Origin of the sequence: Serratia sp. X10, from assembly GCF_017811775.1 — a bacterium.
GTDB lineage: Bacteria > Pseudomonadota > Gammaproteobacteria > Enterobacterales > Enterobacteriaceae > Serratia > Serratia ureilytica.
The window spans coordinates 56,475-114,145 of the sequence record NZ_JAEIOH010000011.1; the positions used below are offsets into that span (position 1 = coordinate 56,475).

Annotated in this window: 51 protein-coding genes (2 of these 51 cut by a window edge); 36 read left to right on the top strand and 15 right to left on the bottom strand. The window is 60.8% G+C overall.

What is annotated here, in order from left to right; all coding sequences use genetic code 11:
- From pdhR to yacL, 6 genes are all read left to right on the top strand, one after another.
- On the top strand, nucleotides 1–78 hold the 3' end of the coding sequence (gene pdhR, locus J9788_RS23830; protein ID WP_004937490.1) for a pyruvate dehydrogenase complex transcriptional repressor PdhR. It extends 687 nt beyond the left edge of the window; 78 of the gene's 765 nt are visible here — the last part of the coding sequence; the start codon falls outside the window, past its left edge; it ends in the stop codon at nucleotides 76–78.
- A 165-nt stretch (nucleotides 79–243) separates the two neighbouring features.
- Nucleotides 244–2,907 (top strand): pyruvate dehydrogenase (acetyl-transferring), homodimeric type, encoded by a 2,664-nt coding sequence (aceE, locus tag J9788_RS23835; protein WP_046897328.1) that lies wholly within the window; start codon nucleotides 244–246, stop codon nucleotides 2,905–2,907.
- Nucleotides 2,908–2,920: 13 nt separating this feature from the next.
- On the top strand, nucleotides 2,921–4,804 hold the full coding sequence (gene aceF / locus J9788_RS23840) for a pyruvate dehydrogenase complex dihydrolipoyllysine-residue acetyltransferase (RefSeq protein WP_033632105.1): 1,884 nt from the start codon (nucleotides 2,921–2,923) through the stop codon (nucleotides 4,802–4,804).
- A 233-nt stretch (nucleotides 4,805–5,037) separates the two neighbouring features.
- On the top strand, nucleotides 5,038–6,462 hold the full coding sequence (gene lpdA / locus J9788_RS23845; RefSeq protein WP_033644926.1) for a dihydrolipoyl dehydrogenase: 1,425 nt from the start codon (nucleotides 5,038–5,040) through the stop codon (nucleotides 6,460–6,462).
- A gap of 514 nt (nucleotides 6,463–6,976) precedes the next feature.
- Complete coding sequence (gene acnB / locus J9788_RS23850; RefSeq protein WP_182265361.1) at nucleotides 6,977–9,574, top strand: bifunctional aconitate hydratase 2/2-methylisocitrate dehydratase; 2,598 nt, start codon at nucleotides 6,977–6,979, stop codon at nucleotides 9,572–9,574.
- A gap of 139 nt (nucleotides 9,575–9,713) precedes the next feature.
- Nucleotides 9,714–10,076, top strand: coding sequence for a protein YacL (gene yacL / locus J9788_RS23855; protein ID WP_004937507.1), 363 nt, complete (start codon nucleotides 9,714–9,716; stop codon nucleotides 10,074–10,076).
- 32 nt (nucleotides 10,077–10,108) lie between these two features.
- On the opposite strand, the gene speD is transcribed toward yacL, so the two are convergent.
- From speD to J9788_RS23870, 3 genes are all read right to left on the bottom strand, one after another.
- A complete protein-coding gene (speD, locus tag J9788_RS23860; RefSeq protein WP_004937510.1) occupies nucleotides 10,109–10,903 on the bottom strand; it encodes an adenosylmethionine decarboxylase in 795 nt (264 codons plus the stop codon).
- A 27-nt stretch (nucleotides 10,904–10,930) separates the two neighbouring features.
- Nucleotides 10,931–11,794 carry a polyamine aminopropyltransferase gene (gene speE, locus J9788_RS23865; protein WP_182265360.1) on the bottom strand — a complete coding sequence of 288 codons (864 nt, stop codon included), beginning with the start codon at nucleotides 11,792–11,794 and terminating at the stop codon, nucleotides 10,931–10,933.
- A gap of 123 nt (nucleotides 11,795–11,917) precedes the next feature.
- The gene (locus J9788_RS23870; protein WP_033644927.1) at nucleotides 11,918–12,265 is read right to left on the bottom strand and encodes a YacC family pilotin-like protein; all 348 of its coding nucleotides are present in this window, start codon (nucleotides 12,263–12,265) and stop codon (nucleotides 11,918–11,920) included.
- Nucleotides 12,266–12,484: 219 nt separating this feature from the next.
- Between J9788_RS23870 and cueO the strand changes: the two genes are divergently transcribed.
- Both cueO and hpt read left to right on the top strand, forming a co-directional pair.
- The gene (cueO, locus tag J9788_RS23875) at nucleotides 12,485–14,179 is read left to right on the top strand and encodes a multicopper oxidase CueO (RefSeq protein WP_182265359.1); all 1,695 of its coding nucleotides are present in this window, start codon (nucleotides 12,485–12,487) and stop codon (nucleotides 14,177–14,179) included.
- Between the two features lie 98 nt (nucleotides 14,180–14,277).
- Nucleotides 14,278–14,814: a hypoxanthine phosphoribosyltransferase gene (hpt, locus tag J9788_RS23880; protein ID WP_048234659.1), complete on the top strand. Its 537-nt coding sequence runs from the start codon at nucleotides 14,278–14,280 to the stop codon at nucleotides 14,812–14,814.
- 37 nt (nucleotides 14,815–14,851) lie between these two features.
- Here the strand turns inward: hpt and can are convergent, their stop codons facing one another.
- A complete protein-coding gene (gene can / locus J9788_RS23885; RefSeq protein WP_015379031.1) occupies nucleotides 14,852–15,508 on the bottom strand; it encodes a carbonate dehydratase in 657 nt (218 codons plus the stop codon).
- Between the two features lie 211 nt (nucleotides 15,509–15,719).
- Here can and J9788_RS23890 point away from each other — a divergent pair, with 211 nt between their 5' ends.
- The 3 genes from J9788_RS23890 (at nucleotide 15,720) to J9788_RS23900 (ending at nucleotide 18,865) form a co-directional block, all read left to right on the top strand.
- The gene (locus J9788_RS23890) at nucleotides 15,720–16,643 is read left to right on the top strand and encodes an ABC transporter ATP-binding protein (protein WP_033644695.1); all 924 of its coding nucleotides are present in this window, start codon (nucleotides 15,720–15,722) and stop codon (nucleotides 16,641–16,643) included.
- Complete coding sequence (locus tag J9788_RS23895; protein WP_033644696.1) at nucleotides 16,640–17,410, top strand: ABC transporter permease; 771 nt, start codon at nucleotides 16,640–16,642, stop codon at nucleotides 17,408–17,410. The genes J9788_RS23890 and J9788_RS23895 overlap by 4 nt, the downstream gene beginning before the upstream one ends.
- Before the next feature lie 177 nt (nucleotides 17,411–17,587).
- On the top strand, nucleotides 17,588–18,865 hold the full coding sequence (locus J9788_RS23900; RefSeq protein WP_182265358.1) for a polysaccharide deacetylase family protein: 1,278 nt from the start codon (nucleotides 17,588–17,590) through the stop codon (nucleotides 18,863–18,865).
- Between the two features lie 36 nt (nucleotides 18,866–18,901).
- Here the strand turns inward: J9788_RS23900 and panD are convergent, their stop codons facing one another.
- The 3 genes from panD to panB form a co-directional block, all read right to left on the bottom strand.
- A complete protein-coding gene (gene panD, locus J9788_RS23905; protein WP_004937544.1) occupies nucleotides 18,902–19,282 on the bottom strand; it encodes an aspartate 1-decarboxylase in 381 nt (126 codons plus the stop codon).
- Nucleotides 19,283–19,427: 145 nt separating this feature from the next.
- On the bottom strand, nucleotides 19,428–20,282 hold the full coding sequence (gene panC / locus J9788_RS23910; protein ID WP_033644699.1) for a pantoate--beta-alanine ligase: 855 nt from the start codon (nucleotides 20,280–20,282) through the stop codon (nucleotides 19,428–19,430).
- A 23-nt stretch (nucleotides 20,283–20,305) separates the two neighbouring features.
- The gene (panB, locus tag J9788_RS23915) at nucleotides 20,306–21,100 is read right to left on the bottom strand and encodes a 3-methyl-2-oxobutanoate hydroxymethyltransferase (protein WP_046897332.1); all 795 of its coding nucleotides are present in this window, start codon (nucleotides 21,098–21,100) and stop codon (nucleotides 20,306–20,308) included.
- A 166-nt stretch (nucleotides 21,101–21,266) separates the two neighbouring features.
- On the opposite strand from panB, the gene qseB reads away from it, so the two are divergent.
- Together qseB and qseC are read left to right on the top strand one after the other, a co-directional pair.
- Complete coding sequence (gene qseB, locus J9788_RS23920) at nucleotides 21,267–21,929, top strand: quorum sensing response regulator transcription factor QseB (protein ID WP_033651337.1); 663 nt, start codon at nucleotides 21,267–21,269, stop codon at nucleotides 21,927–21,929.
- On the top strand, nucleotides 21,926–23,284 hold the full coding sequence (gene qseC / locus J9788_RS23925) for a quorum sensing histidine kinase QseC (protein ID WP_182265357.1): 1,359 nt from the start codon (nucleotides 21,926–21,928) through the stop codon (nucleotides 23,282–23,284). Before qseB ends, qseC begins: the two co-directional genes overlap by 4 nt.
- Before the next feature lie 5 nt (nucleotides 23,285–23,289).
- Here the strand turns inward: qseC and folK are convergent, their stop codons facing one another.
- The 6 genes from folK to thpR form a co-directional block, all read right to left on the bottom strand.
- Nucleotides 23,290–23,790 carry a 2-amino-4-hydroxy-6-hydroxymethyldihydropteridine diphosphokinase gene (gene folK, locus J9788_RS23930; RefSeq protein WP_004937558.1) on the bottom strand — a complete coding sequence of 167 codons (501 nt, stop codon included), beginning with the start codon at nucleotides 23,788–23,790 and terminating at the stop codon, nucleotides 23,290–23,292.
- Nucleotides 23,790–25,337: a polynucleotide adenylyltransferase PcnB gene (pcnB, locus tag J9788_RS23935; protein ID WP_071883579.1), complete on the bottom strand. Its 1,548-nt coding sequence runs from the start codon at nucleotides 25,335–25,337 to the stop codon at nucleotides 23,790–23,792. Before pcnB ends, folK begins: the two co-directional genes overlap by 1 nt.
- Nucleotides 25,338–25,398: 61 nt before the next feature.
- Nucleotides 25,399–26,310 carry a tRNA glutamyl-Q(34) synthetase GluQRS gene (gene gluQRS, locus J9788_RS23940; RefSeq protein WP_182265356.1) on the bottom strand — a complete coding sequence of 304 codons (912 nt, stop codon included), beginning with the start codon at nucleotides 26,308–26,310 and terminating at the stop codon, nucleotides 25,399–25,401.
- Between the two features lie 72 nt (nucleotides 26,311–26,382).
- Nucleotides 26,383–26,838: an RNA polymerase-binding protein DksA gene (gene dksA, locus J9788_RS23945; RefSeq protein WP_004937569.1), complete on the bottom strand. Its 456-nt coding sequence runs from the start codon at nucleotides 26,836–26,838 to the stop codon at nucleotides 26,383–26,385.
- A 183-nt stretch (nucleotides 26,839–27,021) separates the two neighbouring features.
- Nucleotides 27,022–27,729 carry a DNA/RNA nuclease SfsA gene (gene sfsA / locus J9788_RS23950; RefSeq protein ID WP_004937572.1) on the bottom strand — a complete coding sequence of 236 codons (708 nt, stop codon included), beginning with the start codon at nucleotides 27,727–27,729 and terminating at the stop codon, nucleotides 27,022–27,024.
- On the bottom strand, nucleotides 27,726–28,268 hold the full coding sequence (thpR, locus tag J9788_RS23955; protein WP_046897335.1) for an RNA 2',3'-cyclic phosphodiesterase: 543 nt from the start codon (nucleotides 28,266–28,268) through the stop codon (nucleotides 27,726–27,728). The genes sfsA and thpR overlap by 4 nt, the downstream gene beginning before the upstream one ends.
- A 190-nt stretch (nucleotides 28,269–28,458) precedes the next feature.
- On the opposite strand from thpR, the gene hrpB reads away from it, so the two are divergent.
- From hrpB to J9788_RS23990, 7 genes are all read left to right on the top strand, one after another.
- A complete protein-coding gene (gene hrpB, locus J9788_RS23960; protein ID WP_182265355.1) occupies nucleotides 28,459–30,897 on the top strand; it encodes an ATP-dependent helicase HrpB in 2,439 nt (812 codons plus the stop codon).
- Nucleotides 30,898–31,015: 118 nt separating this feature from the next.
- Complete coding sequence (gene mrcB, locus J9788_RS23965) at nucleotides 31,016–33,508, top strand: bifunctional glycosyl transferase/transpeptidase (RefSeq protein ID WP_033644705.1); 2,493 nt, start codon at nucleotides 31,016–31,018, stop codon at nucleotides 33,506–33,508.
- A 251-nt stretch (nucleotides 33,509–33,759) separates the two neighbouring features.
- Nucleotides 33,760–35,952 carry a ferrichrome porin FhuA gene (gene fhuA / locus J9788_RS23970; RefSeq protein ID WP_182265354.1) on the top strand — a complete coding sequence of 731 codons (2,193 nt, stop codon included), beginning with the start codon at nucleotides 33,760–33,762 and terminating at the stop codon, nucleotides 35,950–35,952.
- A 47-nt stretch (nucleotides 35,953–35,999) separates the two neighbouring features.
- Nucleotides 36,000–36,797, top strand: a complete 798-nt coding sequence (gene fhuC, locus J9788_RS23975; RefSeq protein WP_046897338.1) for a Fe3+-hydroxamate ABC transporter ATP-binding protein FhuC — start codon at nucleotides 36,000–36,002, stop codon at nucleotides 36,795–36,797.
- A complete protein-coding gene (gene fhuD / locus J9788_RS23980; protein WP_182265353.1) occupies nucleotides 36,797–37,705 on the top strand; it encodes a Fe(3+)-hydroxamate ABC transporter substrate-binding protein FhuD in 909 nt (302 codons plus the stop codon). The genes fhuC and fhuD overlap by 1 nt, the downstream gene beginning before the upstream one ends.
- Nucleotides 37,702–39,690, top strand: coding sequence for a Fe(3+)-hydroxamate ABC transporter permease FhuB (fhuB, locus tag J9788_RS23985; protein ID WP_182265352.1), 1,989 nt, complete (start codon nucleotides 37,702–37,704; stop codon nucleotides 39,688–39,690). The genes fhuD and fhuB overlap by 4 nt, the downstream gene beginning before the upstream one ends.
- Before the next feature lie 305 nt (nucleotides 39,691–39,995).
- Entirely contained in the window at nucleotides 39,996–40,148 is a 153-nt protein-coding gene (locus tag J9788_RS23990) for a Hok/Gef family protein (RefSeq protein WP_004937610.1), read from the top strand.
- Between the two features lie 124 nt (nucleotides 40,149–40,272).
- Here the strand turns inward: J9788_RS23990 and metK are convergent, their stop codons facing one another.
- Nucleotides 40,273–41,427, bottom strand: coding sequence for a methionine adenosyltransferase (gene metK / locus J9788_RS23995; RefSeq protein ID WP_046897341.1), 1,155 nt, complete (start codon nucleotides 41,425–41,427; stop codon nucleotides 40,273–40,275).
- A 907-nt stretch (nucleotides 41,428–42,334) separates the two neighbouring features.
- Between metK and speA the strand changes: the two genes are divergently transcribed.
- The 3 genes from speA (at nucleotide 42,335) to J9788_RS24015 (ending at nucleotide 45,915) form a co-directional block, all read left to right on the top strand.
- The gene (gene speA, locus J9788_RS24005) at nucleotides 42,335–44,311 is read left to right on the top strand and encodes a biosynthetic arginine decarboxylase (RefSeq protein ID WP_004937600.1); all 1,977 of its coding nucleotides are present in this window, start codon (nucleotides 42,335–42,337) and stop codon (nucleotides 44,309–44,311) included.
- Between the two features lie 194 nt (nucleotides 44,312–44,505).
- Nucleotides 44,506–45,426 (top strand): agmatinase, encoded by a 921-nt coding sequence (gene speB / locus J9788_RS24010; protein WP_004937606.1) that lies wholly within the window; start codon nucleotides 44,506–44,508, stop codon nucleotides 45,424–45,426.
- 336 nt (nucleotides 45,427–45,762) lie between these two features.
- Nucleotides 45,763–45,915: a Hok/Gef family protein gene (locus J9788_RS24015; RefSeq protein ID WP_004937610.1), complete on the top strand. Its 153-nt coding sequence runs from the start codon at nucleotides 45,763–45,765 to the stop codon at nucleotides 45,913–45,915.
- Nucleotides 45,916–46,025: 110 nt separating this feature from the next.
- Here J9788_RS24015 and J9788_RS24020 read toward each other — a convergent pair whose 3' ends face one another.
- Complete coding sequence (locus J9788_RS24020; protein WP_182265351.1) at nucleotides 46,026–47,267, bottom strand: MFS transporter; 1,242 nt, start codon at nucleotides 47,265–47,267, stop codon at nucleotides 46,026–46,028.
- A gap of 396 nt (nucleotides 47,268–47,663) precedes the next feature.
- Here J9788_RS24020 and J9788_RS24025 point away from each other — a divergent pair, with 396 nt between their 5' ends.
- From J9788_RS24025 to J9788_RS24085, 13 genes are all read left to right on the top strand, one after another.
- On the top strand, nucleotides 47,664–47,981 hold the full coding sequence (locus tag J9788_RS24025) for a non-heme iron oxygenase ferredoxin subunit (RefSeq protein WP_004937614.1): 318 nt from the start codon (nucleotides 47,664–47,666) through the stop codon (nucleotides 47,979–47,981).
- A 2-nt stretch (nucleotides 47,982–47,983) separates the two neighbouring features.
- Nucleotides 47,984–48,292: a recombinase-like helix-turn-helix domain-containing protein gene (locus J9788_RS24030; RefSeq protein WP_019456046.1), complete on the top strand. Its 309-nt coding sequence runs from the start codon at nucleotides 47,984–47,986 to the stop codon at nucleotides 48,290–48,292.
- Nucleotides 48,293–48,312: 20 nt separating this feature from the next.
- On the top strand, nucleotides 48,313–49,356 hold the full coding sequence (locus tag J9788_RS24035; RefSeq protein WP_046897344.1) for an aromatic ring-hydroxylating dioxygenase subunit alpha: 1,044 nt from the start codon (nucleotides 48,313–48,315) through the stop codon (nucleotides 49,354–49,356).
- Nucleotides 49,353–50,108 (top strand): SDR family oxidoreductase, encoded by a 756-nt coding sequence (locus J9788_RS24040; RefSeq protein ID WP_182265350.1) that lies wholly within the window; start codon nucleotides 49,353–49,355, stop codon nucleotides 50,106–50,108. Before J9788_RS24035 ends, J9788_RS24040 begins: the two co-directional genes overlap by 4 nt.
- Nucleotides 50,109–50,145: 37 nt before the next feature.
- Nucleotides 50,146–50,940 carry an IclR family transcriptional regulator gene (locus J9788_RS24045; protein ID WP_004937625.1) on the top strand — a complete coding sequence of 265 codons (795 nt, stop codon included), beginning with the start codon at nucleotides 50,146–50,148 and terminating at the stop codon, nucleotides 50,938–50,940.
- 109 nt (nucleotides 50,941–51,049) lie between these two features.
- Nucleotides 51,050–51,991 carry a VOC family protein gene (locus tag J9788_RS24050; protein WP_182265349.1) on the top strand — a complete coding sequence of 314 codons (942 nt, stop codon included), beginning with the start codon at nucleotides 51,050–51,052 and terminating at the stop codon, nucleotides 51,989–51,991.
- On the top strand, nucleotides 51,988–53,199 hold the full coding sequence (locus tag J9788_RS24055; RefSeq protein WP_182265348.1) for an NAD(P)/FAD-dependent oxidoreductase: 1,212 nt from the start codon (nucleotides 51,988–51,990) through the stop codon (nucleotides 53,197–53,199). Before J9788_RS24050 ends, J9788_RS24055 begins: the two co-directional genes overlap by 4 nt.
- A gap of 23 nt (nucleotides 53,200–53,222) precedes the next feature.
- Nucleotides 53,223–54,479 carry an MFS transporter gene (locus tag J9788_RS24060; RefSeq protein WP_033652738.1) on the top strand — a complete coding sequence of 419 codons (1,257 nt, stop codon included), beginning with the start codon at nucleotides 53,223–53,225 and terminating at the stop codon, nucleotides 54,477–54,479.
- 32 nt (nucleotides 54,480–54,511) lie between these two features.
- Complete coding sequence (locus J9788_RS24065; protein WP_004937634.1) at nucleotides 54,512–55,036, top strand: cupin domain-containing protein; 525 nt, start codon at nucleotides 54,512–54,514, stop codon at nucleotides 55,034–55,036.
- A complete protein-coding gene (locus tag J9788_RS24070) occupies nucleotides 55,036–55,854 on the top strand; it encodes an alpha/beta fold hydrolase (RefSeq protein WP_182265347.1) in 819 nt (272 codons plus the stop codon). The genes J9788_RS24065 and J9788_RS24070 overlap by 1 nt, the downstream gene beginning before the upstream one ends.
- Entirely contained in the window at nucleotides 55,851–56,645 is a 795-nt protein-coding gene (locus J9788_RS24075) for an SDR family oxidoreductase (protein ID WP_046897350.1), read from the top strand. Before J9788_RS24070 ends, J9788_RS24075 begins: the two co-directional genes overlap by 4 nt.
- 15 nt (nucleotides 56,646–56,660) lie before the next feature.
- The gene (locus tag J9788_RS24080) at nucleotides 56,661–57,455 is read left to right on the top strand and encodes an aspartate dehydrogenase (protein ID WP_182265346.1); all 795 of its coding nucleotides are present in this window, start codon (nucleotides 56,661–56,663) and stop codon (nucleotides 57,453–57,455) included.
- Nucleotides 57,456–57,471: 16 nt separating this feature from the next.
- Nucleotides 57,472–57,671, top strand: the 5' end (the start) of a protein-coding gene (locus J9788_RS24085; protein ID WP_142002942.1) for an aldehyde dehydrogenase. It continues 1,270 nt past the right edge of the window; only the first 200 of its 1,470 coding nucleotides appear in the window; it begins with the start codon at nucleotides 57,472–57,474; the stop codon falls past the right edge of the window.

A 57,671-nucleotide genomic window follows, 5' to 3' on the forward strand; every position in this document is an offset into this window, starting at 1 on the left:
GAAATCTTGCTGGATCTCAGCCGGGAGCATACTCGGCGCGAGAGATCGCTGCGGCGTCTCCAGCAACGCAAGGATTAAGAGCTGTCCTCTTCAGGGTACACCAGCCTGCGGGGGTTAAGTTCGAGGTACTTAGTTAAGTACTTAAGCGGCAACTAAACTGATGGGCCTGTCTTCGTGTGTTTTTTCACAGAGCACAGGAAGACAGGCTCCAAACAAACCATTAGACAGATAAGGAATACCACCATGTCAGAACGTTTAAACAATGACGTGGATCCGATCGAAACCCGCGACTGGCTGCAGGCGATCGAATCGGTCATCCGTGAAGAGGGTGTTGAGCGAGCTCAGTTTCTGATTGATCAGGTATTGGGAGAAGCCCGCAAAGGCGGCGTTAACGTTGCGGCCGGTGCTGCAGCGCACAACTATGTCAACACCATCGCGGTAGAAGACGAACCGGCTTACCCAGGCAACCTGGATCTGGAACGCCGCATTCGCTCTGCGATTCGTTGGAATGCGATCATGACCGTTCTGCGCGCATCCAAGAAAGACCTGGAACTGGGCGGCCACATGGCTTCCTTCCAGTCTTCCGCGACCTTCTATGAAGTCTGCTTTAACCACTTCTTCCGCGCACGCAACGAGAAAGACGGCGGCGACCTGGTCTACTTCCAGGGCCACATCTCTCCGGGCGTTTACGCGCGCGCCTTCCTTGAAGGCCGCCTGACCGAAGAACAGATGAACAACTTCCGTCAGGAAGTGCACGGCAACGGCCTGTCCTCTTATCCGCATCCTAAGCTGATGCCGGAATTCTGGCAGTTCCCGACCGTATCCATGGGCCTGGGCCCAATCAGCGCCATCTATCAGGCGAAGTTCCTGAAATACCTGGAACACCGCGGCCTGAAAGACACCTCTGAGCAGACCGTTTACGCCTTCCTGGGCGACGGCGAGATGGATGAGCCGGAATCCAAAGGCGCCATCACCATCGCCACCCGCGAGAAGCTGGACAACCTGGTGTTCGTCATCAACTGCAACCTGCAGCGCCTGGACGGCCCGGTCACCGGTAACGGCAAGATCATCAACGAACTGGAAGGCATCTTCTCCGGCGCAGGCTGGCAGGTGCTGAAAGTGATCTGGGGCGGCCGTTGGGACGAGCTGCTGCGCAAAGACACCAGCGGTAAACTGGTTCAACTGATGAACGAGACCCTGGACGGCGACTACCAGACCTTCAAATCCAAAGACGGCGCTTACGTGCGCGAGCACTTCTTCGGCCGTTACCCGGAAACCGCGGCGCTGGTCAAAGACATGACCGACGACGAAATCTGGGCGCTGAACCGTGGTGGTCACGATCCGAAGAAAATCTTCGCTGCACTGAAAAAAGCGCAGGACACCAAAGGCAAACCGACCGTTATCCTGGCCCACACCATCAAAGGTTACGGCATGGGTGAAACCGCGGAAGGTAAAAACATCGCTCACCAGGTGAAGAAAATGAACATGGAAGGGGTTCACCACTTCCGCGATCGTTTCAACGTGCCGGTTGCCGATGCTGACATCGAAAAACTGCCGTACATCACCTTCGAGAAAGATTCCGAAGAGTACAAATACCTGCACGAACGTCGCCAGGCGCTGAAAGGCTACGTGCCTACCCGTCTGCCGGAGTTCACCCAGAAGCTGGAAATGCCGGCGCTGGAAGATTTCAGCTCGCTGCTGGAAGAGCAGAACAAAGAGATCTCCACCACTATCGCCTTCGTGCGTGCCCTGAACGTGATGCTGAAGAACAAGTCGATCAAAGATCGCCTGGTGCCAATCATCGCCGACGAAGCGCGTACCTTCGGTATGGAAGGTCTGTTCCGTCAGATCGGTATCTACAGCCCGAACGGCCAGCAGTACACCCCGCAGGACCGTGAGCAGGTTGCTTACTACAAAGAAGACGAGAAAGGCCAAATCCTGCAGGAAGGCATCAACGAACTGGGCGCAGCCTCTTCCTGGCTGGCCGCAGCGACGTCCTACAGCACCAACGATCTGCCGATGATTCCGTTCTACATCTACTACTCGATGTTCGGTTTCCAACGCATCGGCGACCTGTGCTGGGCAGCGGGCGACCAACAGGCGCGCGGCTTCCTGATCGGCGGGACCTCGGGCCGTACTACCCTGAACGGCGAAGGTCTGCAGCACGAAGATGGCCACAGCCACATTCAGTCTCTGACCATCCCTAACTGCATCTCTTACGATCCGGCTTACGCGTACGAAGTGGCGGTCATCATGCACGACGGTCTGGTGCGCATGTATGGCGACAACCCGGAAAACGTGTACTACTACCTGACCACGCTGAACGAAAACTACCACATGCCTGCGATGCCGCAGGGTGCGGAAGAAGGTATCCGCAAGGGTATCTACAAGCTGGAAACGCTGGAAGGCAGCAAAGGCAAGGTGCAGCTGCTGGGCTCCGGCGCCATCCTGCGCCACGTGCGCGAAGCTGCGCAGATCCTGGCGAAGGACTACGGCGTGGGTTCCGACACCTACAGCGTGACCTCGTTCACCGAACTGGCGCGCGACGGCCAGGATTGCGAGCGTTGGAACATGCTGCACCCAACCGAAGCGCCACGCGTGCCTTACATCGCTCAGGTGATGAACGATGCGCCGGCGGTAGCCTCTACCGACTACATGAAACTGTTCGCCGAACAGGTTCGTACTTATGTGCCGGCCAGCGATTATCGCGTACTGGGCACCGACGGCTTCGGCCGTTCGGACAGCCGCGAAAACCTGCGTCACCACTTCGAAGTCGATGCGTCCTACGTGGTGGTTGCTGCTCTGGGTGAACTGGCTAAACGCGGTGAGATCGAAGCTTCTGTGGTTGCTGATGCAATCAAGAAATTCAACATCAACCCAGAAAAAGTTAACCCGCGTCTGGCCTAAGAGGTACTGAATAATGTCTATCGAAATCAACGTACCGGATATCGGTGCAGATGAAGTCGAAATCACCGAGATTCTGGTGAAGGTCGGCGATAAAGTTGAAGCGGAACAATCGCTGATCACCGTGGAGGGCGACAAGGCCTCCATGGAAGTGCCCTCCCCGCAGGCGGGCGTGGTGAAAGAGATCAAAGTGGCGGTCGGCGATAAAACCGAAACCGGCAAACTGATCATGATCTTCGAAGCGGCAGGCGCAGCGGAAGCGGCACCGGCGGCGAAAGCGGAAGAAAAACCGGCGGCGGCAGCAGCTGCCCCGGCTGCCGCTGCGGCCAAAGACGTTGCCGTGCCGGATATCGGCGCCGACGAAGTCGAAGTGACCGAGATCCTGGTGAAAGTGGGCGACAAGGTGGAAGCCGAGCAGTCCCTGATCACCGTGGAAGGCGACAAGGCTTCCATGGAAGTCCCTGCGCCGTTCGCGGGCACCGTGAAAGAGATCAAGATCGCGACCGGCGACAAAGTGAAAACCGGCTCCCTGATCATGGTGTTCGAAGTGGCCGGCGCCGCTTCCGCTGCGGCCCCGGCTGCGGCGCAAGCACCGGCTGCCGCTGCAGCGCCTGCGGCCTCTGCGGCTAAAGACGTCGCCGTGCCGGATATCGGCGGTGACGAAGTCGAAGTGACCGAGGTGATGGTCAAGGTGGGCGACAAGGTTGCCGCCGAGCAGTCTCTGATCACCGTGGAAGGCGACAAGGCCTCCATGGAAGTGCCAGCGCCGTTCGCGGGCACCGTGAAAGAGATCAAGATCGCGACCGGCGACAAAGTGAAAACCGGCTCCCTGATCATGGTGTTCGAAGTGGAAGGCGCTGCGCCTGCCGCTGCCGCCGCTCCAGCTGCTAAAGCGGACGCTGCGCCGGCGCCGGCCGCCGCGAAAGCCGCCGCTCCGGCCGCGAAAGCTGAAGACAAAGGCGAGTTCGCCGAGAACGCGGCATATGTGCACGCGACTCCGGTCATTCGTCGTCTGGCGCGTGAATTCGGCGTTAACCTGGCGAAAGTGAAAGGCACCGGTCGTAAAGGCCGCATCCTGCGCGAAGACGTTCAGGCTTACGTGAAAGACGCGGTGAAACGCGCTGAAGCGGCCCCGGCTGCTGCCGGCGGCGGTCTGCCGGGCATGCTGCCATGGCCGAAAGTGGACTTCAGCAAGTTCGGCGAGATCGAAGAAGTCGAAATGGGCCGCATCCAGAAGATCTCTGGCGCGAACCTGAGCCGCAACTGGGTGATGATCCCGCACGTGACTCACTTCGACAAAACCGACATCACCGATCTGGAAGCGTTCCGCAAGCAGCAGAACGAAGAAGCGGCCAAGCGCAAGCTGGACGTGAAGTTCACGCCTGTCGTGTTCATCATGAAAGCCGTCGCTGCCGCTCTGGAGCAGATGCCACGCTTCAACAGCTCGCTGTCCGAAGACGGTCAGAAGCTGACGCTGAAGAAATACATCAACATCGGCGTGGCGGTAGATACCCCGAACGGCCTGGTGGTTCCAGTGTTCAAGGACGTGAACAAGAAGAGCATCACCGAGCTGTCTCGCGAGCTGATGACCATCTCCAAGAAAGCGCGCGACGGCAAGCTGACCGCGGGCGAGATGCAGGGCGGCTGCTTCACCATCTCCAGCCTGGGCGGCATCGGGACGACTCACTTCGCGCCGATCGTCAACGCGCCGGAAGTGGCTATCCTGGGCGTCTCCAAGTCTGCGATGGAGCCGGTCTGGAACGGTAAAGAGTTCATGCCGCGCCTGATGATGCCGATGTCGCTGTCCTTCGACCACCGCGTTATCGACGGTGCCGATGGTGCGCGCTTCATCACCATCATCAACAACATGTTGTCCGACATTCGCCGTCTGGTGATGTAATGCAAAAGGGGCGCAGCATGCTGCGCCCCTGACGATTCTGTAGCAGTTTTGTCGGATTTTGCATAACTCGACAAAATTGTTGAGACACGGGTCACTCGAACACGCTTTGCAGATTATTAACAATTCTGTAAACTGCTCGCGGTGTAAGCGTCCCGGTGGATGAAGGGCGTTATGAGATCGATTAGCAATAAAAATGACGTCTGACCCGCCGGACAATCAATTAAGAGGTCATGATGAGTACTGAAATTAAAACTCAGGTCGTGGTACTTGGGGCGGGCCCGGCAGGTTACTCTGCAGCCTTTCGTTGCGCTGACTTAGGTCTTGAAACCGTTCTGGTTGAACGTTATTCCACTCTGGGCGGGGTTTGCCTGAACGTGGGATGTATCCCTTCCAAAGCACTGCTGCACGTTGCCAAAGTGATCGAAGAAGCCAAAGCGTTGGCCGAACACGGCATCGTTTTCGGCGAGCCGAAAACCGACATCGACAAAGTGCGCGTCTGGAAAGAAAAAGTCATCACTCAGCTGACCGGCGGTCTGGCTGGCATGGCGAAAGGCCGTAAAGTGAAAGTGGTCAACGGCCTGGGCAAGTTCACCGGCGCTAACACCCTGGTTGTTGAAGGCGAAAACGGCCCAACCACCATCAACTTCGACAATGCCATCATCGCTGCAGGTTCTCGTCCGATCCAACTGCCATTCATTCCTCATGAAGATCCACGCGTGTGGGATTCTACCGATGCGCTGGCGCTGAAAACCGTCCCAGAGCGTCTGCTGGTTATGGGCGGCGGCATCATCGGCCTGGAAATGGGCACCGTATACCATGCGCTGGGTTCACAGATCGACGTCGTTGAAATGTTCGATCAGGTTATCCCGGCGGCAGATAAAGACGTGGTGAAAGTCTTCACCAAACGTATCAGCAAGCAGTTCAACCTGATGCTGGAAACCAAAGTGACCGCGGTAGAAGCCAAAGAAGACGGCATTTACGTCACGATGGAAGGTAAAAAAGCGCCGGCAGAGCCACAGCGTTACGACGCAGTGCTGGTGGCGATCGGCCGCGTGCCGAACGGCAAACTGCTGGATGCCGGCAAAGCCGGTGTTGAAGTTGACGAGCGCGGCTTCATCAACGTCGACAAACAGTTGCGCACCAACGTGCCGCACATCTTCGCCATCGGCGACATCGTCGGTCAGCCGATGCTGGCGCACAAAGGCGTGCACGAAGGCCACGTCGCCGCAGAAGTTATCGCCGGCATGAAGCACTACTTCGATCCGAAAGTGATCCCATCCATCGCTTACACCGAGCCGGAAGTGGCGTGGGTGGGTCTGACCGAGAAAGAAGCGAAAGAGAAAGGCATCAGCTACGAAACCTCCACCTTCCCGTGGGCGGCTTCCGGCCGTGCGATCGCTTCCGACTGTGCAGACGGCATGACCAAACTGATCTTCGACAAAGAAACTCACCGCATCATCGGTGGCGCGATTGTCGGCACCAACGGCGGCGAGCTGCTGGGTGAAATCGGTCTGGCTATCGAGATGGGCTGCGACGCGGAAGACATCGCGCTGACCATCCACGCTCACCCGACCCTGCACGAATCCGTGGGCCTGGCGGCGGAAATCTACGAAGGCAGCATCACCGACCTGCCTAACCCGAAAGCCAAGAAGAAGTAATTCTGCTGGTTTGACCGGTTAACAAGCGGCTCCTGAGAAGGGGCCGTTTTTTTTTGCTCAGATGCAGAACGCGGTTTTTTGTGGCCGCGACGCCAAATTCCGATCCTCATGCTTATATCCGTTTTAATTATGTGGATATAATGCCCTGTTTGTCCGGCAGCCGATTACGCTGCGCTCAACGATTCAGCAAAGATTTAATGTTGCTTTTATGTGAACGAATTAACAACCGTTTCAAATCCTGATATGCTGGCTGAGCGGAACCGGGCACTGTACCTTACAGTCCAGGACATCGACAGCAGTGCCCCGTCAGGATAGATGGCATCAATATCGCCGTGCGCTCTACCCATCAGTCTTTCATGCTGTAACGCTGTTTGACCGTGCTTGTTTGCCCCAATCACCGTTTCGGGGCCTTTACGGGCCGATCGCCTAGCCACAGAGTGAAACCCAAAGGGTATAAACCCGGTTTGCATATACGCCAGGCACAATAAATGACAATGAGAGCGAGGAGAACGTCGTGCTAGAAGAATACCGTAAGCACGTAGCCGAGCGTGCTGCTGAGGGCATCGCCCCTAAGCCGCTAGACGCCACCCAAATGGCCGCGCTGGTCGAACTACTGAAGAATCCGCCAAAAGGCGAAGAAGAATTCCTGTTAGACCTGCTGATTAACCGTGTTCCACCGGGCGTCGACGAAGCCGCCTACGTCAAAGCAGGTTTCCTGGCGGCCATCGCCAAAGGTGAAGCGACATCCCCCCTGGTTACCCCCGAGAAAGCCATTGAACTGTTAGGCACCATGCAGGGCGGCTATAACATTCATCCGCTGATCGAAGCCCTGGACAACGAAAAGCTGGCGCCGATCGCCGCTAAAGCGCTGTCCCACACGCTGCTGATGTTCGACAACTTCTACGATGTGGAAGAGAAGGCGAAAGCCGGCAACGCGCACGCCAAGCAGATCATGCAGTCCTGGGCCGATGCCGAATGGTACCTGTCGCGCCCTGAGCTGGCGGAAAAGATCACCGTCACCGTGTTCAAAGTGACCGGCGAAACCAATACCGATGACCTGTCTCCGGCGCCGGACGCCTGGTCGCGTCCGGATATCCCGCTGCACGCGCTGGCGATGCTGAAAAACGAACGTGAAGGCATCGTGCCGGATCAGCCGGGCAGCGTCGGCCCGATCAAACAGATCGAGCTGCTGAACAAGAAAGGCTTCCCGCTGGCCTACGTCGGCGACGTGGTCGGCACCGGCTCCTCCCGTAAATCCGCCACCAACTCGGTGCTGTGGTTCATGGGCGACGACATCCCGTACGTGCCGAACAAGCGCGGCGGCGGCGTGGTGCTGGGCGGCAAGATTGCGCCTATCTTCTTCAACACCATGGAAGATGCCGGCGCCTTGCCGATCGAAGTGGACGTGTCCGAACTGAACATGGGCGACGTGATCGACGTTTACCCGTATAAAGGTGAAGTGCGCAACCACGAAACCGGCGCGCTGATCGCCAACTTCGAGCTGAAAACCGACGTGCTGCTGGATGAAGTGCGCGCCGGCGGCCGTATCCCGCTGATCATCGGCCGCGGTCTGACCACCAAGGCGCGCGAAGCGCTGGGTCTGCCGCACAGCGACGTGTTCCGCATCGCCAAACCGGTAGCCGCCAGCAACAAAGGCTTCTCGCTGGCGCAGAAAATGGTCGGCCGCGCCTGCGGCGTCGCCGGCATTCGCCCTGGCGAATACTGCGAGCCGAAGATGACCTCCGTCGGCTCTCAGGACACCACCGGCCCGATGACCCGCGATGAGCTGAAAGACCTGGCCTGCCTCGGCTTCTCCGCCGATCTCGTCATGCAGTCGTTCTGCCACACCGCCGCCTACCCGAAACCGGTCGACGTGACCACGCACCACACGCTGCCTGACTTCATCATGAACCGCGGCGGCGTATCGCTGCGCCCGGGCGACGGCGTGATCCACTCCTGGCTGAACCGCATGCTGCTGCCTGACACCGTCGGCACCGGCGGCGATTCCCACACCCGCTTCCCGATCGGCATCTCCTTCCCGGCCGGTTCCGGCCTGGTGGCGTTTGCCGCCGCGACCGGCGTGATGCCGCTGGATATGCCTGAGTCGGTGCTGGTGCGCTTCAAAGGCAAAATGCAGCCGGGCATCACCCTGCGCGATCTGGTGCACGCCATCCCTTACTACGCGATCCAGCAGGGTCTGCTGACCGTCGAGAAGAAGGGCAAGAAAAACATCTTCTCCGGCCGCATTCTGGAGATCGAAGGCCTGCCGGATCTGAAGGTCGAGCAGGCGTTTGAGCTGACCGATGCGTCCGCCGAACGTTCCGCCGCCGGTTGTACCATCAAGCTGGACAAGGCGCCGATCGAAGAGTACCTGAACTCCAACATCGTGCTGCTGAAGTGGATGATCTCCGAAGGCTACGGCGATCGCCGTACGCTGGAGCGCCGTATTCAGGGCATGGAAAAATGGCTGGCGGATCCGCAACTGCTGGAAGGCGATGCGGATGCGGAATATGCGGCGGTGATCGACATCGATCTGAACGAGATCAAAGAGCCGATCCTGTGCGCGCCGAACGATCCTGACGATGCGCGCCTGCTGTCCGACGTGGCCAACAGCAAAATCGATGAAGTGTTCATCGGTTCTTGCATGACCAACATCGGCCACTTCCGCGCGGCGGGCAAGCTGCTGGATCAGCACAAGGGCCAGCTGCCGACCCGTCTGTGGGTGGCGCCACCAACCAAGATGGATGCGGCTCAGTTGACCGAAGAAGGCTACTACAGCGTCTTCGGCAAGAGCGGCGCGCGTATCGAGATCCCGGGCTGCTCGCTGTGCATGGGCAACCAGGCGCGCGTGGCGGACGGCGCGACGGTGGTTTCCACCTCAACCCGTAACTTCCCGAACCGTCTGGGCACCGGCGCCAACGTCTATCTGGCGTCTGCCGAACTGGCCGCGGTAGCGTCCCTGCTGGGCCGCCTGCCGACGCCGGACGAGTACCAGACCTATATGGCGCAGGTCGACAAGACGGCGGCGGATACCTACCGCTACCTGAACTTTGACCAGCTGGGCCAGTACACCGAAAAAGCCGACGGCGTGATCTTCCAAACCGCCGTGTAAGCCGCTATATTGCGCAACTGTTTAACGGGAGGCCTTGGCCTCCCGTTTTATTTTGCTCAGTTGCCAACTTTGCGAGCGCTCACTGAGTTAGTCCGCCATTTATGTTTACACTAAGAAAAAGGGCTCAGGAGGGCATGCTATGGATTACGAATTTCTGCGTGACGTCACCGGTCAGGTGATCGTCAGATTTTCGATGGGGCATGAAGCGATTGGCCACTGGATCAACGAAGAAGTCAAAGGCGATTTCAACCTGCTGGACCGCATTGAAGCCGGTGCGGCCGAGGTCAAAGGCAGCGAGCGTCAATGGCAGCTGGAAGGCCATGAATATACGCTGCTGATGGACGGTGAAGAAGTGATGATCCGCGCCAATCAGCTGGAGTTCGAGGGCGATGAAATGGAAGAGGGGATGAACTACTACGACGAAGAAAGCCTCTCATTCTGCGGCGTTGAGGATTTCCTGCTGGTGTTGAAGGCCTATCGTTCTTTCATGCTGAAGTACTAAGCATCAGGGCGCGGCGTGCCGCGCCCTTTCCATCACAGATGCGGAATATTGCGGCCGTAATAGATTTCCTGCATCTCTTTCCATAACAGATCGGTGATCTGCTTGCGTTCGGCGGCGCTCAACGCCTCCGGCTCCGCGTTAAACAGGTAGTGCTTCAGATCGAAATCCTTCAGCAACATCTTGGTATGGAAGATATTTTCCTGATAAACGTTCACGTCCATCATGTGGTACAGCGCCTTGATGTCTTCCGACATAAAGTTCTGGATCGAATTGATCTCATGATCGATGTAATGTTTCACGCCGTTCACGTCGCGGGTAAAACCGCGCACGCGATAGTCCATGGTGACGATGTCGGATTCCAACTGGTGAATTAAGTAGTTCAGCGCCTTGAGGGGCGAAATGACGCCGCAGGTCGAGACCTCGATATCGGCGCGGAAGGTGCACAGCCCGCCTTCCGGATGGCTTTCCGGGTAGGTGTGCACGCAGATATGGCTCTTGTCCAGGTGCGCGACGACCGTATTCGGCAGTGGACCGGGGTGTTCCGACGTATCGACGTCTTTCGGATCGATCGGCTCTTCGCTGACCAGGATGGTGACGCTGGCGCCCTGTGGCTCGTAGTCCTGACGCGCGATGTTCAGAATATTGGCGCCGATGATCGAGCAGGTTTCGCTCAGGATCTCGGTCAGCCGGTTGGCGTTATATTGTTCGTCTATGTAGGCGATATAGCCGTCGCGATCGTCCGCGGTTTTGGCGTAACAAATATCGTAAATACAAAAACTCAGGCTCTTGGTCAGGTTGTTGAAGCCGTGCAGTTTTAGCTTATGCAATTTGGGCCACCTCCTTTATCTTCTCGCTTAACGTGTTACGTTCAGGGCATCGAGCAAATATTGCGGCAGGGCAAAGCTGCCGACGTGAATTGCCGGGTTGTAATAACGGCAGTGTAGGCCGCTTTGGTTAAAGCGCTGTTGCAGGGCAGGCAGATCGCGCTGGCGCAGCGCCGGGTCCTGGCTCGCCCAGGCAAAGGTCATGATGCCGCCGTAATAGGTCGGGATCGCCGCCTGATAGAAGCTGACGTCGCTAAAGTAGCGGCTCAGTTTGGCGTGGCTGTTGACCGCCTCGTCCTGCTGCAGGAAACAGACGCCGTTTTGCGCGACGAAAATGCCGCCCTCATTCAGGCAGCGGGCGCAGCCTTCATAAAACGCCGAGGTGAACAGGCTTTCGCCGGGGCCGATCGGATCGGTGCAGTCGGAGATGATCACATCGAACGTTTCGCCGGTTTGATTCACGAAGTTGACGCCGTCGTCGATCACCAGCTTGAAGCGCGGATCGTCATAGGCGCCGGCGCTGTGGTTGGGCAGGTACTGGCGGCAGAACTCGACGACGCCGGCGTCGATTTCGACCATGGTGATTTGCTCAACGCCAGGATGCCGGCTGACTTCGCGCAGCATGCCGCCGTCGCCGCCGCCGATGATCAGCACTTTCTTCGCCTGGCCGTGCGCCAACAGCGGCACGTGGGTCAGCATTTCGTGATAGATGAACTCGTCACGCTCGGTGGTTTGCACCACGCCGTCGAGCGCCATCACGCGCCCCAGCACCGGGTTCTCGAAGATCACCAGATCCTGATGATCGGTCTTCTCGCGGTACAGCACCTTCTCTACCGAAAAGTACTGGCCGAAGCCCGTATGCAGCGTTTCGTACCAAATTTCTTTCTGGGTCATGTGCGGGAAACTCCGTAATAACAGCCATGAAAAATCGGCGCAACATCATAGCTAACTCTGCCTGGCGATGCACGGTTGAATTTCAGACAGAGAGAGCGGAGGGCGGACGGGCGAGGGGGAAGATTAATTGGCGTAGGCCAGCAGGCTCAGGGAGTCGCGCGCCAGCGATTTGCACTTCTTGGGCGTTGGAATGGCGATACCGCTCAGATCGCGATAGCTGTCTTCGCCCAGCGCCTTCATGTTAAAGCTGTTGTAGTTGCTCAAATCCCAGCGGTTTTGTTGCGCGAAATAGACGATGGCGCGTTTGATTTGCGCATTTGGCAAATCGTTGTAGCCGCAATCATTTTTCAAATAAATAAATACCGCCGTCAGATCGGCCAGATCTTCCGCCTCGGATTCATTCAGCGCCAGACTGGCGTTGGAGAAGCCCAGCATCGCCAGCAACAGCATCGTTAACGTTGTTTTTTTCATCATGAAGTAGGCCTGTTTGTCGTCTGCAGACGTTACCACACTTGCCTGTAAAGGCACCAAATTTTATTGCTGACGGGCGCTGCCATAGCGCTCACCCACGGCGCGCTCTTGATTGTGAGGCATAGCTTAAAATACCGCCAGGAAAGGCTTGACCTTCCGCCTGGGGGAAGGTTTAGGCTGGCTGCGTTGAGTTATGTCACTGAGAAAAGGGAGTCAGCGATGTTACGCCGTGATTTTATTAAATTGACCGCTGCATTGGGCGCCGCGAGCGCATTGCCGTTATGGAGCCGGGCCGCCTTAGCGGCCGAGCGGCCGGCCCTGCCGGTGCCCCCGTTGTTAACGCCCGACGCGCAGGGAAAGATTGCGCTGGCGCTGCAGGCGGGGGAAACCCGCTGGTTGCCCGGCGCCGCCACCAAAACCTGGGGATTCAACGGCGCGCTGCTCGGGCCGGCGGTGAAGCTGCAGCGGGGTCAGCCGGTGACGGTCGATATCAAAAACAGCCTGGCGGAAGCCAGTACCGTCCACTGGCACGGCCTGGAAATCCCCGGCGACGTCGATGGCGGCCCGCAGGCGTTGATCCATCCCGGCGCAACGCGCACGGTGAATTTCACCGTCGATCAACCGGCGGCCACCTGCTGGTTCCACCCGCATACCCACGGTAAAACAGGCAGTCAGGTGATGATGGGGCTGGCGGGGCTGGTGCTGCTGGAAGACGATGAAAGCGCCAAACTGCCGCTGCCGAAAACCTGGGGGCAGGATGACATTCCGGTGATCCTGCAGGATAAGCGCTTGGGCAAAGATGCCCAGATCGAATATCGCCTGGACGTGATGAGCGCGGCGGTGGGTTGGTTTGGCGATCGCATGTTTACCAACGGCGCGCAGTACCCGCAACATCTGGCGCCGCGCGGTTGGCTGCGTTTGCGTTTCCTCAACGGTTGCAACGCCCGCTCGCTGAATCTGGCGGCCAGTGACAACCGCCCGCTGTACGTCATCGCCAGCGACGGCGGTTTTCTGGCGGAGCCGGTGAAGCTGACCGAGCTGCCGATGCTGATGGGCGAGCGCTTTGAAGTGCTGGTCGATGCCTCCGACGGGAAAGCGTTCGACATCGTGACGTTGCCGGTGAAACAGATGGGTATGACGCTGGCGCCATTCGATCGGCCGCTGCCGGTGTTGCGCATTCAGCCGTCGTTGGCGCAGGGCATCAAAACCATGCCGGACAGCCTGGTGAAGCTGCCGACATTGCCTGCCACCGCCGGCATCCAGGAGCGTTGGCTGCAGCTGATGATGGATCCGCAGCTGGATATGCTCGGCATGCAGGCGCTGATGGATCGTTATGGTCATCAGGCGATGGCCGGCATGAGCATGAATCATGGCGCGACGGGCGCTGGAGACATGAAAGGCATGGACCACGGTAACATGAAGGGCATGGAGAAGGGCGGCATGCAGGGCATGGACCACGGCGACATGAGCAGCATGAAAGGCATGAAAGGCATGAAAGGCATGGATCATGGCAAGATGGCCGGGATGGATCATGGCGGCGCGCAGGGCAACGCCAAACCGTTCGACTTCAGCCACGGCAACATGATCAACGGCAAGGCCTTCGATATGACCAAACCGATGTTTGCCGCCAAACGGGGCCAGTATGAAAAGTGGACCATTTCCGGCGAGGGCGACATGATGCTGCACCCGTTCCACATTCACGGCACCCAGTTCCGTATTCTGTCGGAAAACGGCAAACCACCGGCGGCGCATCGCAGCGGCTGGAAGGACATGGTGCGCGTCGAAGGTTGGCGCAGCGAAGTGCTGGTGCGCTTCGACCATCCGGCAAGCAGCGAACATGCGTATATGGCCCACTGCCACCTGCTGGAGCATGAAGATACCGGCATGATGATGGGCTTTACCGTCGCCGATTGATCGCGGCCTATCGCTCAGGTGGCGGTGCGCTCGCGTCGCCACCGGCGAAAGGCTATGCTAAACTCTGCGCCTTTCTTCCGGCAACTGACCTGAATACTATGAAACACACTGTAGACGTAATGATTTCCGAGCAGGAAGTTAAGACCCGTATCGCCGAACTTGGCCGCCAGATCACCGAACATTACCGCGACAGCGGCAGTGACATGGTGCTGGTTGGGCTGCTGCGCGGCTCCTTCATGTTCATGGCCGATCTGTGCCGCGCGATTGACGTGCCGCACGAAGTCGACTTCATGACGGCTTCCAGCTACGGCAGCGGCATGTCCACCACTCGCGACGTGAAGATCCTCAAGGATCTGGACGAAGACATTCGCGGCAAAGACGTGCTGATCGTGGAAGACATCATCGATTCTGGCAACACGCTGAACAAAGTGCGCGAGATTTTGGCGCTGCGTGGGCCGAAATCGCTGGCGATTTGCACCTTGCTGGACAAGCCTGAGCGCCGTGAAGTGCAGGTGCCGGTCGAATACGTCGGCTTCTCGATCCCGGATGAGTTCGTGGTGGGGTATGGCATCGACTACGCCCAGCGCTACCGTCACCTGCCGTACGTCGGCAAAGTGGTGCTGCTGGACGAGTAATTGATGTGGGGCGCGGCCTGCCGCGCCCGCGGCGGGATTATACGCCTTTATCCTGCTTCAGTTTGGCTATCGCTTTGCGGTAGCCCATCTCCAGGCTCTCGCGGCTGGTCGCCAGCACTTCCATATCGCGCAGACGGCCGTCCTGAATGCCGTACACCCAGCCGTGGATCATCACCTTTTGGCCGCGTTTCCAGGCCGATTGCATGATGGTGGAGTGGCCCAGGTTGTATACCTGCTCAATGACGTTGATCTCGCACAGCATGTCGAAACGCTGTTCCGGCGGCAGCTCGCCCAGCAGCGAACTGTGCTTGTACCACAGATCGCGAATGTGCAGCAGCCAGTTGTCGATCAAACCCAGCTCCGGGTTTTCCACCGCGGCCTGCACGCCACCGCAGCCCAGGTGGCCGCAGATGATGATGTGTTCGACCTCCAGCACATCTACCGCATACTGCACCACCGACAGGCAGTTAAGATCGGTGTGGATAACGAGGTTCGCCACGTTGCGATGGACGAACAGTTCACCCGGCTCGAGGCCGGTCAGGCGTTCTGCGGGAACGCGGCTGTCAGAGCAACCAATCCATAAGAAGCGGGGCTTTTGCGCCTGGGCTAAACGTTCAAAAAAATCCGGGTCTTCCTGACTGATATTGGCCGACCAGGCCTGGTTGTTGGCGATAAGCTCTTCGATTTCTTTCATGGAGGTGATTGACCCGTAACGAACAGATTGCGTTGGGGTAATATAGGGTAAGCGTCACAATTTGGAAATCGGAACAGTGGTGCAACCTCATTTACCGCACGGATTCGACTCAGTGAAAACGCCGTCGATGCTAGGATTATTGTTATTGTTTCAAGCCTCGCAAACAGGGGGCGCGGCGGCATACTCATCGTTATAAGGTACTATTTTACATATGAATTATGCACTGGAATTAGCGCAGCTGACCAAGACTTACGCCGGTGGCGTCAAGGCGCTGCGCGGCATCGACCTGAGCGTCGAGGCGGGGGATTTTTATGCCCTGCTAGGGCCAAACGGCGCTGGAAAGTCCACCACCATCGGCATCATCAGCTCGCTGGTGAACAAAACCGCCGGCAGCGTGCGGGTGTTCGGTTACGACATCGATAAAGACATCGTCAACGCCAAGCGCCAGCTTGGCCTGGTGCCTCAGGAGTTCAACTTCAACCCGTTTGAGACCGTATTGCAGATCGTGGTGAACCAGGCGGGTTACTATGGCGTCACGCGGCGTGAAGCGATGGCGCGCGCCGAAAAGTACCTCAATCAGCTGGACCTGTGGGGCAAGCGCAACGAGCGTGCTCGCATGCTGTCCGGCGGCATGAAGCGCCGTCTGATGATCGCCCGCGCGTTGATGCACCAACCAAAGCTGCTGATCCTCGATGAACCGACCGCCGGGGTGGATATCGAGCTGCGCCGCTCGATGTGGGGCTTCCTGAAAGAGCTGAACGCCCAGGGCACCACCATCATCCTCACCACTCACTATTTGGAAGAGGCGGAGATGCTGTGCCGCAACATCGGCATCATCCAGAACGGGGAGCTGGTGGAAAACACCTCGATGAAGGGGCTGCTGGCCAAGCTCAAGTCGGAAACCTTTATCCTCGATCTGGCGGCGAAAAGCCCGCTGCCGAAGCTGGACGGTTACCGCAGCCGCCTGACGGATACCTCGACGCTGGAAGTGGAGGTGATGCGTGAACAGGGGTTGAACGGCCTGTTCGCCCAGCTGAGCGCGCAGGGCGTGCAGGTGCTGAGCATGCGCAACAAGGCGAACCGCCTGGAAGAGCTGTTTGTCACCCTGGTTAACGGCAATGGAGAGAAAGCATGACGCGTTTGTATTGGGTGGCCTTACAGAGCATCTGGGCCAAAGAGGTGAACCGCTTCGCGCGCATCTGGATCCAGACCCTGGTGCCGCCGGTGATCACTATGACGCTGTACTTCATCATCTTCGGCAACCTGATCGGTTCGCGCATCGGCGATATGCACGGCTTCAGCTACATGCAGTTCATCGTGCCCGGCCTTATCATGATGGCGGTGATCACCAACTCCTACGCCAACGTCGCGTCGTCGTTCTTCAGCGCCAAATTCCAGCGCAACATTGAGGAACTGCTGGTGGCGCCGGTGCCGACCCACGTGGTGATCGCCGGCTATGTCGGCGGCGGCGTGGCGCGCGGCATCTGCGTCGGCGTGCTGGTGACCATCATCTCGCTGTTCTTCGTGCCGCTGCAGGTGCACGCCTGGTGGGTGATTGCGCTGACGCTGTTGCTGACGGCGATCCTGTTCTCGCTGGCGGGGCTCATCAACGCGGTGTTCGCCACCACTTTCGACGACATCAGCCTGATCCCGACCTTCGTGCTGACGCCGCTCACCTACCTGGGCGGGGTGTTCTACTCGCTGTCGCTGCTGCCGCCGTTCTGGCAGGCGGTGTCGAAGCTGAACCCGATCGTCTATATGATCAGCGGTTTCCGCTACGGTTTCCTCGGCATCAATGACGTGCCGCTGGCGTTCACCATGGCGGTGCTGGTGGCGTTTATCACGGTGTTCTACCTGCTGTCCTGGTACCTGATCGAACGCGGCCGCGGCCTGCGCAGCTGATCCTGATGCGCCCTCGTTTTCCCGGCGGGGGCGCTTTTCCCGATTTGGCGCAGGCGGCGCGTAAATCAATAGAATCGCTCAAATAACCGCTAGTTCCCCGCTGTTCAAATCGTGCTATGCTGGCGCTCCACATTTCCTTCATTTTTGTCATTACGCACTCGTAAGCAGAACATCATCATGCGGCCTCAATACAAGTTGGCGACTGGGTTACTCGGCATTCTTATGTCGTTGGTTTCCCCTGTGAGCCTGGCGAATCTGCTGTCGGAAGACAGCGCGGTTAAATCTGAATACATGGAAACGCAACGCGACAGCGAAGTCTATTCGCTGGTGGGCGAGCATGTGATCCCGGTAGGGGAAGTGAAGCGCGGGCAACTGATCCAGGTGTTCCCGGCGGATGCGGAATACTACGAATTCAGATTCGGGCACGGCACCGGCTTTATCGATAAAGACGACGTGCGCGAGCTGAAGAAGTCGCGCAAGGTGCAAGACGATCTGGGCGAGCTGAACAAGCCGCTGACCAACCAGAATCTGATCACCCAAAAGGCGATCGACGTATACACCGCGGCGGACAAGGACAGCGAGGTCTTCGGCACGCTGGAAGGCAACCTGCGTTATCCGATCATCGGCAAGCTGAAGGATCGGCTGAACAATACCTGGTACGAGGTCAACATCGGCGATCGGCTGGGGTTCGTCAGTGAGCTGGACTGCGAGATCGATAACGGCATCCCGGTGCTGACTTACCATCACCTGCTGAAAAACGAAGAGAACAAGCGCTTCCGCCATACCTCGACCACCACCTCAGACGTGGCGTTCAGCAACCAGATGACCTACCTCAAGCAGGCGGGCTACGACACCATTTCGCTGTATCAGCTGGAAGCCTACCTGAAAAATCAGATCAACCTGCCGGGCAAGGCGATCGTGCTGACCTTCGACGACGGGCTGAAATCGGTTTATCGCTACGCTTACCCGGTATTGAAGGATTACGGTTTCCGCGCGACGGCGTTCATCATCTCTTCGCGCATCAAGCGTCATCCGCAGAAATGGAACCCGGACTCGCTGCAGTTTATGAGCGTCTCGGAGCTCAAGCAGATTCAGGACGTGTTCGACGTGCAGTCGCACACCCATTTCCTGCATCGCACCGACGGCAATCGCCAGCCGATTTTGCTGAGCCGTTCGCTGCACAATATCGAGTTCGATTTTGAGCGCTCGCGCCGCGCGCTGTCGCAGTTCAACCCGCACGTGCTGTATCTGTCCTACCCGTTCGGCGGCTATAACCAGCGGGCTATCCAGGCGGCGCAGGACGCCGGTTTCCATCTGGCGGTGACCACGGTGCAGGGCAAAGTGAAACCGGGGGATAATCCCTATACGTTGAAGCGGCTGTATATTCTGCGCACCGACTCGATCCAGACCATGGCGGATCGGATAGCCAACAAGCCGGGCACGGTGGTGCAGTAAGGAAAAGAACGGGCGCGCGAGGCGCCCGTTTTACCGTCAGGCGACCTGAACCGGCACGGCTTTCGCCTTGCGCTGCAGGTTGTTGTCACCCTCGAAATAGGCGACTTTCGGGTGATGTTGGCGGGCGTCGGCGTCGGTCATTTGCACATAGGAGCAGATGATCAGTTTGTCGCCCACGCAGGCGCAGCGCGCGGCGGCGCCGTTGACCGAAATAATGCGCGAGCCGCGCTCGGCGGCGATGGCGTAAGTGGAGAAGCGCTGGCCGTTATCCACGTTGTAGATATCGATCGCTTCATATTCCAGAATGCCGGCCGCTTCCAGGAAATCCTGATCGATGGCGCAGGATCCTTCATAGTGCAAGTCAGCCTGAGTGACTTTGACGCGATGCAGCTTGCCTTGCAGCATAGTACGTATCATAGCTTTACCTAACTGAATATCGGCCTTCACAGGCGTTGGGGTTGAACATCTCTCCTGCATCCCTGCAATCTCTATCGTCACCGATTGCCCCGCCATTGTCTACCTATGGTCAGGGCTGCAGGGTGACGACAGTATAAAAAATAACTTACAGCGTCAGGTCAACCTGCTGGTTATCGATAAGCCGCGCTTTGCCCAGCCAGGCGGCCATCAGCACCACCGCCCGTTGGCTGTCCACCGTCAGCGGCTGCAGGCTGTCGGCATCGCGAATAAACAGCTCATCCGGCGTAAAGCCGGCGGCGCGCAGTTGCTCGGCGGTCTGTTCCAACAGCGTTTCGACATGGCGCTCGCCATTGGCCAGCTGCTGCGCCAGCGCGTTCATGATTTTGCTCAGCTGCGGCGCAACCTTGCGTTCCTCGGCGGTCAGGTAACCGTTGCGTGAACTGAGGGCCAGGCCGTCTTTGGCGCGCACGGTCGGCACGCCGACGATATCGATGTCGTAACCCATGTCCGCCACCATTTTGCGGATCAGCGCCAATTGTTGGTAGTCCTTCTCGCCGAAACAGGCCAAATCAGGCTGCACCAGGTTGAACAGCTTGCTGACGATGGTGGAAACGCCGCGGAAGTGGCCCGGCCGGCTTGCGCCTTCCAGAATGGTGGAGATGCCCGGCACGTCGACATAGGTTTGCTGCTCCAGCCCCTGCGGATAGACCGCGGCCGGGGCCGGCGCGAACACCAGATCGACGCCGCGGCGGGTCAGTTTCTCGCTGTCTTCCTGCAGCGTGCGCGGGTAGCGCGCCAGATCGTCCGGGCGATCGAACTGCATCGGGTTGACGAAGACGCTCACCACCACCACGTCGGCGCGGGCGCGCGCTTCATCGACCAGCGTCATATGGCCGTCGTGCAGGTTGCCCATGGTCGGCACCAGTGCGATGCGCTTGCCTTCCTGGCGCCAGCGGCGGATCTGCTGACGCAGCAGCGGCAGGGTTTCGATAATAATCATTGGGTGACTCCTGGAACCATCGCTTAGTTAAAAGAGTGTTCAGCCGCCGGATAGAGGCCTTGCTCCACTTCCTGAATGTAGTGTTGCACCGCCGTGCGGATATCGCCGCTTTGCGCCAGGAAGTTCTTGGCGAATTTCGGCGTGTGACCGCCGGTGATGCCGAAGGCGTCGTGCATCACCAGGATTTGGCCGTCGGTGCCGTTGCCGGCGCCGATGCCGATGACCGGAATGGAGAGCGCTTCGGTGATCTGGCGCGCCAGCTCGGTCGGCACGCACTCCAGCACTAGCAGCTGAATGCCGGCCAGCTCCAGATTTTGCGCGTCCTGCAGCAGCTGTTTGGCCGCCAGTTCGTCACGCCCTTGCACCTTATAACCGCCGAACACGTTGACCGACTGCGGCGTCAGCCCCAGGTGGCCGCATACCGGCACCGCGCGTTCGGCGAGCATTTTCACCGTGTCGCACAGCCAGCTGCCGCCTTCCAGTTTCACCATGTTGGCGCCGGCGCGCATCAGCTCGGCGGCGTTATTGAAGGTCTGTTCCGGGGTGGCGTAACTCATGAACGGCAAATCGGCCAGCAACAGGCAGGCCGGCGCGCCGCGGCGCACGGCGCGCGTGTGGTAGGCGACGTCGGCGACGGTGACCGGCAGCGTGGAGTCGTGGCCCTGCAGCGTCATGCCCAGCGAATCGCCCACCAACAGGACTTTAATGCCTTGCTCTTCAAACAGCTTGGCAAAGCTGGCATCGTAGGCGGTAAGGGTAGCAAACTTGCGTTGCTCCTGTTTCCACTGGCGCAAATGGGTCACGGTGGTGGGTTTCATCACAACGTCTCCTGAAACGGGCCGTGCGGCTTACGCAGGCCCAGGCTGCAAAAAAGTGCAGCCATTCTACTGTAACCCGATCGGGGTGGGTAGCGCGGATCGCCATGCTTAAGCGGTTCTTAAGAACCTTGTGGTGCAATGGCGTCATGACTCAAAAGGGATACTCATGCGAATTCTGCTGATCGAAGATGACAAACTGATCGGGGACGGCATCAAGGCCGGGCTGACCAAACTCGGCTTTAATCTGGACTGGTTCACCGACGGCGCGGTTGGTAAAAACGCCCTGGGCAGCGCGCCGTATGACGCGGTGATCCTCGATCTCAGCCTGCCGGGCCTCGATGGACTGGATCTTCTGCGCCAGTGGCGTCAGGCCGGGCAGGATGTGCCGGTGCTGATCCTCACCGCCCGCGATGCGTTGGAGCAACGGGTCAGCGGGTTGCAAAGCGGCGCCGACGACTACCTGTGCAAACCGTTCGCGCTGGCCGAAGTGGCGGCGCGCCTGCAGGCGCTGATCCGCCGTCGTCACGGCCAACTGATGCCGCAGCTGACGCACGGCAACGTGGTGTTCGACAGCGCTACCCGCAGCGTGAGTTGCAACGGCGAACCGGTGACGCTGACGCCGCGCGAATTGGCGGTGCTGGAGCTGTTTCTGCACAACAAAGGGCGCGTGCTGGCGCGGCCGTTGATCCAGGAGAAGCTGTACAACTGGGACGACGAGGTGAGCAGCAACGCGGTGGAGGTGCATATTCACCACCTGCGGCGCAAGCTGGGCAACGGCTTCATCCGCACCATCCACGGCGTGGGCTATACGCTGGGGGATGCGCCGTGAAGCGCCTCAGCCTGCGGCTGCGTCTGATCCTGATTTTCAGCCTGCTGGCGCTGCTGACCTGGTGCACTGCCAGCGTGGTGGCCTGGGTGATGTCGCGCAATACCATCAACGAAGTATTCGACACCCAGCAGATGCTGTTCGCCAAGCGGCTGGCGACCGCCAACCTCGGCGATCTGCTGGCCGATGAAAGCGCGCGCAGCCTGCCGAAAACCAAGAAGCTGGTGCATCATGGCAAACGGGGCGAGCAAGATGATGACGCGCTGGCGTTCGCCATCTTCGATCGCCAGGGCAAGATGCTGCTCAACGACGGCGAGAACGGTGCCGACTTCCTGTTTGACGGGGAGCGTGAAGGTTTTACCGACGGCGAACGCAAAGGCGATGACGACAGTTGGCGCCTGGTATGGTTGACCAGCCCGGACGGGCGCTACCGCATCGTGGTCGGTCAGGAGTGGGATTACCGGCGCGATATGGCGCTGGGCATGGTGACCGGCCAATTGGTGCCCTGGCTGGCGACGCTGCCGGTGCTGATGCTGCTGATTGCGTTGATGGTTGGGCGCGAGCTGCGGCCGCTGCGTGCGGTGGCCGCCGGTTTGCGCCGGCGCGCGCCCGATGACGCCACGCCGCTGGATGCGCGCCAGGTGCCAACCGAGGTGCGCCCTCTGGTGGATGCGCTCAACGCGCTGTTCGCCCGCATCAATGCGTTGCTGGTGCGGGAGCGGCGTTTCACCTCCGATGCCGCGCACGAATTGCGCAGCCCGCTGGCGGCATTGCGGGTGCAGACCGAAGTGGTGCAGTTGGCGGGGGACGATGCGCCGATGCGCGAGCACGCGCTGGACAACCTGACGGTCGGCATCGATCGCGCCACCCGGCTGGTGGATCAGCTGCTCACGCTGTCGCGGCTGGATTCGCTGTCGGATCTGGCCGAACTGGCGCCCATTGACTGGAACGAACTGGTGATGATGACCCTGGCGGAACAGGATCGGCTGGCTCATGCGGCGGGCGTGACGCTGCGTTATGAACAGCAGGGAACGCCGCCGGTGCGTCAGGGGCAGACCTTGCTGCTGTCACTGTTATTGCGCAACTTGCTGGACAACGCGGTGCGTTACACCCCGCAGGGCGGCGCGGTCACCGTGACGTTGAGCGAACGTTCGCTGACGGTGGAGGACGACGGTCCGGGTGTCACCATGGAGCATCTGGCGCGGCTCGGAGAGCGCTTCTATCGCCCGCCGGGGCAGGAACAGACCGGCAGCGGGCTGGGGCTCTCGATCGTACAGCGTATTGCCGGCTTGCATGGTTTACAGATCAGTTTCGCCAATCGCCCGGCGGGGGGATTTGTCGCGCGGCTGGCGCTGTAGGCGGGTCAGGATTTCGGTTTTGGCGAGTGCCACAGCGCCATGCCGTTTTCCGGCACGCGCTTGAGGCAGCTGGCGAGCGGTTCGCCATCGGGGAAAATCAGATCGGGGGCGATTTCCGCCAGCGGGTAGAGCATGAATTCGCGCTCTTTCAGGCCGTAATGCGGTACGGTCAGGCGATCGGTATGGATCACCTTGTCGCCATACAGCATGATGTCCAGATCGAGCGTGCGCGGCCCCCAGCGTTCATCCTTGCGCACGCGCCCCTGATTGCGTTCTATCGCCTGGGTATGGTCGAGCAGCTGTTCGGGCGGCAACAGGGTATCCAGCGCCACCACCGCGTTGAGAAAGTCCGGCTGGTTTTGCGGCCCCAGCGGCTTGGTGCGGTAAAACGAAGAACAGGTGACCAGCCGGGTGCGCGGGAGATGCTCCAGCGCCTCCAGCGCGGCGTTAACCTGTTGCAGCGGCTGCGCCAGGTTGCTGCCCAGCGCGATATAAACGCGGATCATTATGCCCCTTCTTTACGCGGTGCCCGGCGGCGAGGACGGCGTTGACGCGCGCGGCGCGGCGCCGGATCGTCACCCAGGGTGCTCAACATGGCTTTCTGCCGCGCCGGCGTGGCGTCCTGGAACTCACCCCACCACTCGGCCAGACGCAGCATCTCCTGATTGTCTTCCACTTCCGCACGCAGCGCCAGCAAATCATAGGCGGCGCGGAATTTAGGATGTTCCATCAGTTTGTGCGCGCGTTTGCCCTGACGACGAGACAGGCGCAGCTGCAGCTGCCAGATATCGCGCACCAGCGTGGTAATGCGTTTCGGGATCGCCAGCGAGCGGCACTGCTCGTCGAGCACATCGTTCATCGCCAGCGCGAAGGCGTCGTAGTACGCCAGGCCGCTTTCCTGCGCCAGTTTCTGCGCGTGCTCCAGCAGCGGGTACCACAGCATGGCGGCAAACAGGAAGGCCGGATTGACGCGCATGTCGTTCTGCAGGCGATGATCGGTGTTCTTCAGCACCTGCACCAGAATGCGCTCCATCGGCGTATCGTGGTTCGGCGTGAAGTTGCGGGCGATCAGCGGGAACAGCGGTTGGAACAGCTGATATTCGCACAGCTTCAGGTAGGTCTGGAAACCGTAACCCGCCTGCAGCAGCTTGAGGGATTCTTCGAACAGACGCGCCGGTGGGATCTCATGCAGCAGCGAAGCCAGACGCGGGATCGGCTCGGCGGTCTCTTCACTGATGCGCATATCCAGCTTGGCGGCGAAGCGCACCGCGCGCAGCATGCGCACCGGATCTTCGCGGTAACGGGTTTCCGGATCGCCGATCAGGCGGATCACGCCTTGTTTCAGGTCATTCAGGCCGCCGACGTAATCGCGCAGGGTGAAATCCGCCACGCCGTAGTACAGGCTGTTGATGGTGAAATCACGGCGCTGGGCGTCTTCTTCGATCGAACCGAAGATGTTGTCGCGCAGCAGCATGCCGTTTTGCGCCTGCTGGGAGGAATTCTTGTCGGATTCCTGATTCTGTTCGTGGTGGCCGCGGAAGGTGGCCACTTCGATGATCTCCGGCCCGAACATCACGTGCGCCAGACGGAAACGGCGGCCGACCAGGCGGCAGTTGCGGAACAGCTTGCGCACTTGCTCCGGCGTGGCGTTGGTGGTGATGTCGAAGTCTTTCGGCTTTTTGCCGAGCAACAGATCGCGCACCCCGCCGCCGACCAGATAAGCCTCGTAGCCGGACTTGTTCAGGCGATAAAGCACTTTCAGCGCATTCTCGCTGATGTCTTTGCGCGAAATCGAGTGTTGTTCGCGCGGGATCACGGTCATCGAGTCGTTGCTCTCGGCGAGGGGGAAAGGCGGACGCTTGCGCGGCGTTGAGCGGCGGGCAGGGGCGTTGCTGCCGTTATCGGCGGCGCGCGGCTGCGGCGCAGGGCGGCTTGGCGCCGCGGCACGCTCTTCGCGGACTACGTTTTTATCGCCGGCCGCCGCGTCGTCGCGGGGCAGCTTGTCATCGCGGGTCAGTACCTTACGACAGAAGTTGGCTACTCGGGTAAAAATGGTACACCTCGATAGTGACTGATAAAAATGGAGCTAACAAAAAATAGCGGCTAATCATAGCTCACCATGGCTCCTTTGAGAATGCCGGCGTGTTTTCATCCAGAGGGATAGCCTCCTGACGCGGCACGTTTTCCAACCGCCAGTGTTCGACTGCCCAGCTCAATAATAATGGCAGGTCAAGATCTTGCCAGCTTTCCGGCAGCGGTTGGCGCAGAAATTTCAGCGCGGCGATCAGCACCGGCCGCGGATCGCCGGCGGGCAACGCCGGCGCATGGTTTTGCTTCGACAGTTTGATGCCGTTGGCGCCCAGCGCCAGCGGCAGATGCACATAGGCGGGCACCGGCGCCTGCAGCTGGCGGTAAAGGGCAATTTGGCGCACCGTCGGTTCGATCAGATCGGCGCCGCGGACAATCTCGGTCACGCCCTGAAAATGGTCGTCGATCACCACCGCCAGGTTGTAAGCGAACAGCCCGTCGCGGCGGCGAATGATAAAGTCTTCTCCCGCCAGCGCCGGATCGGCGTGCAATTCTCCCTGCAGGCGATCGTGGAACCGGTAAACGGGGGCGGTCTGACGCAAGCGGATAGCGGCGCCCTGCGGGCCGAGCTGCAAATCGCGGCAGTGGCCATCGTACAATCCGCCGATTTGCTGGATGCGGCTGCGGGTGCAGGTGCAGTAATAGCTGAGCCCCTGGCGCTGCAACAGATCCAGCGCGGCGCGATAGGCGTCGTGACGTTGGGATTGATAGATGACCTGGCCGTCCCAGTGGAGACCATAATGTTCCAGCGCGGACAGGATGCGAGCGGCGGCGCCGGGGACTTCGCGCGGCGGGTCGATATCTTCGATGCGAACCAGCCACTGCCCGCGTTGGGCGCGAGCCTGAAGGTAGCTTCCCAGAGCGGCAATCAGCGAGCCGAAATGCAGATCCCCGGAAGGCGATGGGGCAAAGCGCCCCACATAATGACTTTCTTGCATATCAGAGGGGAGGGGTTCCCTTTTCTCTGTGCGGCGCACGCGGATGCGCACGCCGCAGCGGTAACAACGGTATTAGCCGGCCATCTGCTTTTCGCGGATCTCAGCCAGCGTCTTGCAGTCGATGCACAGATCGGCGGTTGGACGCGCTTCGAGGCGACGAATACCGATCTCCACGCCACAAGATTCGCAGTAGCCGAAATCATCGTCTTCCACTTTCTTCAGCGTTTTCTCGATCTTTTTGATCAGTTTGCGTTCACGGTCACGGTTACGCAGTTCAAGGCTGAACTCTTCTTCCTGAGTAGCGCGGTCGGCCGGATCAGGGAAGTTGGCTGCCTCTTCTTGCATATGCGATACAGTACGGTCCACTTCGTCCCTGAGCTGGTTGCGCCACGCTTCAAGAATGCGCTTGAAATGCGACAACTGGGCGTCGTTCATGTACTCTTCGCCCGGCTTCTCTTGGTACGGCTCCACCCCAGCGATGGCGAGAATGCTCAAGGACGAGGTTTTACGGTTTTGCCCTTCTTGCATGTTGCTTCTCCTACATACACACGCACTATCGAATCCCCAATGCGGGGGAAAAACAGGCCGCTATAAATAACAGAAGGAAGGTAGGTTGGCAATTATTCCTGTCGCCCGCTTGACAATCGTGTGAAGGCGGGCGTATTTGGCGATCGTGCTGGCCGGTTGTCTATTTATAGGGACCCGACTGCGCTAATCGATAAAAAACGGCAGCTTATCGCAGAGATAAATACCGTCAGGTGATAACTTTGCCCCGTAGCAAACCACTTCCACTCCCAACTGCCGGACCTGTGCCAACAGCGCCGCATAGCGCTCATCTATATGATGTGCCGGTGCGACCTGCTCAATACCGCTGTGTAACACGGCAAAGAACAATACCGCCCGTTGCCCGCTTTCAACCACGCTGAGCAACTCACGCAGGTGCTTTTGCCCTCTGAGCGTTACCGCATCAGGAAAGTAACCACGTTGTTGTTGCAGTAATGTGACTGACTTAACTTCAATATAGCAGTTAACCCGATTTTCTGCCTGTAATAACAAATCGATACGGCTGTTTTCACCGCCGTATTTCACTTCGCCGCTAATTTTACTGTAACCGGATAATTCATTGATTAAATTGTGTTCGATCGCCTCGCGCACCAGCGCGTTGGCGCGCAGGGTGTTGACGCAGATCCAGTGCCCCTGTTGGGTATGGGTCAGCTCCCAGCTGTGGGCGTATTTGCGTTTGGGGTTGTCCGACGTGGAGTACCACACGGTGTCGCCGGGCGTGGCGCAGCCGGTCATGGCGCCGGTATTGGCGCAGTGCAGCGTAAAGGTTTCCCCTTCCGGGGTGATCACGTCCGCCAGAAAGCGTTTGTAACGTTTGATCAGCGTGGCGGAGCGCAGCGGTGGAGAAAAAATCATGGGGATGCCTGCTTGGCCAGCGGCCACTGTTCAAGGTGTTGGTAACGGGTGCGGCCGTTTTCGAACACCGACTCATACAAGGAAAAGGCGTCGGCGCTGAACGCCCAGCCCGGCGTCGCCGGCGGGATCGCCACCGGCTGGGTGGCGGCGCGCAGCAGCGTGATGTGCGGATGGAACGGCAGCGCGCTTTGATGGCAGCCGCTGCGTGCGGCCTGCGAACGCAGCAGCTCGGCCAACTGCAGCAGCCCGCGCGGCGCGCGGCGGGTGCCGAGCCAGACCACGCCGGGGCGCGGCCAATGGCCGAGATCGTCGAGCCGCATGCTGAAGCCGGGTTGAACGATGCGGCCGGCCAACTTACGCAGCGCCAGTTCTTTCTGTGCGCTGACTTCACCGAGAAACGCCAGCGTCAGATGCAAATTGGCCGCCGCTACCGGCCGACCGGCTTCCGGTGCAAACGCCTCGGCGCGCCAGCGGACCACCTGCTGTTGCAGGGCGTCAGGCAAGGACAGGGCGAAAAACAGGCGGCGCGAATTGGACATAAGGGCTCGGCAAATGCATGACAATACGGTCGGGAACAGCGGTAAACGTTACTGGCAGCGGCCCCGCGAGGGGCGCGGCGCACGAATGAGCTCCGTACTATAGCTAACGCCGCAACAGTTTGAAAGGTTACGGGGATAAAGCTAATGCTACACTGTACGCCGTTTAACGCTAACCACTACGGAGAATTCAGTGTCTTCATTGCCCGTCAGCGCAGTGCTCGATGAGTTGCTGGCTGCGCTGCAGTCTGCCCCGCAGGTGCTGTTGCACGCCCCGACCGGCGCCGGTAAATCCACCTGGCTGCCACTGCAGATCCTGGCTAAGGCCGGGTTGCCGGGGCGCATTATCATGCTGGAGCCGCGGCGGCTGGCGGCGAAGAACGTCGCCTATCGCCTGGCGCAGCAACTGGGGGAGGAGCCCGGCCAGACCGTGGGCTATCGCATGCGCGCCGAAAGTAAAAGCGGGCCGCAGACCCGGCTGGAAGTGGTGACGGAAGGTATTCTCACCCGCATGCTGCAGCAGGATGCCGAGCTGCAGGGCGTATCGCTGGTGATCCTCGATGAATTTCACGAACGCAGTCTGCAGGCCGATTTGGCGCTGGCGCTGCTGCTCGACGTGCAGCAAGGGCTGCGCGACGATCTGAAACTGCTGATCATGTCGGCTACGCTGGATAACGCCCGTATGACGCAGCTGCTGCCGCAGGCGCCGGTGGTGGTGTCCGAAGGGCGCAGCTTCCCGGTTGAGCGCCAGTATCAGCCGTTGGCCAGCCATCTGCGGCTGGAAGACGGCGTTGCGGCGGCGGTGAAGCGCCTGCTGGCCGAGCAGGCGGGGTCGTTGCTGCTGTTCCTGCCGGGTGTGGCGGAGATCAATCGGGTGCTGGAGCGTTTGACCGGCGAGGTGGCGAGCGATACCGATCTTTGCCCGCTGTATGGCGCGTTACCGCTGGCGCAGCAGCAAAAAGCGATTCAGCCGGCGGCGCCGAGCCGCCGCAAAGTGGTGTTGGCGACCAACATCGCCGAGACCAGCCTGACGATAGAGGGCATTCGGCTGGTGGTGGACAGCGGCCTTGAGCGCGTAGCGCGCTACGACGTGCGCAACGGCCTGACGCGGCTGGCGACACAGCGTATCAGTCAGGCGTCGATGGTGCAGCGCGCCGGGCGCGCCGGGCGCCTGGAGGCGGGCATTTGCTGGCATCTGTTCGCCAAAGAGCAGGCGGAGCGCGCGGTGGAACACGCTGAGCCGGAAATTTTACAGAGCGATCTCACCGGCTTCTGGCTCGAGCTGCTGCAGTGGGGGTGTCATGATCCGGCGCAGCTGACCTGGCTTGACGCGCCTCCGGCAGCGGCATTGGCGGCGGCCAGGGCGTTGCTGCACCGGCTGGGGGCCACGGATGACGGCGACAAACTCACCGCGCCGGGGCGCCAAATGGCCGCTCTGGGATGTGAACCGCGTCTGGCGGCGATGCTGGTCGCCGGCGCGGCGCTGAGCGCCGACGGCCTGGCGACGGCCGCGTTGCTGGCGGCATTGCTGGAAGAACCGCCGCGCGGCGGGCAGATGGATATCGGTTATTGGCTGAGCCGCCCGCAGCCGAACTGGCGGCAGCGCGCCGCGCAGTTAGCCAAACGTCTGCCGCACCGTGCGGGGCAAGTTGACGCCGATTTGGCGCCGCGGCTGTTGGCGCTGGCATTTACCGATCGCATCGCCCAGCGTCGCGGTCAGGATGGCCGCTACCTGCTGGCCAACGGCCTGGGCGCGGCGATGAACCAGGACGAGGCGCTGTCGCGCGCGCCCTGGTTGATTGTCCCCAACCTGTTGCAGGGCCACAATAGCCCGGATGCGCGTATTTTGTTGGCGTTGCCGGTCGATATCGAGGCGTTGGCGGCGCAGCTGCCGGCGATGGTCATGCAACGCACGGCGGTGGAGTGGGATGAAGAGAAGGGGACGCTGCGCGCCTGGAAACGCCAGCAGATCGGCCGTCTGACGCTGCGCGCGCAGCCGCTGGCCAAGCCGGCGGACGAAGAGCTGCAGCAGGCGCTGCTCGACTGGGTGCGCGCGCAGGGACTGGCAGTGCTCAACTGGGAGGGCGCAGCTGAACAACTGCGGGTGCGCCTGCAGTGCGCGCAAGCCTGGTTGCCGGAGGCGGAGTGGCCGGCGATGGACGAAGAACCGCTGCTGGCGGCGCTGGAGCAGTGGCTGCTGCCGTCGCTGAACGGCGTGCGCGATCTGCGCGGATTGAAGCAGGTCAACCTCGCCGAGGCGTTGTCCCGGCTGTTGGACTGGCAGCAAAAACAGCGGCTGGATAATGCATTACCCACTCATTACACTGTGCCGACCGGCAGCCGCCTGCCGATCCGTTATGAGGCCGGCAAACCGCCGGCGCTGGCGGTGCGTTTGCAGGAAATGTTCGGCGAGCAGCGCAGCCCGATGTTGGCGGAGGGTCGCATCCCGGTAGTGCTTGAGTTACTCTCACCGGCGCACCGGCCGTTGCAAATCACCGGCGATCTGGCGGCCTTCTGGCAAGGCGCCTACCGCGAGGTGCAAAAAGAGATGAAGGGCCGCTACCCGAAACACGTGTGGCCGGACGATCCGGCCACGGCGGCCCCGACGCGCCGAACGAAGAAATATCAGTAGGCCGCGATCGTTTAAGGTTTGGAATTCAGATGTTTCTTCTGTTCAGCGCCACGGCGTCGGCACAGATTAAGCGACTCATTATGGCCGGCAGTGTCGGCAAGCTCGGAGAACAACAGCCATGGCTGGGGATGACCGCGAGCCCATCGGGCGCAAAGGAAAACAACCAAAAAGCACCGCGTCGCGCAAGCCGCCGCGCCGTCGCCGAGACGACGATTATGACGATTACGAAGAAGACGAGTATGACGATGACGAGTATGAAGAGGAGGAGGAACGCATGCCGCGTAAGGTGAAAGCGACTCCGCCGCGTAAAAAACGCCGCTGGCTCGGCCTGTTTATCAAACTGATCCTGGTGCTCGCCGTCCTGTTGGCGATCTATGGCGTCTACCTGGACTCGCAGATCCGCAGCCGCATCGACGGCAAAGTCTGGCAGCTGCCGGCGGCGGTGTACGGCCGCATGGTCAACCTGGAACCGGGCATGCCGTACAGCAAGAAGGAGATGGTTAACCTGCTGGAAGGCATGCAGTACCGCCAGGTCAGCCGCATGACGCGTCCGGGCGAGTTTACCGTGCAGGCCAACAGCATCGAGATGCTGCGCCGCCCGTTCGACTTCCCGGATGGCAAAGAAGGGCAGATCCGCGCCCGCCTCGATTTCCAGAATAACCGCCTGGCGAAGATCGAAAACCTGGACAGCGGCCGCAGCTTCGGCTTCTTCCGCCTCGATCCCCGCCTGATCACCATGCTGCAGTCGCCGAACGGCGAACAGCGGCTATTCGTGCCGCGTTCCGGTTTCCCGGATCTGTTGGTGGATACGTTGATCGCCACGGAAGACCGCCACTTCTATGAGCATGACGGCATCAGCCCGTACTCCATCGGCCGCGCGGTGTTGGCCAACCTGACCGCCGGCCGCGCGGTGCAGGGCGGCAGCACCCTGACGCAGCAGCTGGTGAAGAACCTGTTCCTGACCAACGAACGTTCGCTGTGGCGTAAGGCCAACGAAGCCTATATGGCGCTGCTGGTGGATTACCGTTACAGCAAGGATCGCATTCTGGAGCTGTATCTGAACGAGGTATACCTCGGCCAGAGCGGCAGCGACCAGATCCGCGGCTTCCCGCTGGCCAGCCTGTACTACTTCGGCCGCCCGGTGGATGAGCTGAGCCTCGATCAACAGGCGTTGCTGGTCGGCATGGTCAAGGGCGCGTCGCTGTATAACCCGTGGCGTAACCCAAAACTGGCGCTGGAACGCCGCAATCTGGTGCTCAAACTGCTGCAGAACCAGGGCGTGATCGACGGCGAGCTGTATGACATGCTGAGCGCGCGTCCGCTGGGCGTGCAGCCGAAAGGCGGCGTCATTACGCCGCAGCCGGCGTTTATGCAGATGGTGCGTCAGGAACTGCAGACCAAGCTGGGCGATAAGGTGAATGACCTGTCCGGCGTGAAGATCTTCACCACGCTGGATCCGGTGTCGCAAGACGCGGCGGAAAAAGCGGTCGAAGACGGCATCCCGGCGCTGCGCGCTGCGCGTCACCTGCAGGATCTGGAAGCGGCGATGGTGATCGTCGATCGCTTCAGCGGTGAAGTGCGCGCCATGGTCGGCGGCGCCAACCCGCAGTTCGCCGGTTTCAACCGCGCCATGCAGGCGCGACGCCTGGTCGGCTCGCTGGCCAAACCGCCGACGTACCTGACTGCGCTGTCCGAGCCGGACAAATACCGCCTCAACACCTGGCTGGCGGATGCGCCGCTGTCGCTGAAACAGCCGAACGGCGCCGTCTGGCAGCCGAACAACTATGATCGCAAATTCCGCGGTCAGGTGATGCTGGTGGATGCGTTGGCCAACTCGCTGAACGTGCCGACGGTGAACCTCGGCCTGTCGGTCGGGCTGGATCAGATCAGCGCCACGCTGCAACGCCTGGGGATCCCGAAAGCGGAGATCAACCCGGTGCCTTCGATGCTGCTGGGGGCGATCGGCCTGACGCCGATGGAAGTGGCGCAGGAATACCAGACCATCGCCAGCGGCGGTAACCGTGCGCCGCTGTCGGCGGTGCGTTCGGTGATCGCCGAAGACGGCACGGTGCTGTACCAGAGCTTCCCGCAGGCGGAGCGCATGGTGCCGGCGCAGGCCGCTTACCTGACGCTGTACGCGATGCAGCAGGGTGTGGCGCGCGGGACCTCCCGCTCACTGTCGGTGAAGTTCCCGAACTACAACCTGGCGGCGAAAACCGGTACCACCAACGATCTGCGCGACAGCTGGTTCGCCGGCATCGACGGCAAGGAAGTGGCGATCGCCTGGGTCGGGCGCGATAACAACGGCCCGGCCAAGCTGACCGGTGCCAACGGCGCGTTAACCCTGTATCGCCGCTATCTGGAAAACCAGACGCCGCTGCCGCTGATGCTGCAGCCGCCGGAAGGCATTAACCAGATGAGCATCGACTCCGCCGGCAACTTTATCTGCGGCGGCGGCAGCTGGCGCACCATCCCGGTCTGGACCGACAATCCGCAGGGACTGTGTCAGGCCAGCCAGGCGGCGGTGCAGCAACAGCAGCAACCGGCGGCGGGTGAGCAAAAAGATGGCGATGGCGTCGCCGGCTGGATCAAGGATATGTTCGGTCAGTAATCGCTGCCGGGGCGCCCGCCCCGGTGAAAATTTTTGCTTTGTTATTAAGCCCGTAACCTTGGTTGCGGGCTTTTTTATTTTTCCGCTCGTTTTATTTCCCTGTTAACCGCAAGGCTAAGCGCCTAATCCTTAACCTATTTGCCCTATGAATTCGGCTTGCAGTTTAATTTGGCTTCTGCATAAAATGCGACGCTTATAATAATTATTATCGTTTACATTCGTCATTTAATAATTCATCAGAGAAATAAATCATGCTGACCAAGCGTCTTTCATCATCCGCGGCCAAGCAGGGCCGTCTCCCCGTCAGCGCGTTAGCGATCACCGTCGCTGCGGCGTTGGGTACGCTGGCGATGCCGGCTTTTTCCGCCGACGCCAAGCCGGCCGCCAAGGAAGACACGATTACCGTTGTGGGCAGCAGCAACACCGCCCAGCAGGAAAGCGCCTGGGGGCCGGTTGGCACCTATGTCGCCAAGCGCAGCGCCACCGGCACCAAAACCGATACGCCGATCGAGAAGAACCCGCAGTCCGTTTCCGTGGTAACGCGTGAAGAGATGGACATGCGCCAGCCGGATACGGTGAAAGGCGCGCTGGCCTATGCGCCGGGCGTATTCGCCAGCCGCGGCAGCTCCACGACCTATGACGCGGTGGCAATCCGCGGCTTCCCGGCCACCAACACCACTCAGTATCTGGATGGCCTGCGGCTGCTGGGCGATAACTACAGCGAAGCGTCCATCGATCCTTATTTCCTCGAGCGCGCCGAGCTGCTGCGCGGCCCGGTCTCGGTGCTGTACGGCAAAAGTAACCCCGGCGGCCTGGTCTCGATGGTCAGCAAGCGGCCAACCACCGAGCCGCTGCGCGAAATCCAGTTCAAGATGGGTACCGATAACCTGTTCCAGACCGGTTTCGATTTCAGCGACGCGCTGGACGATCAGGGCATCTATTCCTATCGCCTGACCGGCCTGGCGAAAGACAGCGATTCGCAGCAGACCATGAGCAAAGAGAAGCGCTATGCGATCGCGCCTTCCTTTAGCTGGCGCCCGGATGACAAGACCAACTTCACGCTGTTGGCCAACATTCAAAACGATCCCTATACCGGTTATTACGGCTGGTTGCCGAAGCAGGGCACGCTGATCCCGTTGCCGGACGGCAGCAAACTGCCGACCGATTTCAACGAAGGCGAAGCCAGCAACTATACCTCCCGCAAACAGCGGATGATCGGGTACAGTTTCGAACACGCCTTCAACGATACCTGGGCGGTGCGCCAGAACCTGCGTTATATGCAGGTGGACACCGACATGAAGAGCATCTACGGATTCGGCTTGTCATCACCGACGACGATCAATCGCGCTTATGTTCAGTCGAAAGAGCACCTGAACAATTTCTCGGTGGATACTCAGGCGCAGGCGAAGGTGAAAACCGGCGATATCGACCACACGCTGTTGTTCGGCGTGGACTACATGCGCATGCGTAACGATATCAATGCCGCATTTGGCACCGCGGACGGGCTGAGCATGACCCATCCGCAATACGGGAATGACGCAGTCAACATCAACTTCCCTTACAATTATCTGAACCGTCAGGAGCAAACCGGCCTGTATGTGCAGGAACAAGGGGAGTGGAACCAGTGGCTGTTGACGCTGGGCGGTCGCTATGACTGGGCGAAGACCTCCGCTTACAATCGTGATACGAATTTGACGGATCAGCAGACCGACCGGCAGTTCACCTGGCGCGGCGGCCTGAACTATCTGTTCGACAACGGCGTGACGCCGTATTTCAGCTACAGCGAGTCGTTTGAGCCGAATTTGGGCACGACGCAAGGGGGCAGCACCTTCAAACCTTCGATCGGCAAGCAGTATGAAGCCGGCGTGAAATACGTGCCGAAGGATCGCCCAATCGTGCTGACCGGCGCGCTGTATCAGCTGACCAAGAATAACAACCTGACGCCGGATCCGGATAACGCGCAGTTCAGCGTGCAGAGCGGCGAGATCCGCTCGCGCGGCGTGGAGCTGGAAGCCAAGGCGGCGTTGAACGCCAACGTCAACCTGATCGCCTCCTATACCTATACCGATGCGAAGTACACCAAGGACAACACTTACCAGGGTAAACCGACCGTCGAGGTGCCGAAACACATGGCGTCGCTGTGGGCGGATTATACCTTCCACGAAACGGCTGTGAGCGGTTTGACGCTGGGTTCCGGCGTGCGTTACGTTGGCTCCAGCTCGAGCTTCAACAGCGATAACACCACCTTCAAGGTGCCGGACTACACGCTGGTGGACGCCACCATTAAATACGATCTGGCGCGCTTTGGCCTGCCGGGCTCGTCCGTGGGCGTCAACATCAACAACCTGTTCGACAAGACTTACGTATCGAGCTGCTACCGCGACTATGCCTGCTACTGGGGCGCAGAACGCCAGGTGGTCGCCACCGCAACCTTCCGTTTCTAACCGGATAGCTGGGGCGGCGGCGCGTCGCCCCGGAAAAAGCAGGATCTATGCAGGACAAACTTCTTAATCCCGGCGCGACTTTCGCGCTGGATAACGCCAGCTTCGCCGTTCCCGGCCGGGTGCTGCTGCAACCGCTGTCGCTCCGTTTTCCTCAGGGCAAAGTCTGCGGCCTGATCGGCCATAACGGTTCCGGTAAATCCACCCTGTTGAAACTGCTCGGGCGGCACCATGCACCCAGCGACGGCCAGATCTTGCTCAATCGGCAGCCGTTGGCGCAGTGGGACAGCAAATCCTTCGCCCGCCAGGTGGCCTACCTGCCGCAGCAGTTGCCGGCGGCGGAAGGCATGACGGTGCGCGAGCTGGTGGCCGTCGGCCGCTATCCGTGGCATGGCGCGCTGGGGCGTTTTGGCGCCAACGATCGCCAACAGGTAGAAGAGGCCATCGCGCTGGTGGGGCTGAAGCCGTTCGCCCACCGCCTGGTGGACAGCCTGTCCGGCGGCGAGCGCCAACGCGCCTGGCTGGCGATGATGGTGGCGCAGGACAGCCGCTGCCTGCTGCTCGACGAGCCGACTTCGGCGCTGGACATCGCGCACCAGGTCGAGGTGCTGGCGCTGATCCAGCGCCTGAGCCGCGAACGCGATCTCACGGTGATCGCCGTACTGCACGACATCAATATGGCGGCGCGCTACTGCGACCATTTGGTGGCGCTGCGCGGCGGTGACATGATCGCCCAGGGAGGCCCGTTGGAACTGATGCAGGGGCCAGTGCTGGAGCAAATTTACGGTATTCCTATGGGCACGTTGCCGCACCCGAGCGGCGGCGCGCCGGTGAGTTTTGTCTACTGATGTCCTCTGCATTCACTTCTTCTCACGATCCGCTGCGCCGCCGCCTGTTGATGGCGCTGGCGCTGTCGCCGCTGTTGGGATCGTTGCCCGGGCGAGCGGCGGATGCGCCGCCGGATATCGCGCGCGTTGCGGCGCTGGAATGGCTGCCGATCGAGCTGCTGTTGGCATTGGGCGTGACGCCGCTGGCGGTGGCCGACGTCCATAACTACAACCTGTGGGTGGCGGAGCCGAAGCTGCCGGCGACGGTAGTCGACGTCGGCCAGCGCACCGAACCGAATCTCGAACTGCTGCAGCAGCTCGAACCTTCGCTGGTGTTGCTGTCGCAAGGCTATGGCCCGACGCCGCGAAAAATCCAACCCATCGCGCCAACCATGAGCTTCGGCTTCAACGACGGCAGCGGCAAACCGCTGACCGTCGCCCGCCAGTCGCTGCTGGCACTGGGGCAACGATTAGGCATAGAAAGCCGGGCGATAAACCACCTGGCGCAGTTCGACAGCTTTATGCAGGACGCGCGTCAGCGCCTGCAAAGCTACACCCGTCAACCGTTGCTGCTGTTTTCCCTGATAGACACCCGCCATGCGTTGATCATCGGCCAGAAAAGCCTGTTCCAGGAAGCGATGGATCAACTCGGCATCCGCAATGCCTGGCAGGAGCAAACCGACTTTTGGGGCACGGCGGTGGTGGGGATTGAACGGTTGGCCACGGTGCGTAACGCCCGGGTCATCTATCTCGATCACGGTAATCAGGCGATGATGGACAAGGTCAGCGCGACGCCGCTGTGGCAGTCATTGCCTTTTGTGCGGCAAAACCAGCTGCGGCAGGTACCGGCGGTGTGGTTCTACGGCGCCACGCTGTCGACGATGCGTTTTTGCCGTTTACTGGCACAAGCTCAGGAGAGTGCGTCATGAATGCGGGCATCCGGAAATTGCCGCTGACGCTGATCCTGTTGTTGCTGGCGGCGGCAGGCGGTTTGACGATATACAACCTGATGCAGCAATTGCCGCCGGCGCAATGGGCGCAGGCGCTTAGCGCGCCGGACATCGACGATGTGCGGCAAATGCTGTTCCATTACAGTCTGCTGCCGCGGTTGACGGTGTCGCTGTTGGCCGGCGCCGGTCTGGGGCTGGTCGGCGTCCTGTTCCAGCAGGTGTTGCGCAACCCGTTGGCAGAGCCGTCGACGCTCGGCGTGGCCGCCGGCGCGCAGCTCGGCCTGACCATCGCCACGCTGTGGGTGCTGCCGGGGGGCGAGTTCACCCGGCAGCTGGCCGCTATGATGGGGGCGATTGTGGTGGGCGGGCTGGTGTTCGGCGTCGCCTGGGGCAAGCGTATGTCGCCGGTGACGCTGATTCTGGCCGGGCTGGTGCTGGGGCTTTACTGCGGCGCGGTCAACAGCCTGTTGGCGCTGTTTAATTACGATCGGCTGCAGGGCATGTTCCTGTGGGGCACCGGCGCGTTGAACCAACAGGACTGGAGCGCGGTACAGTTTATCCTGCCGCGCTTGCTGGTGGCCGGCGCGCTGGCGGCCCTGTTGCTGCGCCCGCTGACGCTGCTGGGGCTGGACGACGGCGTGGCGCGCAACCTGGGGCTGGGGCTGTCGATGGCGCGCTTCTGCGCTCTCGGGTTGGCCATTATCTTCAGCGCCATGTTGGTGAGCGCGGTGGGCGTTATCGGCTTTATCGGCCTGTTTGCGCCGCTGATGGCGAAGATGCTGGGCGCTCGCCGCCTGGCGCATCGCATGATGTTGGCGCCGTTGCTGGGGGCGTTGCTGCTGTGGCTGACCGATCAGGTGATGATTGGGGTGACGCAGGTGTGGCGTGAGATCCCGACCGGGGCGGCCACCGCGCTGTTCGGCGCGCCGCTGCTGCTGTGGCTGCTGCCGCGTTTGCGCAGCGCCGCCACGCCGCCGCCGATGAACCTGGGCGACAAGGTGCCTGCCGAGCGCGGGAATCTGCCTGGCTGGGCAGCGCTGGCCGGCGTCGTGTTGCTGATTGGCCTGACCCTGGCGCTGATGCTGGGCAAAAACGCCGGCGGCTGGCACTGGAGCCTGGGCGCGGAGCTGGACGCCTTGCTGCCGTGGCGCTGGCCGCGGGTGCTGTCGGCGTTGGCGGCGGGCATGATGCTGGCGGTCGCCGGCACGCTGATCCAGAAGCTGACCGGCAACCCGATGGCCAGCCCGGAAGTGTTGGGCATCAGCTCCGGCGCCGCTTTTGGCGTCGTGATGATGCTGTTTATGGTGCCGGGCGACGCCTTCGTTTGGCTGTTGCCCGCCGGCAGTCTTGGGGCGGCCGTTACGCTGATGATCATCATGATTGCCGCCGGCCGCGGCGGTTTCTCGACCGAACGCATGTTGCTCGCCGGCATCGCGCTCAGCACCGCCTTTACCACCGTCATCTTCCTGCTGCTGGCCAGCGGCGATCCGCGTATGGGGGGCTTGCTGACCTGGCTTTCCGGTTCAACCTATTCGGTGGAGCCGGCGCAGGCGTTGCGCACCGCGCTGATTGCCGCCGGATTGATGATATTGGCGCCGCTGTGTCGTCGCTGGCTGACCATTCTGCCGCTCGGCGGGGCCACCGCCCGTTCGGTGGGGATTGCGTTGACGCCTGCGCGATTGACCATTCTGTTGCTGGCCGCCACGCTGACCGCCATGGCGACCCTGACCGTGGGGCCGCTGAGCTTTGTCGGGCTGATGGCGCCGCATATGGCGCGCATGCTGGGCTTCCGCCGCGCGCTGCCGCAGATGGTGATCGCCGCGCTGTTGGGCGGTTTGCTGATGGTATTTGCCGACTGGTGCGGGCGGATGCTGTTGTTCCCGTATCAGATCCCCGCCGGGTTACTGGCGACCTTTATCGGCGCGCCGTACTTCGTTTATCTGTTGCGCAAGCAGACGTCGTAAGCTTCACCCCTACTTTGCCTTCTCCTCCATCAAGGGCCCAGCGTTGCTGGGCCTTTTTTCAACGCCTTGCAAGGCGTTGCGTGTCGCTGCGCAAGAAAGACATTTAACGTGAAAAGGAACGCGGGAAGAGAGGGGGAGGTGAATATACTGCGGGCGGGTGCTCTGGATCTTTGTCTCTGGAGCCCGTGCGAAAGATACAAAGAGAAAAGCCCCGAGTCGATATCCATCAACCCGAGGCCTACTCTAACGCGTGACAACGTTAAGTTAGCCTCTTACCCGCCGCGAGGCAAGGAGAAGAAGGCATGATGCCGAACAAACGGAGCCTGTTAAAACTGGTGGTTATTTGTGCCACGGTAATATCACTGGCATGGATAACCCGCAGCACGCTGTGTGAGCTGCGTATCCGATCGGGCACTACGGAGGTTGCGGCCATTTTGGCTTACGAATCCGAACGGTAAGGCAACCCAGCGGCGGGGGCTTGGCCTCCGCTAGCCGGCAGTCGATGCGTTGATCCATGAGCACCCATCCGTTCAAAAAAAACGGCGAGCCTTGGCTCGCCGTTTTTCATGTTGATGTCGGGGCTTATTTCAGGCCGGCGGCATCGCGCAGCAGCTCAGCTTTGTCGGTCGCTTCCCATGGGAAGTGTTCGCGGCCGAAGTGGCCGTAGGCGGCGGTTTCGCGGTAGATCGGCTGCAGCAGATCCATCATCTGGATCAGGCCGTATGGGCGCAGATCGAAGAATTCGCGCACCAGCAGCGTCAGCTGTTCGGTTGGCACTTTCTCGGTACCGAAGGTTTCCACCATGATGGAGGTCGGTTCCGCTACGCCGATAGCGTAAGACACCTGGATCTCGCAGCGATCGGCCAGGCCGGCGGCGACGATGTTTTTCGCCACGTAGCGCGCCGCGTATGCCGCGGAACGGTCAACCTTGGACGGGTCCTTACCGGAGAAGGCACCGCCGCCGTGGCGAGCCATGCCGCCGTAGGTGTCGACGATGATCTTACGGCCGGTGAGGCCGCAGTCGCCCATCGGGCCGCCGATAACGAAACGGCCGGTCGGGTTGATGTGGTATTTGGTGCCCGCCGTCAGCCATTCCGCCGGCAGTACCGGCTTGATGATCTCTTCCATCACCGCTTCTTGCAGATCTTTCAGCGAGATGTCTTCTGAGTGCTGGGTGGACAGAACGACGGCGTCGATGCCGACGATTTTGCCGTCGTCGTATTGGAAGGTCACCTGGCTCTTCGCGTCCGGGCGCAGCCACGGCAGGGTGCCGTTCTTACGCACTTCGGATTGGCGCTGCACCAGACGGTGCGCGTAGGTGACAGGCGCAGGCATCAGCACGTCGGTTTCATTGGTGGCGTAGCCAAACATCAAGCCCTGATCGCCGGCGCCCTGCTCGAGAGGATCGGTACGGTCAACGCCCTGATTGATATCCGGGGATTGCTTGCCGATGGCGCTCAACACTGCGCAGGAGTTGGCGTCAAAGCCCATGTCCGAATGAACGTAGCCGATCTCGCGCACGGTCTTGCGGGTGATCTCTTCGATATCGACCCAGGCGCTGGTGGTGATTTCACCGCCGACCAGCACCATACCGGTTTTCACGTAGGTTTCGCAGGCGACGCGCGCTTTCGGATCTTGCTCCAGGATGGCGTCGAGGACGGCATCGGAGATCTGGTCGGCGATTTTATCTGGATGTCCTTCGGAGACGGATTCGGACGTGAAGAGGTGTTTAGCCATTGTGTTCTTTACCTTGCATAAGACGGGTTAGAAATTACTGCACAGCGCTGGAGATCCGGCATCGAAGCGAAGGGTCTTCCGCTGATGGTGCGAGATGCATCCTGCAACGCCCCTCAGGCAAAGCCGTTAAGCAGTTTATCAGTTAACCAGTATAGATGGATTAACATCTGGACGTCTATTTTAGGTCAGGGTTTAGCCAGATTGCCAGTAGTTTTTTGCGCTTTCGCTCTTTTGCGCAAACGGGGTGGCGCCATTTTCATCGCTTGAAACAGTTTTCGGCGAATTTTCATTTTGCTTTTTCACTTGCTTACCGGTATAAACTGCGCGCGCGGTTCATTTGCTGCACAGTACGGCGGTCTGGCGTGGGGAAGGTACGATAAACTTCCGCTTTGCATTCGCCGGCATTGCGCTATTATCCGTCGCGGGCGTTCGCCGTGGCGCCGCCGCTTCATCGAACGGTCACGTTCTTACACTATTTTAGAGGCTGGGTCGTTCACTCCGAACGGCGCGCGTGGAGGTGGTTGGATTAATGATCCGTTGTCTACCGGTTGTTGGTTCTCAACAGCAGTGCCGTTCTGGCGCACATTCTTCTGCTATTTCCCGTCTTGTCTCTCTGTCACTTACCAGGTGCGATAAACACTTGGCCGCTACTCAGGATTCTCGGGCCGGCTAACGGTCGTCTGAAGAACTGAACAAGGGTAGCCTGCAGCCTTCCTGTGGGATGTTTCTTGGCCCGATTCACGAGGTTTGAACAGGGTGTCTTACAATTATATGAGTGATAAACCGATCGCTGACCGCGAACGGCAGTTCTCTTCGCTGCCGCCGGCGCGGCTTGTTGGGTTGTTCTCGCGGGTTGTAGCTGCGATAGTGGCTGACGGTTTCGTCAGTACGGAATGTGAGGCGAACCATGTCTGATGATCTGTTGATTCACCGTCCGCCGGTTGCGGGCGAGTCTTTATCTTTGCGCTCCATGCAGGAGGTTGCCATGAATGATCGTAATGCCAGCAAGATGCTGCGTACTTATAACGTCGCCTACTGGGGCAACAATTACTATGACGTCAACGAGCTGGGCCATATCAGCGTGTGCCCGGATCCGGATGTCCCGCAGGCGCGCGTCGATCTGGCAGAACTGGTGAAAACGCGCCAGCAAGACGGCCAACGTCTGCCGGCGCTGTTCTGCTTCCCGCAGATCCTTCAGCATCGCCTGCGCTCTATCAACGCCGCGTTCAAACGTGCGCGTGAGTCCTTCGGTTACCAGGGCGGCTATTTCCTGGTGTACCCGATCAAGGTGAACCAACATCGCCGCGTGATTGAATCGCTGGTGAACTCCGGCGAACCGCTGGGGCTGGAAGCCGGCTCCAAGGCCGAACTGATGGCGGTGCTGGCGCATGCCGGCATGACCCGCTCGGTGATCGTCTGTAATGGTTATAAAGATCGTGAATATATTCGTTTGGCGCTGATCGGGGAAAAGCTGGGGCACAAGGTGTACCTGGTGATCGAGAAGATGTCCGAGATCAATCTGGTGCTGGAAGAAGCCGAGCGGCTGAACGTCATACCGCGCCTGGGCGTGCGTGCGCGTCTGGCATCGCAAGGCTCCGGCAAATGGCAGTCGAGCGGCGGCGAAAAATCCAAGTTCGGTCTGGCGGCGGTGCAGGTGCTGAAGCTGGTGGAAACCTTGCGTGAAGCGGGCCGCCTCGACAGTCTGCAGCTGCTGCACTTCCATTTGGGCTCGCAGCTGGCCAATATTCGCGACATCGCCACCGGCGTGCGCGAATCGGCGCGCTTCTACGTTGAGCTGCACAAGCTGGGCGTCAACATTCAGTGCTTCGACGTGGGCGGCGGCTTGGGCGTCGACTACGAAGGCACCCGTTCGCAGTCCGATTGCTCGGTCAACTACGGCCTGAACGAATACGCCAACAACGTGATTTGGGGCATCGGCGACGCCTGTAACGAACACGGCCTGCCGCACCCGACGGTGATCACCGAGTCCGGCCGCGCCGTGACCGCGCACCACACGGTGCTGGTTTCCAACGTGATCGGCGTAGAGCGCAACGAGTTCAGCGAACCGCAGCCGCCGGAAGCCGACGCGCCGCGCGCGCTGGAAAGCATGTGGGAAACCTGGCTGGAAATGAACGAGCCGGAAAACCGCCGCTCGCTGCGCGAATGGCTGCACGACAGCCAGATGGATCTGCACGACGTGCATACCCAATACGCGCACGGCATGCTGGACCTGACCAAGCGCGCCTGGGCCGAACAGCTGTATCTGAACATCTGCAACAAGATCCAGCAGCAGCTCGATCCGAGCAACCGCGCGCACCGTCCTATCATCGACGAACTGCAAGAGCGCATGGCGGACAAGTTCTACGTCAACTTCTCGCTGTTCCAGTCGATGCCGGATGCCTGGGGTATCGATCAACTGTTCCCGGTGCTGCCGCTGGAAGGGTTGGATAAGCCGCCGGAAGGTCGTGCGGTGCTGCTCGACATCACCTGCGATTCCGACGGCACCATCGACCATTACGTCGACGGCGACGGCGTGGCGACCACCATGCCGATGCCGCCATACGATCCGGAGAACCCGCCGGCGCTGGGCTTCTTCATGGTTGGCGCGTACCAGGAGATCCTCGGCAACATGCACAACCTGTTCGGCGACACCGCCTCGGTTGACGTGTACGTGTTCCCGGACGGCAGCGTCGAGACCGAGCTGTCCGACGAGGGCGATACCGTAGCGGATATGCTGGAGTACGTGCAGCTCGATCCGAGCGCGCTGCTGTCCAAGTTCCGCGATCAGGTCAAAGAAACCGATCTGGACAGCGAGCTGCAGGCGCAGTTCCTGGAAGAGTTTGAAGCTGGGCTGTACGGCTACACGTATCTGGAAGACGAGTAACCGCCTTCTTCAGGGGGGCGATATCGGCCCCCTTGAAGCATGAACAAAATGCGGCCATAATCTGCCGTATCGGTAGCACCGAAACACACATCGAATAAATCCCTTTCTCGTCGGGCTAACGACGCGGGAGGGATTTTTTTTTGTCACGGCCCGGCGTCTGCGCCCGGCAACTTGTTGAACTACGAGGGTTTACTATGAGCACCTTAGGCCATCAGTCCGATAATTCATTAGTGTCCAACGCCTTTGGTTTCCTGCGCTTTCCGCTGAACTTCATGCCTTACGACAGCGATGCAGAGTGGGTCATCACCGGCATTCCGTTTGACATGGCGACCTCCGGTCGCGCCGGTGGCCGTCACGGCCCGGCGGCCATCCGCCAGGTGTCCACCAACCTGGCCTGGGAAGGCAATCGTTGGCCGTGGAGCTTCGATCTGCGCGATCGTCTGAACGTGGTTGATTGCGGCGACATCGTGTTCAACTTCGGCGATGCGCAGGATATGAGCGACAAGCTGCAGGCGCACGCGGAGAAACTGCTGAAGGCCGGTAAGCGCATGCTCTCGTTCGGTGGCGACCACTTCGTCACCCTGCCGCTGCTGCGCGCGCACGCCAAGCATTTCGGCAAGCTGGCGCTGGTGCACTTTGACGCCCATACCGATACCTACGCCAACGGCAGCAAGTTCGACCACGGCACCATGTTCTACCATGCGCCGAACGAAGGCCTGATCGACCCGCATCACTCGGTGCAGATCGGCATTCGCACCGAGTTCGATCACGACAATGGCTTTACCGTACTGGACGCCGCGCAGGTGAACGATCGCAGCGTGGACGACCTGCTGACCCAGATCAAAGGCATCGTCGGCGATATGCCGGTGTACCTGACCTTCGACATCGACTGCCTGGATCCGGCGTTCGCACCGGGCACCGGCACGCCGGTGATCGGCGGTCTGACTTCCGATCGCGCGCTGAAACTGGTGCGCGGCATGCAGTCGCTGAACATCGTCGGCATGGACGTAGTGGAAGTGGCGCCGGCTTATGACCAGTCCGAGATCACCGCGCTGGCCGCGGCGACGTTGGGTCTGGAGATGCTGTACCTACAGGCGGCCAAGAAACACGCCTGACGCCAGGCCACGACTCGCTGAAAAAGCGGCTCCCATCGTATGGGGGCCGCTTTTTTTATTTCATTTTTCGCCATCCGCGCGGCGATTTTCAGTCTGTTGCAACGCCTTTGCGCAATTTTGCGCAGAAATGAAACGGAGTCAGTAAAAAGGAACCGGGATAACGGGGAGGATGAATATACTGCGCGCGGGTGCTCTGGATCTTTGTATCTAGAGCCTGCGTGAAAGGTACAAAGAGAAAAGCCCCGAGTCGATATTCATCAACCCGAGGCCAACTCTAACGCCAGACAACGTTAAGTTAGCCTCTTACCCGCCGCGAGGCAAGGAGAAGAAGGCATGATGCCGAACAAACGGAGCCTGTTAAAACTGGTGGTTATTTGTGCCACGGTAATATCACTGGCATGGATAACCCGTAGCACGCTGTGTGAGCTGCGTATCCGATCGGGCACTACGGAGGTTGCGGCCATTTTGGCTTACGAATCCGAACGGTAAGGCAACCCGGCGACGGGGGATGTCCCCCGTCTGCTGATTGTTGGCGTCCAGATCCATGAGCACCCTCTCAAGGCCATTGGCTTTCTCTGCCGCAACGGTGCGGGAACAGACTATGCCCGCTTCACCTGCCGCGCCAGCAACATGCGGCCAAACAGTGCGCCGCCCGCCAGCAGCGTCAGCAGCTGTGAGGCAATCAGTACTGCAAAGCCCGAGGACACCTTGCCCTGGCTGGCCATCACCATGCCCATCGCCATCGGCACAAACGCCGAGAACAGATTGCCGATGCCGTTGATCAGCCCATAGGCGCTGCCGACCGCCTCCGGCCGCGCATAATGCTGGAGCAGCGTGGGGATCGCCGCGCCCTGCGCGCCCCAACAGGCGTTGGCCGCCAGCAGGAAGAAGGCGATCCAGCCAAGCTGATGGCTGTTCATTACGCCATAGATGCACAGCGCGGTCGCCGCGCCGCCAAAGACGAAGATCAGCGGCGCCTGATAGGGGCGGATACGATCGAGCAGCACGCCGCCGAGGTATTTTGAGGCGATGCTGACGATGAAAGGCAGTGCGGCCATCCACCCCATCTGCTTGATGGAGAATCCTTTGTCATCGGTCAGGTAAGCCGGCAGCCAGGCGCTGGACCCCCACAGATAGCTGAGCGTGGCGATCTCGATCAGCAGGATCCAACCGAGCATCGGCGTGCGCCAGGCCAGCGCGAAGGTGTGCCAGACGCGGCTCAACACCGGCTGAGGATCGGCGGGGCGTGAAGATGAGGGTAAAGCGAGCGGATGAACGAACAGCCGCACCAGCGCCAGGCCCAACAGCAGGTTGAGCAGCGCCAGCAGGTGAAACGACATCGCCCACCCGAAGTGCGTCATCAGAAAACTCACCAGCGGAAAGCCGATCACCAGCCCCAACGAGACGCCCAGCGCGCTGACCGCGTTGGGTTTGCCGCGCTCATCGGCGGCGAAATGATCGCTGATGTACATGGTCTTGAGCGAGAACAGCGGTCCTTCGCTGACGCCAAGCAGCGCGCGCACCGCGCACAGCAACAGCAGCGATCCCGCCAGCGGCGACGCGGCGGTGAGCAGCGCCCACAGCACGACGCTCAGCGTCAGCGCGCGGCGGTAACCCATCAATGTTTCCAGAAACGGCGTCAACAGCATGGCGGACAGGCCGTAGCCGAGTAAAAACACCGTCATCAGCGTGCCCTGATGGGCGCGGTCGCCGCCGAGTTGGAAGCGTTGCAGGAAGTCGGGATTGACCAACATCACGGCGATATTGACCCGATCCGCGTAGGCGATAACGATCAGAAACAGCAGGGCGATCACCCCAAACCAGCGTTGACGTTGTTGCACGGCGCGTTCCTCAGTGCGAGCGGTTGACGAATTCAGGCAGCAGTAAACTTACCCGCGGAGTCCATTGCGCAGAAACGCGGGGTGAGGCTGATTTATGTAAATTTATTGTTATAAAATTGGGTATAAAAGACGGCGAGAGAACTCTTTTACGCGCAATGCGTTGCCAGGATCAATGCAATTTTTGCCATAAATTAGCGGAAGAGCGCACAACTGACATAGGTTTTTCATATCGGTGCATTATTTCGTGATCCTTCCCGCATTTGTCATTTTTAAACAACCTTTCATTAACATTTGCCGCGCTGCTCGCTTGACGAAAGTTTCGCCAGACTTATAGTGACTGTATTAAATAAGAAACTGAGTTTCATATATGAAACAATCAGATAGAGGATAAAAGCAATGAGCTGGAAGAATGTGTGCGAAGTGTCTCAGGTGAAAGAAGATTTTCCTTTCTCCGGCAAAGTGGAAGGCAAAGAGATCGGGGTTTACCTGCTCGACGGTAACTACTATGCGCTGGAAGACGTCTGTCCGCATGCTTACGCCTTGCTCAGCCAGGGGTTTGTAGACGACGGCAAGGTTGAGTGCCCGCTGCACGAAGCGCTGTTTGACGTGCGCACCGGCCAGTGCCTGCGCGAGCCGGGCGGCCGCGATCTGCAAACCTATCCCACCCGGGTGGTCGACAACCAAATCCAGATCACCTTTATCGCGGAGGAGTAATCATGCAGCACATCACCGATTTCAATCCCTGGCTGCCGGACACCCAACAGGTGACGCCGGCCCGCGAAGGCGGCAACGGTCAAATCCATCAGCCGGGCCAGTTCCGCAACGTTGTGTGGCAAAATCGTGCCCGGGTGCCGGACGGTTTCGAAACCGCGCTGGTGGCGGCGCTGGAAACGATCTTCGATCAGGGCGCGGAAGAGCTGGAACAGATCGTCAGCGCGTTGAATCAGCGCCGCCTGTTCGATCGCAGCGGCCAGCCGTGGAATGAGGCGACGTTCCGCGAATTCCTTCACGTTAACGGTTTCTGATCGACACCCGGGAGAAGACAATGACAGCAAACACAACATCCTCCGAACAGAGCTTGCAGGACTATCTTGACCAGGGGCTGCGCGGCATGTGGTATCCGGTGCTGGCCAGCTGGGAAGTGGGCAACAACCCGGTCGGCATCACCCGCCTTGAGCAACAAATCGTGGTGTGGCGCGACGGTGAAGGCCAGATACACGCGTTGGAAGATCGCTGCCCGCACCGCGGCGCGCGGCTTTCCATGGGGTGGAACCTCGGCGATCGCATCGCCTGCTGGTATCACGGGGTGGAAGTCGGCGGCGACGGGACGGTGAAAGACGTGCCGGCGGTGGATCGCTGCCCGCTGGTGGGGCAAAAATGCCTGCGCGCTTACCCGGCCAAAGAAGCCTACGGCGCGGTGTTCCTCTATTTTGGCGTGACGGCGGATGAAGCGCCGGCTGAGCTGACTTTCCCGCAAGAGCTGGCGGACGAAGCGTCGTACAGTAATTTTCTGTGCACCGCCAGCTGGAACTGCAACTACCAATACGCCCTGGAAAACGTGATGGATCCGATGCACGGCACCTACCTGCACTCTTCCTCGCACTCGATGGCGGAAGGGGATCGCAAGGCGGACATGGGGCTGGAGCCGACCGACAGCGGGTTTATCTTCAAGAAAAACGGCCAGATCGGCGTCAACTTCGACTGGGTGGAATTCGGCAACAGCGGCGCGTATTGGATGCGTCTGTCGATCCCGTACAAGAAACGTTTCGGGCCGGGCGGCCACTTCTGGATCATCGGCATGGTGGTGCCGGAAGACAAGGATCACTGCCGGGTATTCTTCTGGCGTATCCGTAAGGTCAAAGACTGGCAGCGCGACATGTGGCGCTTCATGTATCGCAATCGCCTGGAATCATTGCATTGGGACGTCCTCGAGCAGGATCGCATCGTGCTTGAAAACATGGCGCCTAACGCCCGTGGCCGCGAATACCTGTACCAGCACGACGTCGGTCTGTCGCGCCTGCGCCGCCTGATGCAGAAAGAGGCACAGAAACAGCTGGCGACGCTGCGCGAGCGGGAGGCGGCGCAGTGAACGGCCTGCTGAACGGCAAGCGCATCGTGGTCACCGGCGCGGCGCGCGGGCTGGGCTACAGCTTCGCCGCCGCCATTGCCGCTGCCGGCGCGCAGGTGGTGATGTGCGACATTTTGGCGGATGAGCTGGCGGCGAGCGGCGCCGCGCTGCGTGAGCAGGGCGCTCAGGTGGAAACGCAAATCATCGATCTGGCCTCACCGGATTCGATCCGTTCGGCGTTCGAGAAGATCGCCGCCGGCGGCGGGATCGACGGCCTGGTGAACAACGCGGCGCTGGCGACCGGCGTCGGCGGTAAAACCATGATGGAATACGACATCGATCTGTGGGATCGGGTAATGCAGGTCAACGTGCGCGGCACCTGGTTGGTAAGCCAGGCGGCGGTGCCGCTGCTGGCGCGCAACCCGCACGCCAAGATCGTCAACGTGGCGTCGGACACCGCGCTGTGGGGCGCGCCGCGCCTGATGGCCTATGTCGCCAGCAAAGGCGCGGTGATCGCGATGACGAGATCGATGGCGCGTGAGCTGGGTCCGCAGGGCATCTGTGTCAACGCCATCGCGCCGGGCCTGACGCGGGTGGAAGCCACCGAGTATGTGCCCGCCGAGCGCCATCAACTGTATGAGCAGGGGCGCGCGCTGGCCGGGGCGCAGCATCCGGACGATGTGAACGGCACGGTGCTTTATCTGCTGTCGCCGCTGGCGGATTTCGTCACCGGCCAACTGCTGCCGGTCAACGGCGGCTTCGTATTCAACTGACAGCCCGCGGGGCAGGCGCACAGCGCAGGAGCGAGAGATGGCGGACGAGCAAGCATGTAAGTATCTGATCCCGGGACTGGATCGCGGGTTGCAGTTGCTGCTGGCGTTTGGCGAGCAGCATAAGGAAATGACCTTTGCCGAGTTGCATCGCCTGGTCGATATGCCGAAGGCCACCGCCTACCGCGTAGTGCAGACGCTCGAGCACCTGGGCTTTCTGGAGCGCAATCCGCGCACCAATACCTTCGCGCTGGGCATCAAGGTGCTGCGTCTCGGTTTTGAATACATCGCGTCGCTGGACGTCGCGCAGGCCGGCCAGCCGGTGATCGAACAGCTGCGCGATCGCAGCCAGTGCAGCAGCCATCTGGCGATCCGCGACGGGCGCGACGTGATCTACATCGCCCGCGTCAGCGCCGCCGGTTCTCAGATCAATCAGGTCAGCGTCGGCACCCGTTTGCCGGTGCACCAAACCTCGCTCGGCCGCATGTTGTTGACCAGCGCCACCCGCAGCGAGTTCGAACAACTCTATCCGGACGCGCAGCTGCCGGGCAACGCGCCGGGCACCCCGGCGGATCGCGAAACGCTGTGGCAGATGGTGCAGCAAGACAAGGCGCGCGGCTATGTGATCGGCGAATCATTCTTCCGCCACGGCATCTCCTCGATCGTCTACCCGATCTTCAACCGTGAGCAGCGGGTCGAGGCGGTGGTCAGCATCATGGTGCCGTCCGATGAGATCCCGAAAGCGGATCGCGAGCGGCTGCGCATGGAAGTGCGCGATGCGGCGGAGAAAATTTCCGGCTTCCTCGGCGCGCCGCCGCAGGCCAACGTCGGCTAACCGACAGGACCGACTCTTTCACTCAGGCAGGGATAAGGCCCACAGCAAACAGGGGCCGGGGTTCAGTCATGCCTGAAAACCGTATACAGCGAGAACGTGAGGCTGAGCAATGAGCGTAATCGGAATCGAAAAACTGGAGTTTGGCGTCGAAGATCTGCCAACCTGCGAAAAATTCATGCAAGACTTTGGCCTGCAGCCCGCCACGCAACATTGGGGCGAACCGCAGCGCGAATTCACTACCCTGAGCGGGGCGCGGGTCGTTCTGCATCCGATACAAAGCGCGGCGCTGCCAGCGGCGTTTGAGGGCGGATCTACCCTGCGCCGCATGACCTGGGGCGTGGCATCGCCCGCGGATCTGGCGCGCCTGCAGCCGCGTTTGGCGTTGATGCCCGGCTTTCGTCAGGTGGGGGAAGAGCTGGAATGCCGCGATCCCAACGGCATGACGCTGCGCTTCGTCGTCAGCCGCCAGCAGGCGGTCGAGGTGCCGGTCACGCCGATCAACCAGTGGGGCGACGTGCGCCGCATCGATCAACCCAGCCCGGTCTATTCGCAGGCGCAGCCGATCAATATCGGCCACGTGGTGTTCTTCGTTGACGATCTGGCGGCGACCGAGCGTTTCTACCGCGAGCTGTTGGATTTCCAGGTTTCCGATCGCTATATCGATCGCGCCGTCTTCCTGCGCACCCAGGCGCGCGGCGGCCACCATAATCTGTTCCTGCTGAAGCTGCCCAACCGCCCACGCGGCCTGAACCATGTGGCGTTCACCGTGCGCGATATCCATGAAGTGATCGGTGGCGGCATCGCCATGAACAAAGAGCAGTGGAGCACCTTCATCGGCCCTGGCCGCCACCCGATTTCCTCGGCGTATTTCTGGTACGTCAACAGCCCGACCGGCGGCGCGTTCGAGTACTACACCAACGACGATTATCTGACGGAAAACTGGCAGCCGCGCGAGCTGGAACATTCGCTGGTCTCCTTCACCGAATGGGCGGTAGAAGGCGGCATCGATCACGATACTCGCCGCCAGCATAAAAAGGCGGAGGCGTTATGAACCGGCCGGAACACGCGGGCATTGTCATCGTCGGCGGCGGCCAGGCCGGCGGTTGGGCGGCCAAGACGCTGCGTGACCGGGGTTACAGCGGCCGGCTGACGGTGATAAGCGACGAACCCTACGATTTTTACGAGCGGCCGCCGCTGTCGAAAGCGGCGCTGCTGGATGTCGCGGCTCCCCTGAGCCGGCTGTTCAGCGAACAGGCGGTGGCGGAGCTGAACATCGACTGGCGTCGCCCGCTGCGCGCCGAGTCTATCGACGCCGAACAGCAAATTGTCACGCTCAGCGACGGGCAACGGCTGCAGTTCGAGCAGTTGCTGATCGCCACCGGCGGGCGGCCGCGTTTGCCGGGCGCCGCCTGGGCGCAGCACCCGCGCGTGATGACGCTGCGCTCCTGGGACGATGCGGCCCGGTTGCGGCAGGGCCTGCAGAGTTGCCGTCGCCTGGCGATCGTCGGCGGCGGTTGGATCGGGCTGGAGATCGCCGCTTCCGCGCGCCGTCTCGGCGCCGAGGTGACGGTGTTTGAGCGCCAGCCTGCGCTGTGCATGCGCAGCGTCGGCGCCGACGTCTCACAGGCGTTGCTCGAACTGCATCGCCGGCAGGGTGTCACGGTGTTGTGCGGCTGCGGCGAGATCTCGCTGGAAGATCGCGATGGCGCCGCCTGGATCGGCAGCGAAGTCAGCGATCCGCAGGTCTTCGATCTGGTGGTGGTGGGGATCGGCGTCGAGCTGAATCTCGAACTGGCGCGCAGCGCCGGGCTGGCTATCGAGTCCGGCATCGTGGTCGACGGCCAGGGGCGCACCAGCCATCCGGCGATCTTCGCAGCGGGCGATGTGGCGCGCCACCCGACGCTCGGCCTGTGCCTGCAGTCCTGGGCCTACGCGCAAAATCAGGCCATCAGCACCGCCTGCGCAATGCTCGACGCCTTCGCCGCCCCGTATGACGACGTGGCCTGGCTGTGGTCGGATCAATACGACGTCAATATCCAGATCCTCGGCGTGCCGAGCGATGGCGTGCACCATGTGGTGCGCCGCACGCCGCAGTCGCAGGTGTTCTTCACGCTGAACGCCGATCGGCAACTGGTGCAGATGGTGGCGTTCAACGACGCGCGCACCATCAAGCTCGGCAAGCGTTGGCTGGCGAGCGGCCGGGTGCTGGATCCGCAGCAGCTGGCGGATGCGGAGTTTTCTTTGATGGCGTTGAAATAACGCCCGAACCTCGGGAGCGTTTTATGACTACGCAAGACATTGACGCCCGCGCTGGACGGGCGGGGGAAACCGTTGCCGAAAATCCGCAGCAGCGGGTGCGCTGGTCGGTGCCGATCGCGCTGTTCGCCTGCGTGCTGCTGGCGTTTTTCGACAAAATCAGCATCGCGGCGCTGTTTTCCGACGCCGAGTTTCAGCAGGCGCTGGGCATCGGTTTTGACCCGGCGCGGCTGGGGTTGCTGATGAGCGCGTTTCTGTTCTCCTATGGCATCTCCTCGATGCTGCTCAGCGGCATCGGCGATCGGCTTAATCCGGTCAAAGTATTGATTGGCATGATGGTGGTGTGGGGCGTGCTGATGGTGTTGATGGGGCTGGTGCGCTCCTATCACGCCATGATGACGCTGCGCATTCTGCTCGGTATCGCCGAAGGGCCGCTGCTGCCGATGGCCTACGCCATTATTCGTCAGGCTTTCCCGCCGCAGCTACAGGCGCGCGCCACCATGCTGTGGCTGCTCGGCACGCCGCTCGGGGCCGCGCTCGGCTTCCCGGTCACCCTGTACATCCTCAATACCTTCGACTGGCAGGCCACCTTCTTCTTTATGGCGTTTCTGACGCTGCCAGTGATGTTGCTGGTGTTGTTCGGCATGCGCCACCTGAACGTGTCGCGTCCGGCGGCGGCGGCCAAGCCGGCGGTGTCCGAACGCCAACAGCATCGCCGCGAGCTGCTGCGCAGCCCGCATTTCTGGATGATTTGCCTGTTCAATATCGCCTTCCTGACCTACCTGTGGGGCATGAACGGCTGGTTGCCGAGCTATCTGATCAAGGGCAAAGGCATTCATCTGGAGCATGCCGGTTACCTCTCTTCGCTGCCGTTCATCGCCATGCTGCTCGGTGAAGTGCTGGGCGCCTGGCTGTCGGACAAGCTGGATCGGCGTGCGCTGGCCTGCTTCCTGTCGCTGTGCGGCGCCGGCCTTGGCCTGGCGGTGGTGCTGCACCTGCAGGGTACCTACAGCGTGATCGCTGCCATGGCCTTCAGCACCTTTATGTGGGGCGCCGGCGCGCCGAATATTTTCGCGCTGTTGGCGAAGGCCACCAGCAGCAAGGTGAGCGCCACCGCCGGCGGCATTTTCAACGGACTGGGCAATTTTGCCGGCGCGCTGGCGCCGGTGCTGATGGGGGCGTTGATCGCCGCCACCGGCAATATGGATAACGGCCTGCTGTTCCTGGTGGTGATGGCGTTCGTCGGCTGCCTCATTCTGCTGCCGTTGCTGAGAAAGTACTGATTAATCAATCGATTCAACAGAGGAGTGACAACATGTCTCAGGTTGAGAACAAAGCCGGCGTCAAGCCGCAGGATCTGTCGATGGAAAACTGGGTAGAGTCGCGCATCGCCCGTTTCGAAGGCCGCAAATACGACTGGAACGCGCTGAAATTCCAGGCCGACTTTGACCCGAAATATCGCCGCGCGCAGATGCGCTACATCGGTACCGGCGCTACCGGCGTGGCCAGCGACGCCAACACCATTCCGGCGGGCAATTTCACCTTCTCCACCATGGTGTTGCCGTCGAAGTGCGAGGGCCCGTTGCACCTGCACGACGACGTGGAAGAAGTGTTCTTCATGCTGAAAGGCAGCATCACGCTGATGATCCAGGATGGCGAAGAATATTACGAAACCAGGCTGAAAGAGCGCGATCTGATCTCGGTACCGGCGGGGGTGTATCGCGGCCTGTTCAACCACGGCGAGGAAGAGGCGCTGATGTGCGTGATGCTGGGCACCGCCAAGCCGGAGATCCCGACCTATCCGGCGGATCACCCGCTGTCCAAAGTGAAGCGCAACTGATGAACGGCCTGGCGCAACGCCAACGGGCGCGCTGCGGGGCGTATACCCTGAGCTGGCGCGAGGCCGGGCAGGGGCGGCCGGTGGTGTTGCTGCACGGCATCAGCTCCGGATCGGCCTCGTGGATCAAGCAGCTGAACGATAACGGCCTGACGGACGGCCACCGTCTGTTGGCGTGGGACGCGCCGGGCTACGGCGGCAGCCTGCCGTTGGCGGATCCGCAGGCTGACGCCGCCGGTTATGCGGCGGCGTTGGCGGCGCTGATTGATGAGCTGCAGCTGGGGCAGCCGCTGATCGTCGGCCATTCGCTGGGAGCGCTGATCGGCAGCGCCTACGCCGCTGGTTATCCGGACGGGCTGTGCGGGCTGGTGTTGGCGGATCCGGCGCAGGGCTATGCCACGGCGCCGGAGGAAAAACGCCGGCAGGTGTACGGCCAGCGCCAACAGATGATGGAGACGCTGGGGCCGGTGGGCTACGGCGAGCTGCGGGCGGCGGCCTTGCTGCGCGAAGGGGCGGATCCGCAGGATATCGTCTGGGTGCGCAACGGCATGCAGCAGCTCGATCCCTACGGTTTTCTGAGTGCCGCCTGGATGCTGGCCAACGATGATATTGGCCGCTATCTGGCGCGCTATCGCGGCCCGCTGGAGGTGTGGTGCGGTGAACAGGATCGCATTACGCCACCGGAGAAGGCGGCCGAGCTGGCGCGTGAACAGGATGCGACGCTGCGCCTGATCGCCGCCGCCGGTCACGCCAGCTACCTCGATGCGTCGGTGTGTTTCAACCGCTATCTGCGGGATTTTACGGGAGCAATCCAACGATGAATTTTCAGCTTGAGGATCGGGTGGCGGTGGTGACCGGCGGCTCATCGGGCATCGGTTTCGAAACCCTGAAACTGCTGCTGGCCGAAGGGGCGAAAGTGGCGTTCTGCGGCCGCGATCCGGACAAACTGGCCGGCGCGGAGGCCAGCCTGCGCGCGGACTTCCCGCAGGCGGAGATCCTGGCGCTGCGCTGCGACGTGCTGGATGCGCAGCAGGTGGCGCAGTTCGCCGCTCAGGTGACGGCGCGTTTCGGCGGCGTGGATCTGCTGATCAACAACGCCGGTCAGGGCTTCGTCGCCCACTTTGACCAGACGCCGCGCGCAGCCTGGCTGCATGAGGCCGAGCTGAAGCTGTTCGGCGTGATCAACCCAGTGCAGGCGTTTTTACCGGCGCTGGAACGATCGGATATCGCGTCTATAACCTGCGTGAACTCGCTGCTGGCGCTGCAGCCGGAAGAACACATGATCGCCACCTCGGCGGCGCGCGCCGCGCTGCTCAACATGACGTTGACGCTGTCGAAAGAGCTGGTGGGCAAAGGCATTCGCGTTAACTCGATCTTGCTGGGGATGGTGGAGTCGGGCCAATGGCGCCGCCGTTTCGAAGAGCGCAGCGATAAAGATCAAAGCTGGGAGCAGTGGACGGCGGCGATCGCCGAACGCCGCGGCATCCCGATGAAGCGCCTCGGCAAGCCGCAGGAACCGGCACAGGCGCTGCTGTTCCTCGCTTCACCGCTGGCTTCCTTTACCACCGGCGCGGCGCTGGACGTTTCCGGCGGCTTTAACCGTCATGTGTAACAGGGGCCGAAAAAGATGAAGAAGATCATGATGATTGGCTATGGCGCGATGGCGAAGGAAGTGATCGCCCGTTTGCCTGAAGGCGTGGAGGTCGGCTGGATCCTGGCGCGCGCAGCTCATCATGCGGCGATCGCCGAGGCTTTTGCTGGGCGGGTGCAGGCGCTGACCCATCCGGAGCAGTGTTCGCAGCGGCCGGATCTGGTACTGGAGTGCGCCAGCCAGCAGGCGGTGGCGGAGTTTGGCGAAGCGGTGCTGCAGCGCGGTTGGCCGCTGGCGATGATCTCGACCGGCGCGCTGGCGGATGCCGCATTGCAACAGCGGTTGCAGCAGGCCTGCCGCAGCCATCACGGGCAACTGATCGTGCTGTCCGGCGCGGTGGCGGGCATGGACGGGCTGGCGTCGGCGCGCGAAGGCGGGCTGGAAAGCGTGACCTATCAGGCCAGCAAGAGCCCGGCCAGCTGGCGGGGCAGCCCGGCGGAGCAGCTGATCGATCTCGATGCGGTGCGCGAGGCGCAGGTATTTTTTGAGGGTTCGGCGCGTGAAGCGGCGCGTTTGTTCCCGGCCAACGCCAACGTGGCGGCCACCATTGCGCTCAACGGCCTGGGGATGGACGCCACCCGGGTGCGCCTGCAGGTCGATCCCGCCACCCGGCGCAATACCCATCGTCTGCAGGTGTGCGGCGACTTTGGCGAGTTTCACATCGAGCTGAGCGGCACCCCGCTGGCGAGCAATTCCAAAACATCAACCCTGGCGGCGCTGAGCGCGGTACAAGCCTGCCGCCGTCTGGTGGACGGCGGTTTTATTGCCTGAACGGCAGGAGCGGAGCATGGAACGATTGAATATTTTTGTCGCCGGGCGCTGGCGTGAAGGGCGCGGCGAAGAGATGGCTTCGGTATTCCCGGCCGACGGCAGCGTCAACGCGCGGCTGCGCGCCGCTAACGTCGAGGATGTCAACGAGGCGGTTGAGGCGGCGGAAAAGGCCTGGCGCGCGCCGGAATGGCGTGGGCTGGTGCCGCACCAACGCGC

Bases quoted from the DNA above. Each gene is read 5' to 3' on its own strand.
- dksA (WP_004937569.1), bottom strand. From the start codon at position 26,838: ATGCAAGAAGGGCAAAACCGTAAAACCTCGTCCTTGAGCATTCTCGCC.
- J9788_RS23870 (WP_033644927.1), bottom strand. From the start codon at position 12,265: ATGAAAAAAACAACGTTAACGATGCTGTTGCTGGCGATGCTGGGCTTC.
- J9788_RS24060 (WP_033652738.1), top strand. From the start codon at position 53,223: ATGACTACGCAAGACATTGACGCCCGCGCTGGACGGGCGGGGGAAACC.
- panC (WP_033644699.1), bottom strand. From the start codon at position 20,282: ATGATTATTATCGAAACCCTGCCGCTGCTGCGTCAGCAGATCCGCCGC.
- J9788_RS24030 (WP_019456046.1), top strand. From the start codon at position 47,984: ATGCAGCACATCACCGATTTCAATCCCTGGCTGCCGGACACCCAACAG.
- yacL (WP_004937507.1), top strand. From the start codon at position 9,714: ATGGATTACGAATTTCTGCGTGACGTCACCGGTCAGGTGATCGTCAGA.
- J9788_RS24070 (WP_182265347.1), top strand. From the start codon at position 55,036: ATGAACGGCCTGGCGCAACGCCAACGGGCGCGCTGCGGGGCGTATACC.
- J9788_RS24045 (WP_004937625.1), top strand. From the start codon at position 50,146: ATGGCGGACGAGCAAGCATGTAAGTATCTGATCCCGGGACTGGATCGC.
- speE (WP_182265360.1), bottom strand. From the start codon at position 11,794: ATGACCCAGAAAGAAATTTGGTACGAAACGCTGCATACGGGCTTCGGC.
- folK (WP_004937558.1), bottom strand. From the start codon at position 23,790: ATGATCCGCGTTTATATCGCGCTGGGCAGCAACCTGGCGCAGCCGCTG.
- metK (WP_046897341.1), bottom strand. From the start codon at position 41,427: ATGGCTAAACACCTCTTCACGTCCGAATCCGTCTCCGAAGGACATCCA.
- panB (WP_046897332.1), bottom strand. From the start codon at position 21,100: ATGAAACCCACCACCGTGACCCATTTGCGCCAGTGGAAACAGGAGCAA.
- fhuD (WP_182265353.1), top strand. From the start codon at position 36,797: ATGTCCTCTGCATTCACTTCTTCTCACGATCCGCTGCGCCGCCGCCTG.
- J9788_RS24025 (WP_004937614.1), top strand. From the start codon at position 47,664: ATGAGCTGGAAGAATGTGTGCGAAGTGTCTCAGGTGAAAGAAGATTTT.
- J9788_RS24035 (WP_046897344.1), top strand. From the start codon at position 48,313: ATGACAGCAAACACAACATCCTCCGAACAGAGCTTGCAGGACTATCTT.
- gluQRS (WP_182265356.1), bottom strand. From the start codon at position 26,310: ATGCAAGAAAGTCATTATGTGGGGCGCTTTGCCCCATCGCCTTCCGGG.
- fhuB (WP_182265352.1), top strand. From the start codon at position 37,702: ATGAATGCGGGCATCCGGAAATTGCCGCTGACGCTGATCCTGTTGTTG.
- can (WP_015379031.1), bottom strand. From the start codon at position 15,508: ATGAAAGAAATCGAAGAGCTTATCGCCAACAACCAGGCCTGGTCGGCC.
- J9788_RS23890 (WP_033644695.1), top strand. From the start codon at position 15,720: ATGAATTATGCACTGGAATTAGCGCAGCTGACCAAGACTTACGCCGGT.
- qseB (WP_033651337.1), top strand. From the start codon at position 21,267: ATGCGAATTCTGCTGATCGAAGATGACAAACTGATCGGGGACGGCATC.
- speB (WP_004937606.1), top strand. From the start codon at position 44,506: ATGAGCACCTTAGGCCATCAGTCCGATAATTCATTAGTGTCCAACGCC.
- J9788_RS24015 (WP_004937610.1), top strand. From the start codon at position 45,763: ATGCCGAACAAACGGAGCCTGTTAAAACTGGTGGTTATTTGTGCCACG.
- aceF (WP_033632105.1), top strand. From the start codon at position 2,921: ATGTCTATCGAAATCAACGTACCGGATATCGGTGCAGATGAAGTCGAA.
- mrcB (WP_033644705.1), top strand. From the start codon at position 31,016: ATGGCTGGGGATGACCGCGAGCCCATCGGGCGCAAAGGAAAACAACCA.
- lpdA (WP_033644926.1), top strand. From the start codon at position 5,038: ATGAGTACTGAAATTAAAACTCAGGTCGTGGTACTTGGGGCGGGCCCG.
- aceE (WP_046897328.1), top strand. From the start codon at position 244: ATGTCAGAACGTTTAAACAATGACGTGGATCCGATCGAAACCCGCGAC.
- thpR (WP_046897335.1), bottom strand. From the start codon at position 28,268: ATGTCCAATTCGCGCCGCCTGTTTTTCGCCCTGTCCTTGCCTGACGCC.
- fhuC (WP_046897338.1), top strand. From the start codon at position 36,000: ATGCAGGACAAACTTCTTAATCCCGGCGCGACTTTCGCGCTGGATAAC.
- J9788_RS24080 (WP_182265346.1), top strand. From the start codon at position 56,661: ATGAAGAAGATCATGATGATTGGCTATGGCGCGATGGCGAAGGAAGTG.
- fhuA (WP_182265354.1), top strand. From the start codon at position 33,760: ATGCTGACCAAGCGTCTTTCATCATCCGCGGCCAAGCAGGGCCGTCTC.
- panD (WP_004937544.1), bottom strand. From the start codon at position 19,282: ATGATACGTACTATGCTGCAAGGCAAGCTGCATCGCGTCAAAGTCACT.
- cueO (WP_182265359.1), top strand. From the start codon at position 12,485: ATGTTACGCCGTGATTTTATTAAATTGACCGCTGCATTGGGCGCCGCG.
- J9788_RS24065 (WP_004937634.1), top strand. From the start codon at position 54,512: ATGTCTCAGGTTGAGAACAAAGCCGGCGTCAAGCCGCAGGATCTGTCG.
- hpt (WP_048234659.1), top strand. From the start codon at position 14,278: ATGAAACACACTGTAGACGTAATGATTTCCGAGCAGGAAGTTAAGACC.
- J9788_RS24055 (WP_182265348.1), top strand. From the start codon at position 51,988: ATGAACCGGCCGGAACACGCGGGCATTGTCATCGTCGGCGGCGGCCAG.
- J9788_RS24075 (WP_046897350.1), top strand. From the start codon at position 55,851: ATGAATTTTCAGCTTGAGGATCGGGTGGCGGTGGTGACCGGCGGCTCA.
- J9788_RS24050 (WP_182265349.1), top strand. From the start codon at position 51,050: ATGAGCGTAATCGGAATCGAAAAACTGGAGTTTGGCGTCGAAGATCTG.
- sfsA (WP_004937572.1), bottom strand. From the start codon at position 27,729: ATGATTTTTTCTCCACCGCTGCGCTCCGCCACGCTGATCAAACGTTAC.
- J9788_RS23900 (WP_182265358.1), top strand. From the start codon at position 17,588: ATGCGGCCTCAATACAAGTTGGCGACTGGGTTACTCGGCATTCTTATG.
- J9788_RS23990 (WP_004937610.1), top strand. From the start codon at position 39,996: ATGCCGAACAAACGGAGCCTGTTAAAACTGGTGGTTATTTGTGCCACG.
- speA (WP_004937600.1), top strand. From the start codon at position 42,335: ATGTCTGATGATCTGTTGATTCACCGTCCGCCGGTTGCGGGCGAGTCT.
- J9788_RS23895 (WP_033644696.1), top strand. From the start codon at position 16,640: ATGACGCGTTTGTATTGGGTGGCCTTACAGAGCATCTGGGCCAAAGAG.